The sequence below is a fragment of the Delftia sp. HK171 genome (assembly GCF_001886655.1).
Classification (GTDB): domain Bacteria; phylum Pseudomonadota; class Gammaproteobacteria; order Burkholderiales; family Burkholderiaceae_C; genus Comamonas; species Comamonas acidovorans.
In genome coordinates this window covers 2,325,632-2,382,628 of sequence record NZ_CP018101.1, presented here as the reverse complement: position 1 = coordinate 2,382,628, position 56,997 = coordinate 2,325,632, and the positions used below count along the sequence as shown (strand labels likewise).

The following is a 56,997-nucleotide window of genomic DNA, read 5'->3' as shown; positions in this document are numbered from 1 at the left end:
ATATGGCCTATCGCTACTGGCCTACTAGCAGATAAGCTAGGTATCACAATTCCAAATGATGTGAATATTTTTGCAAAAAAAGGCACAGACGAAGCATTGACTATTGATGAAACAGTAGCAGCAGTACTAAAGCTTATAAAGAAACAAGCAGTTTCAACACCAAAAATAGCAGGTGCTCGATGATTCCGAAGGTAGATGCGAGCCGCCCTGCTATTGCCACACGGCTAAGAGAGGCAAGAAAGGCCGCGGGGCTTTCTCAAGGTCAAGTAGCCAAATTACTCCAAATGCATCGCCCCACTATTTCTGAAATAGAGGCAGGCAACCGTCGAGTTTCAGCCGATGAATTAACCATTTTCTCCAATACGTATGACGTAACGGTCTCTTGGATTTTAGGAGAGTCTGCGGAGCAGCTAGAAGCGGCAGACCCTCGTCTGCAGCTTGCAGCCAGAGAGTTAAGCAAGCTTAAATCTGATGACTTAGATCGCCTGCTTCGTCTTCTTGCCTCTATGCGAAGTAATGACGATGAGAAATCAGTTGGAGAATAAAAATGACTGCTCAGCTCGCACCACTTTCAGCTAGAGACCGCAAAGCCCTTATTTTACAAGCTCAGCAAGCGTCAGCAGCCACCCGAATAAAAGCAGGTTTTGATCTCAAAAGCCCGATTTGCATATACGGGTTAAGTGAATCGTTAAATGTCCCTGTCCGTTTCAATGACATAAATATGGAAGGGATGTATGATCGCACACCTAAACCAAGAATTCATATTTCAGCTCTTCGTCCTTTAGCTCGGCGTAATTTCACATGCGCGCATGAGCTTGGACATCATATCTTTGGTCATGGCTCAACTATTGATGAGCTACAAGAAGATTTAACAAAACGACAAGACCGCCCACCAGCAGAAATATTGGCAGATGCGTTTGCAGCGTTCACGCTAATGCCAACGCTTGGTCTACGTGAGGCATTTTCTGCACGGAAACTAGATCCAAACAAGGCTACGGCATTGGAAATGTATGCGATTGCCTGTAACTTCGGGGTTGGGCAGTCAACGCTGGTTAATCATCTTGCATACGGAATTCGCACGATCAGTATAGATCACCGTAATAAATTGGGGAAGATTACCCCAAAAATGATTCGTACTGCGCTGCTCGGTGTAGAAGTATCTGAGCCGCTAACTGTTGCAGATGAATACTGGAACTCGTCAACGCTAGATGTAGAACAGGGAGCTTTATTATTGCTACCTGCCGGCGTTGTTGTTGATGCTGCAGTTTTATCTCCCGAACAAACCCTGACAACGGGTCGACTTTTTCGAGCTGCAAAGTGTGGCATTACAAGGATTGCAATTCCAGCAACTTCTTGGGCCACTTACGTTCGGATAGCACCACGGAAATACGTTGGTCTGGCAAAATTTCGTCACCTAGAGGAGATAAATGATGAGTAAAAAATCTGATCCGTCTGTTCCCAATTTGATTAATGAAAAAAACTTGTCTTATGCATGGGCAAAAGCCTTTTTATTTGCAAAGCAGAATTCTGGCACTGAAATATCCCCACTAATCATTAGTATCTCTGGTTTTGATCAGAGTGGTGCACCCACTGAAGACCTTAGACTTAGAGCTGCACTAGACAAAGCGTTGTCCGCGAAGAATCGCCGAAGTATTGAGAATGTTGCCTTTACAATATTTCCTCAACGTTTATGGCAAATTGCGCAAGGAGACCGTAATGCACTTTTCCGAATGTATATGGATGCCTATCCACGTTATGTTGCCAGAAATAAATCCGGAAATAGTAGAGGATTGTATTTTCAAAGGCTGATTACACAGGGTCCAGAGAGTACTCAAGGCAATCAACTTGAGTGGATTTTGTCTCAATTTGAAGCTAGAGCGGGAGTTCGCGACTCAATGTTTCAAGCTAGCATTTTTGACCCATCGAGAGATCATACGTCTACTGCACAATTGCAATTTCCATGCTTACAGCATGTTAGCTTTGACCGAACTAAGAAAGGTCTCGTTCTAAACTCTTTCTATGCAACACAGAAGTTATTTTCAAAAGCATATGGAAATTATCTTGGACTTTCTCAACTAGGTGCCTTTATGGCACATGAAATGGGAATTCAGCTCGCTAGGGTGAATGTTTTCATCGGTGTTGAAAAATTAGATGAGTATCCAAAATCCGATCCAGTTTATGATCCTCTCGTAGAAATTGCGAACGAGGCCGTCAAAGAGTCTAAATAGTGAAATCGAATCCAGAGGTGAAAGATTCTTCAAACCAAAGGAACTATTCCGCCAACCCAAAAGGGATGGCGGACTATTCAAATCATCTTTTACCGATAAAAGTCACGCCTGTATTTGATAGTTATTGGCGTTTTGCAGCGGAGAGACAAAAGGTATTTCTCCGAAGATTGGAAAATAGTCCAGCCCCGTGGACAACAGATCCCGTCATACTTAAACACAAATTTACCAACGCCTATCGTGCCTCAGATCGGGTTAGCCAGTATTTGATAAAGCGCGTCATCTATCGTGATGACTTGCCCTCAAACTCAGCAGAAGTTCTCTTTCGAATAATTCTTTTCAAACTTTTTAACAAAATAGAGACTTGGCAGTTACTTGAAAATACTTTTGGGGAAGTTTCCTATAAAAACTACAAGTTTGAGCACTATGATCATGTTTTAAGTAGCGCCATGAAGGCTGGCGGGCGCATTTATTCAGCCGCTTATATTATGCCACCGGGGGGATCTGCATTCGGCCATCAAGCCAAACATCAAAATCACTTACGCTTATTAGAAAAAATGATGGCGGATAATCTTGCCGGGCATTTAGAGCAACTAAAAAAAATGCAAACTGCATTTGAGCTGCTCCGAAGTTATCCAACAATAGGTGATTTCTTGGCATATCAGTTTATCACCGATATAAACTATAGCGAAATCACTCAATTCTCTGAAATGGACTTTGTTGTTCCAGGACCTGGAGCAAAGGACGGCCTGAGAAAATGTTTCTTGGATAGTGCTGGCCTTAATGAAGCTGAGTTAATCAGATTAATGGCAGATAACCAAGAGAGAGAATTTGATCGCCTAGGTATTAACTTTGAATCCTTATGGGGAAGGCGCTTACAGCTAATAGATTGTCAAAACCTTTTCTGTGAAATCGATAAATATGCAAGAGTTGCCCACCCAGATATCACCGGTATATCAGGTAGAACGCGCATTAAGCAGAACTTCACACCTACAGGCCCAATAGAACAACCGTGGTTCCCTCCCAAATGGGGTCTAAATAAAAAAATAGACGAAACCCTCACACCTCGAGCATTTGATACCGAGATTAACCTACTATCTATCCAGGGAAACTTAGACTTCAAAGGCACATAATGAATTTCAACGATTACCAGCAGCAAGCTCAATTAACTGACAAGATCCCCTCACAGGAGAGTTCTAGCGACGTAAACGCTTCATTAGTAGTTCCTTTTCTGGGACTTGCTGGTGAAGCAGGAGAGCTACTCAGTGAGTATAAAAAACATTTACGCGACGGTGACGCACATAGATTATTTAAGGACCGCGTTGAAGAAGAGCTCGGCGATTTACTTTGGTACATTGCTAATCTCGCAACCAAATTTGGTTTAGATTTAAATCAAATAGCTCAAACAAACCTTAATAAAACTCAAAATAGATGGGGGCAGGGCGATACATCAACTGTGGCTTTTGACAAAGACTTTCCAGAGAGTGAACGATTGCCAAGAAAAATGCAGGTTGAGATAAAAACAATAAGCAATGGCAAAAATCCAAAGATCAGATTGATGATTAATGGCATTGAGACCGGAGACCCTTTAACAGATAACTCCAATGATCCAGATGGATATCGCTTCCATGATGTTTTCCATCTGGGCTACATCGCTGTTCTTGGATGGTCACCCGTAATCAGAAAGCTAATGAAGCTTAAGCGGAAAAGTGACAGTGACAAAGATGAGGTAGATGATGGTGGCAGAGCCCAAGTCATCGACGAAGCTGTTTCAGCTCTTGTATTTGATTATGCAAGAAATCATCAATGGCTTGATGGAATTTCAACGATAGATGACGAACTTCTAAAAACAATCAAGGGTCTAACTTCATTCCTCGAAGTAAAAGAAAGATCTTTAGCCGAATGGCAAAACTCCATATTACAGGGTTTTCAAGTTTGGAGGCAGGTCAAAGAGCACGAAGGTGGCCGTATATTGGTAGATCAAGATACTCAAAAATTAACTTTTATGGGCCCTCCATCAATTTAAAAACACAATTTACAACTATGACTTTCGCTCATGTTATGGATCGAAATCTCCACAAAGGAAATTTCATAGTTCATGGTATTGATATCGTCGACACGTCACGCTTTGGAAACCTAGTTAATAAACTAGCATCGAACCACTTACACCTCTATTTCACAACGAAGGAGTTGAATTCCGCTGGAGAAGATATCCGCCGCATTGAAAAACTAGCATCACGCTTCGCGATTAAAGAGGCTGTAATGAAAGCACTTAAAATAGGTTGGGGAAATGGTATTTCTTTTGTAGATGTCGAAATTCTTCACAATGACCTCGGAGCACCAAAAGTACAACTCCATCGACTAATTCACAATTTAGCGAAAGAGCAAAATATCTCTCATTGGCTTGTAAGCGCTAGCCATGCGGGTTCCATAACGATTGCAAGCGCAATCGGTCTATCTGATTAATAGAAAAATACACAACACCTTACATCATAAAATTTATTTTCAGCAACAGTCCCAACACCTTTGATTAATAATAAATTATGGCTGGAATTTCATATTAATCTGCGAATTACCATCCATTCTTTTTCGGCTACTTTGTAGAATCCGTACACGTCCCCCCCCTTAGTCTTGCCCGTGACCGCAAGCCCTCCCGAACAAAAACATTGCCTCACAGGAACAGTGCCCGGATAGCTGTATAAGCCAGTAGGCCGGAATAATTAAAGTTGAAAGAGTCGGTCGCTACAACAGTCCCCACTGACGCAGAAGGGCAGCATGTTTGCTTTTTTCCAGATATTTGCTGTACAGCAAATATCTGGAAAAGCCATACCTTAGCTGCTCTACAAAGATCCGCTCAGTGGAGGCGTGCACGGGTTAGGTCGTGACCCAAGCCCCCACACACTCCCTCCACACCCCCACCCCATAATCCCGCCCGCAACCCCCAGCCCTCCCCCGGCCCTTCTTGCAGGCACAAGACATGACTTCACTGACCGAGCTGTGGCAGGCAGCCATCACCTGGCTCGCCACCCACGCCGTAACTCCCACCGTCCACTGGCTGGACATCGCCCAGGCGGCCGGCGATCCGCGCGAGATTGCCGAGGCGGTGCTGATTGCCGGGCTGCAGCTGTTCCTGATCGCGGGCGTGATGCGGCCGCTGGAGAGCCTGTTTCCGGCCGAGCGCTGGAGCGACCGGCGGCTGACCACGGTGGACCGCAACTACACGCTGCTGATGCTGCTGGGGCTGTTTCCGCTGTTCAGTTTTCTGGTGCTGATGCCGTTTGCCAGCATGCTGGGCGGCGGGCCTGCGGCCGAGGAGGCCACGGGGCTCAAGCATTGGGTGCCGTGGTTTGCGGACCATCCGGTGGCGCTGTTCCTGGTGTACTACGTGGTCTACGACTTGGTGTATTACTGGATGCACCGCGCCCAGCATGTGATTCCCTGGTGGTGGGCCATGCACAGCATGCACCACAGCCAGCGCCAGATGAGCTGCTGGAGCAATGACCGTAGCCATTACCTGGACGGCATGCTGCAGTCCTTCATCCTGGCCACGGTGGGGCTGGCGATGGGGGTGGAGCCTTCGGAGTTTGCGCTGCTGGGGCTGCTGAGCGAGCTGGTGCAGAACTTCTCGCACGCCAATGTGCGGCTGCGCCTGGGCTGGCTGGGCCGCGTGGGTGAGCGCGTGCTGGTGGGCCCGCTGTTCCACCGCCACCACCACATGCTGCGCGACCCGGATCGGCCCACGCGCCACAACTGCAATTTTGGGCAGGTGCTGCCCTGGTGGGACATGCTGTTTGGCACGGCGCTGTACACCGACGAGCCCGTGCGCCCCACGGGCGTGAGCGACCCCGAAGTGGATGCCGACAACGAGCGCGGGCTGGTGGCCATGCAGTGGCATACGCTCAAGCGGTTCTGGGGGGCGTTTCGCCGGCGCGAGGGCTGGCGGCTGGGCGATGTGTCCTTCGGGCCGGGCTACCGGCCCATTCATGACGACGACGGGGCCCAGCCTCACCCTGCGGCCGGGGCGGCTGCGGTGACTGGGGCGTCTGGGACGACAGGGGTTGCGCCTACGGCTCCAGGTTCGGCCGCATCAGCGCCTCGAACCACTCGATGAAAACCGCCAGCCGGCGAGAGCGCTGGCGGCGGTGCGGATACAGCAGGGCCACGGGCATGGGCGCTGCGCGGTGGGCGGGCAGCACTTCCACAAGCTCGCCCGTGTCCAGCAGGTGCTGCACGTCATAGCGCGGGATCTGGATCAGCCCCAGGCCGGCGCGGCAGCAGGCGATGTAGCTTTCTGCGTTGTTGGTGACCACACGGCTGGGCACGGCCAGGGTCTGCGGCCCATCCACTCCATCCACCCCATCCACATCGCTCGCCCCACTCCATTCCCAGGGCAGTTCCCGCCCGGTGCGCGGCGAGGCATAGCCCACGCTCCAGTGGCCGTGCAGCAGGTCCTGCGGCTGCTCGGGCAGGCCGTGCTCGCGCAGGTAGGCGGGGCTGGCGCAGTTGATGAGGGCAATGCAGCCCTGCGGGCGCACGACCAGGCTGCTGTCATGCAAGGTGCCCACGCGCACGGCGCAGTCCACGCCTTCCTGCACCAGGTCGATGGCGCGGTCTGACGAGCCCAGCACCAGCTGCAGCCCCGGGTGCCGGCGCATGAGCCCCGGCAGCGCGGGCGCCAGCAGGCGGCGCGCGATGCGGCTGGGCACGTCCACATGCAGCCGGCCCGTGGCCTGGCGCGTGCGGGCCTGGAACATCTGCTCCACATCCTCGGCCTCTGACAGCAGCGGGCGCACACGCTCCAGCAACTGGGCACCATCGGCCGTCAGGCTGACCTGGCGCGTGGTGCGGTGCAGGAGCCTTGCGCCTACCTGCTCCTCCAGCTGCTGCACGGCGGCGGAGACCGTGGCGCGCGGCAGGTCCAGGGCATGGGCGGCCTTGATGAAGCTGCCCATCTCGGCCACCTGCATGAAGATCCGGTATCGGTCGAGTCGGTCCATGGGACGCAGCATAGTCCGTGCAGCGGTCCTTCTACTTGGCCTACTTGGTGGTGTAGCCGCCGTTGATCAGGATGGTCTGCCCGGTGATCCACCAGCCGTCGCTGACCAGGTGGCGGATGAAGGGCACCACGTCTTCGATATGCGTCAGCCCCGAAGGCGAGAACGGCGACAGCGCCGCCGCGCTCTTGTGATAGGCCACGGCGTCCGCGCCTTCCTGGCCGTAGAAGAACGGCGTGTCCATCGGCCCCGGCCCCACGGCCGTGACCGAAATGCCCCGCGCCCCGAACTCCTTGGCCGCCGCCCGCGTGAAATGCTCCACCGGCGCCTTGGTACCCGCGTAGGAGGAATAGAACGGCGTGAACGCGCCCAGCAGCGAAGTCACCAGGGTCACGATCTTGCCGTGGTCGTTGACATGGCGCCCCGCCTCCTTGAGGAAGAAAAACGCCGACTTGCCGTTGACGGCGGCCATCTCGTCGTACTCCGCCTCGCTGATCTCCATCAGCGGCTTCTTGAGCACCTTGCCCACCGTGTTGATGGCAATGTCCGGCCGGCCCACGGCGTCCACGGCCTCTGCAAAAAGCCGCTCCACAGCGCCAGCGCGCGTCAGATCACCCTGCAGCGCCACGGCCTCTGCGCCCAGCGCCCGCACTGCGGCCACCGTGGTCTCAGCCTCGGCCCGGGAAGACTCGCTGTTGTAGTGCACCACCACGGCCCGCGCGCCGTGCCCCGCCAGATCACGGGCAATCAGCCCGCCCAGATTCTTGCCGCCGCCTGCAATCAGCGCCACCTTGCCGCGAATGGAATGGTCTGCCATGGAAACGCTCCTTGTGCTTGGATGAAGCACCCAGCTTAGGCAGCCAGCCCCCTGCGATAAACCCGCGCAGCCGGGATGGATCATCCAGAAAACCAGAACAATCAGCCGCGCCCAGCGGCTCCCTGCCCCCGGCAGTCCGCTCCGCCCCCCCTCCCGTATGCCCGCGCCTGCGTCGTGGCGCTTGCGGGGTTGCAAGCCTGCCGAAGGACAGGCTTGCTTCGTGATCTGACTTGCCGCAGTTGTCTGAGCGGAGCGCGAAGCGCGCAGAGAGTTCTGCGGCAAACCCCGCAAGCGCCACGACGCAGGTTGCCCGCAGCGCAGCGGAGGGTCGCGGGCATCCGGGTCGCCTTCTTTGGCCCGGTTTCTTGGCGAGACAAGAAAGCGGGTCGGCCGCCGGGCCGAGACCCGGCCTCGAAAAAACACCCCCGGCAGGGTCAAGAACAAGCTACACACCGCCCGTGTCCCAAGACATCAGGACAGCTCCCGCTCGTACATATATCTCCGCGACCAAGGCAACGAAGCAGCCCCCTGCCCCGCCCTCCGACAAACAACCTGAAAGATAGACACATCATCGTGTTCAAACGCATAAGCACACCCCGCCAGATACACCCTCCAGATCCGAAACCTCTCCTCCTCCACCAACGCCCGAATCTCCGGCACACAAGCCTCAAACCGCTCCAGCCACAACTGCAACGTGCGCACGTAATGCCGCCGCAACCCCTCCACATCCAGCACCTCCAGCCCCCCACGCTGCATGGCCTCCAGCGCCAGACTCAGGTGCGGCAGCTCGCCATCAGGAAACACATACCGGTCGATGAACGCACCGCCGCCCAGGGCCGTGGCGCCCACGTCGGCATCGGTGGAGGTGATGCCGTGGTTCAGCGCCAGGCCGTCATCTGCCAGCAGCTCGCGCATGTGCGCAAAGTACATGGGCAGGTTGCGGCGGCCCACATGCTCGAACATGCCGACGCTGGTGATGCGATCAAAGCGCCCCTGCACGTCGCGGTAGTCCTGCAGGCGGATCTCGATGCGGTCGGCCAGGCCGGCAGCGCGCACGCGCTCGGTGGCCGCTTCGAACTGGTTGCGCGACAGCGTCACGCCCACGCATTGCGCGCCAAAGTGCTGGGCCGCGCGCAGCACCAGGGCGCCCCAGCCGCAGCCGATGTCCAGCAGCCGCTGGCCCGGCTGCAGGCGGATCTTGGTGAGGATGTGGTCCAGCTTCTTGCGCTGGGCGGTGGCCAGGTCCTCGTCGCCGTTCTCGAAGTAGGCGCAGGAATAGACCATGCCCTCGTCCAGCCAGAGGCGGTAGAAGTCATCGGAGACGTCGTAGTGGTACTGGATGGATTCGCGGTCCGTGCTGCGGCTGTGCCGAAAGCGCCTGGCCGCGCGTGCCACAAGCGCCAGCCGCCCCGGCCCCTTGCCCGCGCCCTGGGTCTTGGACATGCGGCGAGCCAGCGCATAGCCGAAGTCGATGATGTCGGGCAGCCGGCCGTCGATGTCGATCTGGCCCTTCACATAGGCCTGGCCCAGGTGGTCCAGGCTGGGGTCCAGCAGCAGCGGCAGGGCCGAGGCGCTGCGCACGGTGAGCGTGACGCGCGGCTGCTCGAAGCGGCCGAAGTCGAACTGCTCGCCATTCCACAGCACCAGCCGCGCCGGCAGATCGGCCCGCGCACGCACGGCCTCGGCCCAGCGCCTGAGCTTCTTGTCCCAGAACATCGTGCATCTCCCCGGGGCTGGCGGCGCCCCCTTTTTGACATGACCCGCATGAACCGCATGAAAAGCAAATGACGAGTCTTGCCGCTTCATGTGACGGCAAGACGTCAGCACGGCTGCCCGCGCCGGTAGCGGATCGATACAGACCCGATGGCGCCCACACCCCGCCAGCGGCCCGGCTTGGGGCACACTGGCCGGCGTTCCAACTGCCCCGGCGCGAAGGCGCCTGCGACAGACCCATGCAAGTCCATGACCTGAGCATCGAACACTGCATCGAGCACCGCAACGAACAACGCAGCACCGGCGGCCACCGCCGGCCGGATTTCAGGAACCTGCCATCGAACTGGAGCCAGTGACGCCATGGCCATGACCCATACCCAGGCGCTGTCCAAGCTGGCGGCCGATACCCTGGTGCAGACCCTGGAGGAAGACGTGGCGCGCGTGATGGCGCGCACGTTTGCGCTGGGCCGGCACGATGCCGCTATCGCGGCCAACTACGGCGGCTATGCCCTGCCGCCCCTGCTGCGGCGCTGGAGCTGCGTGCTGCAGGCAGATGACGCCAAGGCAACGGCGCTGTACCGGCACAAGACGGCGCTGGCCCTGGCGATCGTGCTGCACAGGAACGGCCTGGCCGACGCGGGCCTGAACGCGGCCGCGCGCACGGCCATCGATGTGCTCAATGCCGAGGTGGCGCTCAGCGATGACTTCTTTCGCAAGTCGGCGCAGATCCGCCAGGACTTCCTGGACACACCGCCCGCGCCGCCCAAACGCTCGCCGGGCCTGCCCGACAGCCTGACCTTCTACCGCGCGGCCGACGTGGTGGCCATGGAGCTGGACGGGCGCTTTTACGCGCTGTACGTGCACGGCTGCGCCCGGACCAACCAGAGCCCCATCGTCGAGTTCTACGATGCGGTGTTTGACCACCTGCCGCAGATGGCGGAGCTGGCCGACGTGCGCGCCCGGGGCCGGCGCTACAACGATGGCGTGGGACGGGTGGCGCGGTTTTCCATATCGGGCCTGAAGTTCCTGCCCGACCCGGCCGGCCAGTTCACCCTGGTCAAGGCCTGCGTGGAGACGCCGCCGGACCCCGGCCATCTGCAAAAGGGCGACTGGCTCTACACCGTGTCCGACATCTTCGAGCTGCAGTCCGAGGTGGACTCCATGTTCGGCCCCGGCGGCAAGCCCTGAGCCTTGAGCCTTGAGCTTTGTGTCCTGACAGCGGCCTGTTCTTGCCTGTTTTCAAGAGGAAATTCATGACGCATCCCCGGCCTTCCACTCTGCCCTCCCGCATGGCCTTGCCGGCCGTGCTGGCAATGGCTGCCACGCTGGCCCTTGCGGGCTGCAACCAGCGGCATGACACAGCAGCCATGGAATCTGCGCCCGCCCCCGCGCCCATGGCGGGCGGCGCCGGCATGAAGCAAGGCCGCGCCGCCACCGTGCAGGCCGAGGATGCGGCAGCAGCCGCACCAGAGACATCGGCGCAGGACGAGATGGCCCAACGTTTCCTGGCCGTGCGCCAGGAGCTGAACGTGGAAGTGCCGCAGGCGCAGCTGGCCGATGCCTGGGGCCAGGTGCGCGACCTGTGTGCCACGCTGCGCTGCGAGTTGCTGTCGGCATCCCTTCTGCGCGAGACGCCCCAGCAGCCCGGCAACGCCATGCTGGAGATGCGCGTGGCGCCGGCCGATGTGCAGCGGCTGCTGGGCACGCTGGCCGGCGTGGCCACCATCGTGTCGCAGAACACCATCAGCGAGGACAAGACGGCCGAGGTGATCGACGTGGAGGCGCGCATCAGGAACCGCACCGAGTTCCGCGACAGCCTGCGCCTGATGCTGCGCGACACCACGACCAAGCGCACCATGTCCGACCTGCTGGAGATACAGCGCACGCTGTCGGACACGCAGGCCGAGCTGGACGCCATGGCCGCCCAGCGCAAGGTGCTGGAGCAGCAGACCAGCAAGCAGCACATACAGATCCAGTTCACGCCCACCCGCGCCCTGGTGCAGGGCGGCACCAGCTACAGCCCCATAGGCCGCGCGCTGCGCGATGCCGGCCACGTTCTGGGCGAGAGCATGGCCGCGCTGATCACCTTCGTGGCGGCCGTGCTGCCCTGGCTGGTGCTGGTGGTGCTGCCGCTGGGCTGGGTGCTGCGCGCGCTGTGGCGGCGCAGGCGTGCCAGGAAGGCCTGAGCGGCACGGCAGGATCAGGAAGTACGGCGGCACGGAGACCGGCCCGCCCGGCGGCCCTGCCGTGCTCCAATCAAGCCATGCCCACCGAACCGAGCCTTGACGACCTGCGCCGCCATGCCGTGGCGCGCACCCTGTTCACACCGACCACCCTGCCTGCGGCCATACAGCGCCTGGGTTTTGTGCAGGCAGACCCGATTCGCGCGCCAGCCCGGGCGCAGGACCTGACGCTGCGCCACCGCGTCAAGGACTACCGCGCCGGCGACCTGGAACGCCGCTACGCGCGCCTGGCGATCGACGAGGACTGCCTGGTCAACTACGGCTTTCTGCCCAGCGAGCACCTGGCGCTGATGCACCCGCGCCAGGCCCGCAAGGCCTGGGATGCCGAGACGCAGCGCAAGGCCGCCGAGGTGCTGGCCTTCGTGCGCGAGCGCGGCGCCGTGCATCCGCGCGAGGTGGAGCAGCATTTCTCGCACGGAAGCGTGAAGAACTACTGGGGCGGCTCGGGCAGCGCCAGCACGCAGTTGCTCGACGGCATGCACTACCGGGGCCTTCTGCGCGTCAAGCGCCGCGACAGCGGCACGCGCGTCTACGAGGCAATCGCTCACCCGCCGGCCGACGACAGCCCCGCCGCCAGCGCCCGGCGCGCCGCCGCGCTGATCGACCTGGTGGTGCGCAAGTACGCACCGCTGCCGGCCCCCAGCCTGACCTACCTGGTGCGCCTGCTGGGCTACGGCGCCCCCCATCTGGCGCAGCAGACCCAGGCGGCGCTGCGGCTGGCGCGCGAGCAGCTGGCCAGCTGCCGCATCGACGGAACCACCTGGTACTGGCCCGCCGACGAAAACCCACGCTCGCGCCGCCATGCCTTCGACGAGCGGCTGCGCCTGCTCGCGCCCTTCGATCCCGTGGTCTGGGACCGGCGCCGCTTCACGCTGCTCTGGGGCTGGACCTACAAGTTCGAGGCCTATACGCCACCGGCCCGGCGTCAGCTCGGCTACTACGCCCTGCCCATGCTCTGGCAGGGCCATGTGATCGGCTGGGCCAACCTGCAGGCGCGCGACGGCCGGCTGGAGCCGTCATTCGGCTATGTGGCCGGCGCGGCGCCCGGCGATGCCGCCTTTCGCAGCGCGCTGGATGAGGAACTGCAGCGCATGGAGCTGTTCCTGGCGCCGCGCTGAGGCTCATGCACTCGCCCCCTGCGCGTGTTTACCGCCCCACAGGAGCAGCGGCAAGGCAGCTCAGGGACAGTCCGTTCAGAAGGTTCCGCGCAGCGTGAGCGTGGCATTGCGCGGCATGCCGTAGTAGGTGCCGTTGCGCGCGCCGCCCACGGCAGCCCAGTAGACCTTGTCGGTCACGTTGCCGATGTTGAGCGCCGCCGTCCAGTTGCGGTTGATGCGGTAGGAGGCGCGCAGGTCCAGCACGGCATGGCCGGGGTTCTGCACGGTGTCCACGCGGGCATGGCTTTGCGCGCTGAGGTTGGCGCCCACTTTCCAGGCCGACCATTCGCCGGGCAGCGCGTAGCTGGTGGATACGCGCAGCAGGCTGCGCGGCGTGTCGGTGCTCAGCGAGCTGCCTTCGTCGTCGCGCGTGTTCAGCCAGGTGTAGCCGCCCGAGACCTGCCAGCCGCGCGCGACCTCGCCACCGATTTCGGCATCGAAGCCCTTGCTGCGCAGCACGCTGGAGTTGCGGTAGCAGTCATTGGTGGTCACGCCGGGGCACAGGCCTTCGTTGCCGGTGTCGAACACGGCCACGTCGCGCTTCTTGATGTTGAAGACCGAGAAGGCCACGTTGAGCTTGCGCTCGAACAGTTCGCCCTTGATGCCGGCCTCGTAGTTGGCGCCCACGGCGGGCTTGAGGCGGTTGCCCTGCACGGTGGCGTACTGCGACTGGGGCTGGAAGGTGCTGGTGTAGCTGGCATAGACGGACCAGAGCGGATCGATGTCGTAGACCAGGCCCGCATAGGGCGTGAAGCGGCCGTTTTCGCGGTAGTCGTTGGTCAGGGCGCCGGTGAAGGTGTCGTTGGAGCGGAACTTGAACCAGTTCAGGCGCCCGCCCAGGTGCAGGTGCAGGCGTTCGGCCAGCTGCAGGCGCCCGCTGCCGTAGATGCCCAGCAGTTGCTTGCGCTCCCTGAGACCGAAGTCATAAGGAGGGGCCACGGGATCGGGGATGCGCGAATGGTCGAAACGGAAGACGTCCAGGGGCATGGCCTCGCCAGAGGAGGCCGACTGGGTCAGCACCTTCTGCTGGGTCCAGCTGGTGCCGAACATGACCTTGTGCGTGCCGCCCAGCGCCTGAAAGCTGCCGGTGACGTTGGCATCCAGCCCCGTGGCATCGATGTCGCGCGCAATGAAATCGTTGCCCACGTAGCGCAGGCCCTGCAGGGTAACGGGATCGATGGCGCCGCGCGCCGACCCCAGCTTCTGGTCGATGGTGGTCTTGCCGTGGTTGAGCGTGAGCTTGGCCACCCAGTCGCCTCCCATGCGGTGCTCGACCTCGCCGAACACGTCATCGACCTGGGCCTCGTGGCGGTTCCAGCGCTGGCCCAGCGAAGTGGAGCGCGGCAGGCCCAGCGAGGCGCCGTTGGAGTAGCTGGGCAGGCCGAAGATGCTGTAGCCGTCGATGTCGGTCTGCTCATGGCGGTAGCCCGCCGTGACCTTGGTGCCGGCGCCCAGGTCGGCGTCGATCACGCCGTAGAGCATGGGCGAGCGCGAATGCACCAGGTCGATGAAGCTGTGGCGGTCGGTATAGGCGGCCACCACGCGGCCGCGCACCGTGCCGGCCTCGTTGAGCGCGCCGCCTCCATCGATCTCGGTGCGGAAGTTGTTCCAGGAGCCGATGCTCTGGGCAAACTCGAAGTGCTTTTCCGCACGCGGGCGCTTGCGCACCATGTTGACCACGCCGCTGGGGTCGCCCGCGCCCACCACCAGAGCGCCTGCGCCGCGCAGCACTTCCACGCGGTCGAGGATGGCCGTGTCCATGGGCACCCAGCCCGTGGGGCTGTAGGTGCCGCCGGCCACGCCGTCGAGCAGGTAGTTGGAGTCCGGGATTTCGTAGCCGCGCATCATGTAGACGTGGGCCCCGAAGTTGCGCTGCGACTTGGTGGCGCCCGTGGTCTGCAGGATCACGTCCTCGACGGAAGACAGGTTCTGGTCATCCATCTGCTGGCGCGTGACCACGGTCACGGACTGCGGTGTCTCGCGAATGGACTGCTCCATCTTGCCGATGCTGAGAGCGCGCGTGGTGTAGGAGCCGGTCTGCTCGGTGGTGGGGCTGGTGATGGCCTGGGCCGTGACGCGCACCTCGGCCATGGCCTGGGCCGTGCCTGCGGTGCGTGCAGCGGCGGCTGCGGAGGCTGGAGCAGGCGCTGCGGTGCGCAGGCCCCAGTTGCCCGAGCCCGTGCGCACCAGCTCCAGCCCGCTGCCCTGCAGCGCCGCGCGCGCGGCCTGCTCGGGGGTATAGCTGCCGCGCACGGCGGGCGCGGTCAGGCCGCGCACCAGCTCGGCGTCGATGCCGATCTGCTGGCCGCTTTCGGCGCCTATGCGCGCCAGCGCGCTGCCCAGCGGCTGGGATGGCAGGTCGTAGCTGCGCACGGACGAGGCGGCTGGCGCAGCGGGCGCGGAAGGGGAAGTCTGGGCGTGGGCGCTCAGCGCGCAGGCCAGGGCGGCAGCGGCCAAGGTGCGCAAGGGCAAGGGGCAGGAGAGCAGCATGCGGGTTCTCGACAAGGAGGTTGGAAGGGCCTGAAAAGCAGGTTTCCAAGGCTTGTCGAGCGCGCCGCAAAAAGTGTTCATTTTTTTGCGCGCAGGCACCGACCTCACCCGATAGTCACTCGATGGTCACCAGCCAGCCACGCTGGTAGACGTTCACGGCAATGGGCAGGGTCTCGGCCAGCGCCGCCAGGGCGCGGTCGGTGTCGTCCAGCGAGAAGGTGCCGTAGACATGCAGGGCCGCCGCACGCGGCGCCACGCGGATGAAGCCCGCGCGGTAGGCGCGCAGGGCCTGCACCACCTCGCCCAGCGGCTGGTCGTGCGCCTCCAGCATGCCGCGCTGCCAGGCCGACGCGGTGCCGGGCTCGGTCGCATCCTCGGCAATGCCCGCCGGACCGAAGCGTGCACTGCGGCCTTGGGCCAGCACCTGGCTTGCACCCTGTGGCGTGGTGATCTCCACGCTGTGCTCAAGCATGCTCACCAGGCTGCTGCCGGCCTCCTGGCGCACCACGAAGCGCGTGCCCAGCGCGCGCACCTGGCCGTGGGCCGTGCGCACGGTGAAGGCGGCGCCCCCTTGCCCTGCCTCCCAGGCCTGTGGCGCTGCATGCGCCAGCAGCGTGCCCTGGCGCAGGATGACGGTGCGGCGGCCAGGGCCGAAATCCAGGTCCGCCGCCGAGCGCGCATCCAGCGTGATGGTGCTGCCATCGGGCAACGCAAAATCACGCCGCTCGCCCGTGCCGGTGCGCAGGTCGGCAGCCCATTGGCTGATGGGTGCGTGGCGGTGGGCCACGAAGGCGGTGCCCACAGCCATGCCGCCCAATCCCAGTGCGCCGCGCAGCAGGCTGCGGCGACGGCGGATGCGCGATTCGGCACGCTGCAGCGCCTGGCCCATCAGGCTGCCCGAGGCCGCAGGCGCGCCGGTGCGCAGCGGCGACAGCATCTGCTGCAGCGGTGCCTGCAGCCGCTCCCAGGCCAGGCGGTGACCGGCATCGGCCCGCAGCCATTGCTCGAAACCCTGGCGCTCGCCATCGCTGACGGAGCCCGAGTTCAGCGTGACCAGCCAGCCCACGGCCGCCTCGGTGGCGGCATCCAGACTGCTGCCGTCCTGCGAAAGAGAGGCCGCCATGTCAGCCGCCGCGCGCCACCGCAATGCCGGCCTGCTGGCGGGCCAGCGCGATGGCGATGCGCCGGAAGGCCTCGGCCATGTGGCGGCGCACCGTGCTCAGGGAAATGTCCAGCTGGTCGGCAATGGCCTGGTAGGTCAGGCCGTCGATCTGGCTCAGCAAGAAGGCCTGGCGCGCCTTGAGCGGCAGGCCGTCCAGCGCCTGGGCGATGTGCTCCAGCGTCTCCAGCAGCACGGCGCGCTCTTCGGGAGAAGGCGCCAGCTCCTCGGGCTGCAGGGCCAGGGTCTCCAGATAGGCCCGCTCCAGCTCGCGCCGGCGCCACAGCGTGAACAGCAGGCGCTTGGCAATGGTGGTCAGAAACGCGCGCGGCTCCTGCACCACGGCAGCGGGGCGCGCGGCCACCACGCGCACAAAGGTCTCGGACGCCACATCCTGCGCCTCGGCCGTGTCGCGCAGCCTGGCCTTCAGGCGCGACAGCAGCCAGGCATGGTGGCCCACATACAGCTGCTGGACCTGGAGCATGGATTCTGGAGGCGTGTGCGGCACGGACATGGGGCGGTATTTTAGCCGCCCGCAATAAGAATGGTTTGCATTCCACCCATGGACGCGCCAGCCATGACGCCCGCCTACCCAGGGGCGATGCCCACGCGAGCGCGTCCCAAGCATCCCAAAGCCAGTGGTAAATTGAGGCTTGGCTTTTGCAAACCACATCTCGCGAGACAGACAGGCAATGAAAAAAATAGCAATTGTGATCGCTGCAACGTTGGCGGCATCGGCGAATGCAGCTTGGCAATACCAGCAGCAGGAAGACAGGATGACGAGTGAGAAAATGCAGTTTGCATATATCGAAAGCAACAACTCACTCAATCTACCATTCCCTTATGCCGGGAAAAACCACGGCACGCTGACTGTGCGCAAGCAACGCAAGGCGGGACTGGAGGTCTATCTCTCCATTGAAAAGGGCCAGATCATTTGCCCCATTTCCAGCGGCTGCAAGATTCAGGTGAGATTTGATGATGGCAAACCCATGGATTTCTCGGGATCGCCTTCAGCCGACCATGACTCGACAATCGTCTTCCTCAAGGACGCACAGCGTTTTATCAATGCAGCGAGCAAGGCCAAGCAAATTCTGGTGCAGGCGAATATCTATCAAGCGGGTTCACCCATCCTTGAATTCCACTCCGGAAAGCCACTTGAGTCCCTGGAGTGGACACGCAAAGCAGTGAAATCTCGCTGAAGGCAAGCGCCTGCGCCAAGGGAGCCCGCCATGGTTGGTGTCCCAGCCTACCTGCCGTGCAGGCGAGTCAGCCAGCGCCACAGATCTTGCCCCCGCGGAGCCCACCCGACCCCGCCTAGTCAATAATGTGACCTTTGCCCGCTGCCGCATCCCACACCAGGGAGATGGTCGATGACGGGCACCGCGACACAAGAACATCTGCGCCTTCCTCCGGCCCCGCGCCACCAAGGAAGGCCCTGCCCGGCACCTGCATGCCGCTGCAACCTGTTGATTCCCAAGCCAATGAGCGACCTCTCGCAAAGCACACAGCCCTCTCCGGCCCCTGATCTGTCGGCGCACACGCCCATGATGCAGCAGTACCTGGGCATCAAGATCAACTACCCCGACACGCTGGTTTTCTACCGCATGGGGGATTTCTACGAGCTGTTCTTCGGGGATGCGGAGAAGGTGGCGCGGCTGCTGGATATCACGCTGACCACGCGCGGGCAGACGGCGGGGCAGCCGATTCCCATGGCGGGCGTGCCCTTCCATGCGCTGGAGAACTACCTGGGCCGGCTGATCAAGCTGGGCGAGTCGGTGGCGATCTGCGAGCAGGTGGGCGAGGTGGGCGCCGCCAAGGGCCCGGTGGAGCGCAAGGTGGTGCGCGTGGTGACGCCGGGCACGCTGACCGACAGTGAGCTGCTGTCGGACAAGAGCGAGGCGATCTTGCTGTCCCTGCACACGGCCGGGCGCCAGCGCTGCGGCCTGGCCTGGATGGCGGTGACGCAGGGGCGCATCCATCTGGCCGAATGCTCACACGACGAGCTGGGCGCCTGGATTTCACGCATTGCGCCCAGCGAGCTGATCTACAGCGCAGGCGTGACCGAGCGCTTCGAGCAGAGCCTGTTCGCGCTGCGCCATGGCGGCTCCATCGCCTGCCCGCTGTCGCCGCGCCCCGACTGGCAGTTCGACGGCGGCCTGGGCGAGCGCAAGCTGCTGGAGCTGCTGGGCGCGGCCAGCCTCAAGGCCTGGGAGGCCGAGGACCTGCCGCTGGCCCATGGCGCCAGCGCCGCGCTGCTGTCGTATGCGGAGCACACGCAGGGCCGCAGCCTGTCGCACATCCACGCTCTGCAGGTGCAGCGCGACGATGAGCTGATTGCGCTGCCGCTGGCCACGCGCCGCAACCTGGAGCTGGTCAAGACGCTGCGCGGCGAGGATTCGCCCACATTGTTCTCTCTGCTGGACACCTGCATGACGGGCATGGGCAGCCGCCTGCTCAAGGCCTGGCTGCTGGAGCCGCGCCGCGACCGCACGCAGGCCATGGCGCGGCTGGAGGCCACGCGGGCGCTGCAGGGCGCCAGCGCAGGCGGCATGGCCGCGCCCTGGCAGCAGTTGCGCGAGCAGCTCAAGGGCGTGAGCGATGTGGAGCGCATCACCGCGCGCACGGCGCTGCGCCAGGTGCGCCCGCGCGAGCTGGTGGGACTGGGCCGCACGCTGCACAAGGCCGCCGTGCTGGCCCAGGCCGGGCAGACGCCTTCGGCCCACCTAACCCAGCTGTTTGCCGACCTGCAGCCGCCCGAGGGCTGCGCCGAGCTGCTGGTGCGCGCCATCATGGAAGAGCCGGCCGCCCTGGTGCGCGACGGCGGCGTGTTCGCCACGGGCTACGACGCCGAACTGGACGAGCTGCGCGCCATCCAGAACAACTGCGACGACTTCCTGCTGGAGCTGGAGGCCAAGGAAAAGCTGCTGACCGGCATTCCCAACCTGCGCGTGCAGTTCAACAAGGTGCACGGCTTCTATATAGAGATCACCAACAGCTACAAGGACGCGGTGCCCGAGCGCTACCGCCGCCGCCAGACGCTGAAGAATGCCGAGCGCTACATCACGCCCGAGCTCAAGGCCTTCGAGGACAAGGCCCTGTCCGCGCAGGAGCGTGCGCTGCAGCGCGAGAAATTCCTCTACGAGCAGTTGCTGGACCAGTTGCAGCCCCATGTGCCGGCGCTCACGCGCGTGGCCGGTGCCATTGCCGCCATCGACGTGCTGTGCACGCTGGCCGAGCGCTCGCTGACGCTGAACTGGTGCGCGCCCGAGTTCGTGAACCATCCCTGCATCGAGATCGAGGCCGGGCGCCACCCCGTGGTGGAGGCCCGCATGGCCGAGACCTCCAGCGGCAGCTTCATCGCCAACCACACGCGCATGAACGCCAACACGCGCATGCAGGTCATCACCGGCCCCAACATGGGCGGCAAGTCGACCTATATGCGCCAGGTGGCGCTGATCGTGCTGCTGGCCAGCATGGGCTCGCATGTGCCGGCGTCCAGCTGCCGGCTGGGGCCCATCGATGCCATCCATACGCGCATCGGCGCGGCCGACGACCTGGCCAATGCCCAGTCCACCTTCATGATGGAGATGACCGAGGCCGCGCAGATCCTGCATTCGGCCACGCCGCACAGCCTGGTGCTGATGGACGAGATCGGCCGGGGCACCAGCACCTTCGACGGCCTGGCGCTGGCCAGCGGCATCGCCACCCAGCTGCACGACAGGACGCGCGCCTTCACGCTGTTTGCCACGCACTACTTCGAGCTGACCGAGCTGCCGGCCAAGGCACGCGCGGCCGTGAACATGCATGTGAGCGCCGCCGAATCGGGCCAGGACATCGTCTTCCTGCACGAGATCCAGCCCGGCCCGGCCAGCCGCAGCTACGGTATCCAGGTGGCCAAGCTGGCGGGCATGCCGGCCGGCGTGCTGCACCACGCGCGCCATGCGCTGGAGGCACTGGAGGCCCATGCCGACGAGGGCCGCCTGCAGGTGGACCTGTTCGATGCGCCCGACATGCCCGAGCCCGAAAGCCGCCACGACCCGCTGGCCCAGGCGCTGGCCGCCATCAATCCCGACGCACTGAGCCCGCGCGAAGCGCTGGAAGCCCTTTACCAGCTCAAGAAGATCGCCGCCTGAACGCGGTCAATCGCCTCGCACTAAACTTGTCGATCCCGCAGTTTCGGATGTTCCCATGACTTATTGCGTTGCCATCAAGCTCAACGCCGGCCTGGTTTTCCTGGCCGACTCGCGCACCAATGCCGGCCTGGACCAGATCAGCTCGTTCCGCAAGCTCATGGTCTACGAGAACCCCGGCGACCGCTTCATGGTTCTGCTGTCGGCCGGCAACCTGTCCATCACCCAATCGGTGCGTGAGCTGCTGGAGAGCCAGCAACTGCGCGACGAGGCCACGGGCGACATGCTGACCATCTGGAACGTGCGCAGCATGTTCGATGCGGCCCGCGTGCTGGGCGCGGCCGTGCGCCATGTGTTCGAGCGCGACGGCGTGGCACTGTCGCGCTCGGGCGTGGACTTCAATATCTCGCTGGTGCTGGGCGGCCAGATCCAGGGCGAGAACATGCGGCTGTTCCAGGTCTACTCGGCAGGCAACTTCATCGAGGCCACGAGCGAGACGCCCTACTTCCAGATCGGCGAGTCCAAGTACGGCAAGCCCGTGCTGGACCGCGTGATCACGCCGCGCACGCCGCTGGACGAGGCCGCCAAGTGCGCCCTGGTGTCCATGGACAGCACGCTCAAGTCCAACCTCTCGGTGGGCCTGCCGCTGGACCTGATCGTGTACGAGAAGGACCGCTTTGCCTCCGACAAGATCGTCAGCATCGACGAGAGCAATCCGTATTTCCGCATGCTGCACGACAGCTGGGGCGAGCGCCTGCGCCATGTCTTCGACAGCATCGAGGACCCGGCCTGGGATGGCGGCGATTCCGCGGTGCCCATCCGCGTGCACAGCCGCCAGGCCCAGCCGCTGACCAAGGTCACCGCGCCGGCCGGCGCCCTGCGCTCCAATGCGCGCACCATGGGCCGGCTGCCGCCTGCGGCGCTGCGCCAGCCCTATCACAGCGGCACGGGTGCAGGCCTGGGCACCTCCACGGCCGACGGGCTGGCCACCTCGCCCATGACGCCCCTGCAGCCGGGCCCGGCATCGCCCATGCGACCGGACGCCGGGCAACCCTCCGGCCACCAGCAAGGCATGCCGGATGCTCCGGACCGAACCGGCCAGGAGCCCCAGCCGTGAACGCGGCCCGGCCCGCGCTGCGGGCCGACAGCGATGCGGGCACGGAATCGGCACCGCTGCCCGTGGTCTTCTCGCATGCCAACAGCTTTGCGCTGCCCACCTACCGGCTGCTGTTCTCGCTGCTGGCCGAGCGCGGCATCGCGGCGCAGGGCGTGGAGCGCTTCGGCCATGACCCGCGCTTTCCCGTCACCAACAACTGGCCGCACCTGGTCGAGCAACTGGCCGAGTTCACGCGCGCCGAGGTGGAGCGCGTGGGCGGTCCGGTCTTTCTGGTCGGGCATTCGCTGGGCGGTTTCCTGAGCGTGATGACGGCTGCACGCCACCCCGAACTGGCGCGCGGCGTGCTGCTGATCGATTCGCCCCTGCTCAGCGGCTGGCGCGCCAATGCCGTGGGCGTGGCCAAGCGCACGCAGCTGGTGGGCTCGGTCTCGCCGGGCAAGATCAGCGCCCGCCGCCGCAATGCCTGGGACAGCGACGAGGAGGCGCTGGCCTACTTCCGCGCCAAGAAGGTGTTTGCGCAATGGCACCCGCAGGTGCTCCAGGACTATGTGCAGGGCGGCCTGTCCGATGTGGACGGCCGGCGCACGCTGCACTTCACGCGCGAGGTGGAGACCGCCATCTACAACACCTTGCCGCACAACCTGGCCTCGCTGCTGCACCACCATCCGCTGCGCTGCCCGGCGGCCTTCATCGGCGGGCGTGCCTCGGTGGAGATGCGCCAGGTGGGCATGGACCTGACGCGCCGCATCACGCGCGGGCGCGTGATGATGCTGGACGGCAGCCACCTGTTCCCCATGGAGCGGCCCCACGCCACGGCCGCCGCCATCGAGGCCTCGCTGCTGAACCTGCTCGGCCCCGAGGGCTGAACCGGGCACCCCGAATGTGAAAAGGCCACCTTGCGGTGGCCTTCTGCGTTGGTGCCTGAGGAATGCCTGGGGCCCTTCGCCCAAGCCTGGGTCAAACCTCGCTCCAGCTCACGACGCCGGTGAAGGCCGTCACCAGCACGATGATGCCGAAGGCGATGCGGTACCAGGCAAACGGCACGAAGCTGTTGGTGGAGATGTAGCGCAGCAGCCAGCGCACGCACAGCCAGGCGCTGATGAAGGAGAACACCAGGCCCACGGCGAACATGGGGATGTCGGCCACCGACAGCAGGGCGCGCTCCTTGTAGAGGCTGTAGACGCCGGCGCCGATCAGCGTGGGAATGGCCAGGAAGAACGAAAAATCGGTGGCCGCCTTGCGCGACAGGCCCATGAGCATGCCGCCGATGATGGTGGCGCCGCTGCGGCTGGTGCCGGGAATCATGGCCAGGCACTGCACCAGGCCGACCTTGAGGGCATCGAGCGGCGTCATCTCGTCCACGGTCTGCACGCGCATGGCCGAGGCGGGCCGGCGTTCGGCCCACAGGATGACGAAGCCGCCCAGGATGAAGGTGGTGGCCACCACGGTGGGCGTGAACAGGTGCGCCTTGATGAACTTGCCGAAGATCAGCGCCAGCACCACGGCCGGCAGGAAGCCGATGATGACGTTCAGCGTGAGCCGCTGCGCCTGGCGGCTGGTGGGCAGGTCGACCACGGTGGAGCGGATCTTTTGCCAGTACACCAGCACCACGGCGAAGATGGCGCCGGTCTGGATGGCGATGTCGAAGACCTTGGCCTTGGCATCGTCGAAGCCCAGCAGCGAGCCTGCAAGGATGAGGTGCCCGGTGGAAGAGATGGGAAGGAACTCCGTCAGCCCTTCCACGATGCCCATGATGGCAGCCTTGACCAGCAAAAGAATGTCCACAGCAAGCGTCCTGTCGCAATGCAAAAGTGGGCCATTATCTGCGCTGGCCATGGCCTGCCGGTGTCCTCCTGCCCGCCTGTCAGCGGCAATCGCAAACTTTTACAACGCGCGGCCCGCGACGTTGCTGCGCGCCCGGCACTGTGCTGCAATGTGGGTGCGCTGGACTTCAGCGCGCCTTCAAAACCATTCCATCATGAAAAAAATCGTTGTTCTGGCAGTTGTCTCCCTGGCCTGCAGCATGGGCATGGCCGCAGGGGACAAGGCTCCCACGGCCCAGCAAAAGCTGATGGGCACCTGCAACACCGAAGCCACCGGCAAGAAAGGCGACGAGCGCAAGGAGTTCATGAAGTCCTGCCTGTCCGACGGCAAGAAGCGCCAGCAGGAACGCATGAAGACCTGCAACGTGGACGCCACGGGCAAGAAGGGTGATGAGCGCAAGGCGTTCATGAGCGAATGCTTGAAAAAGGATTGACCCCCTGAGCGGCTGCGCCGCTTCCCCCTTCTCGCTTCGCGGAGGGGGACGACACCCTCGGTGCGGGGCGGCCCTTCCTCGGTGTCCCTCGCTTTGGGGCGCGCCAGTCGGGATGGCCTTGAGCCCGTCAAGCATTGCAAAAAGCCACCGTTTTCGGTGGCTTTGCTGTTTAGGCGGATAGTTTTCTGATTTGGCTATCAATGGAGCCGTGCACTACCGACAGCCGTTCAAACTCGCAGGGCTCAAGCGCGGGCAGCCGAGCAAGGGCCGCCCCGCAGTGAGGGCTGCGTCCCCCTCCGCGAAGCGAGAAGGGGGAAGCGGCGCAGCCGCTCAGGGGGTCATCTTCCTAGCTCTGCGTTTGCGCCACCAGATGATGACGCCGGTGATCGACAGGACGGCGACGAGCACGCCGACGAAGGACATGAGCACGCGGCCGGGGGTGCCGAGGATGCGGCCGCTGTGCAGGGGAAGTTGCAGCTGGACGAAGACGTCGGCAGCCGTGCCGTGCCAGGGGCGGTAGGTGCCCAGGACTTCGCCGTTGTCCGAGCTGACGTAGATGTTGGACAGGCCCATGCCCATGGCGCCGGTTTCGTCGTGCGGGTCGAAGAAGGAGATGTTGTAGAACGGGAAGTCGCCGCCCCACCAGATGCCGCCTGCGGGCTGGGCGAAGCCCAGGCGCTTTGCCTCGCTCTGGGCGATGGCGATGGCCTGGGCGAACGAGACCTTGGGCACGAGGAGCGTGCCCTGGGGCGCAGGCTTGAGGGTTTCGTAGGGGCCGGGCGTGGTGGTGGAGACGGTGCTCATCACCGGGTAGAAGACTTCGCGGTACAGGTTCAGCGAGAACGAGGTGAAGGCCACGATGACGATGACGGCCCAGACCCACAGGCCCCCCGCGCGGTGCAGGTCGAAGTTGAGCTTGTAGGCGCCGCCGCCCCAGCGCACGCGCCATGAGGGCAGCCAGCGGCGCCACCACGATCCCACGGCCGCCGTCAGGCGCGGGGCGCTTTTCCTGAGCTTGACGGGAAAGGTCAGCAGCAGCGCGACAAAGCTGTCGGCCACCCACAGCAGGGCCAGGCTGCCCATGAACCAGTAGCCCCAGCGGTCCGTGCCCCAAAAGCGCGGGGCCAGCAGGCTTTCGTGCAGGTGGCGCAGCCAGGGCATGAGGTTGCGCTGGCTGAGCGCGAAGCTGCGCCCGTTGCGCTGGCCGGTGATGTGGCCGCTGACAGGATCGACGAAGACCGTGTCATATCCCAGCGCAGGCGCCTGGCCCGTGGCCGGGTCGGGCCGGGGGCGCACCATGAACATGGCGGCTTCGCCCTCGACCAGGCCCAGGGTCATGTAGCTGATCTCGGCGCGCGGCTCGCTGGCCTGCACGGCGGCGGCCAGCTCCAGCGGGGTCTTCAGCGGGCCGCGTGCCGGGGTCTCCAGCATGTCGGCGTTGAGCCATTCGTCGATTTCATGGTCCCAGGACAGCACGGCCCCGGTGAGGCCGGCCATGGTGAGGAAACCGGCCAGCACCAGGCCTATCCAGCGGTGCACCACCGTCCACAACGCGCGCATGCTTCAGATCGCTCCGGCTCAGAAGTCCACCGATGCGCTCAGCGAGAAGGTGCGCGGCATGGACTGCACCAGGTAGTTGGCGCCCGGGTAGCCGCCCACGGACGACCAGTAGCCCTTGTCGAACAGGTTGTCGATGCGCGCGCGCAGGGTCAGCAGGCGGTTGTTGCCGATGTCCATGAGATAACGCGCGCCGATGTCGGTGCGCGTCCAGGAGGCCACTTTCAGCGTGTTGGCGCCGTTGGCGTACTGGCTGGAGGTGTGCATCACGCGCGCATTGAGGGCCAGGCCCGAGACGCCGGGCACATCCCAGTCCACGCCCAGGTTGAGCAGGCGCTTGGGCACGCCGATGGCGTAGTTGCCGATGGTGGTGGCATCGGCGGCCTCGCGGATCTTGGCCTCGCTGAAGGTCACGCCGCCCAGCACGCGCAGGCCCTTGACGGGTTCGCCGAAGACCGTGGCCTCCAGGCCGCTGTTGCGCTGCTTGCCGTACTGGCCGAAGACCTGGTTGGCCACATAGGCCGAAGGCATGTCCGTGGTGTACAGCGCCACCGTGGCGCCCAGCTGCTGGCCCTGCCACTTGAAGCCGATTTCCTTCTGGCGCGACTTGTAGGGCGCGAACACCTGGCCACCGTTGGACACGGGCAGGTCGTTGGCCGTCTGCGGCGCCACGGCGCCCTTGGTCAGGCCTTCGATGTAGTTGGCGTAGACCGAGGTGTTCTCGCTGGTCTTGAACACCAGGCCCAGCATGGGCGTGGTGGCCGACTTCTTGTAGTTGTCGGTCTGCGCGCCCGTGTTGTAGTCGTAGCTGCTTTGCTCGATGCTCTGGCGGCGCACGCCCACGGTCAGGCGCAGGCGCTCGTCCAGCATCGTCAGCGTGTCGCCGATGGCAAAGCTGTTGAGTTGGGTTTCGCCCACACGCGTGGGGTCGGCCAGGTTGCCGCCGAACAGCGTCATGGCGGGGCGCGCGCTGCTCCAGGGGTTGTAGATGTTGTTGACCACGCCAAAGCCCATGCCCCAGGCATTGCGCTCGGTGGCCGAGTAGGTGCTGGCCGTGGCCACCAGCTCGTGGCCCACGCTGCCCGTGGCCAGGCGCGTGCGGATGCCGACCTCGCCCGTGCCCACACTGTCCTTGCGCTTGTTGTCGAAGCGCGTGCCCGTGGTGTCGCCGGCCGCATTGCTCACGGTCACGCCGCTCAGGGAGTTGTCTTCCTTGCCGCGGCGCAGGCCGCCTGCGGCCCAGGCGGTGGTTGTGTCGTTGATGTCCCATTCGGCGCGCAGCGTGGCGAACAGGTCGCGCTCGGTGGAGTACGACCAGTTCTGGCCGTAGTTGGTCTTGTTGTCGGGCACGGCCGGAATGAAGCTGCCCGGCGTCACGCTGGGGCGGCCGCCGTTGTAGCTGTTGCGCTGGTAGCCCACGTCGCCCGACAGGCGCACGTTGCGGCTGCGCCAGTCCAGGCCCACGCCCAGGGCGGTGAGCGAGCGGTCTTCGCCATCCACGCCCGTGCCGCCGTCGCGGCGCACGGCGTTCAGGCGGATGCCGGTGCTCTGGTCAGGGCCGAAGCGGCGCGAGATGTCGGTGGAGACAAAGGCCTGGCCGCCCGTCTGGATGCCGGCGCCCACGCGCGTCAGTGCATCGTTGCCGGCGCGCTTGGGCAGCAGGCTGATGGTGCCGCCAATGCCGCTGCCGCCCGGTGCCGCGCCATTGAGGAAGGCATTGGCGCCGCGCAGCACCTCCACGCGCTCGAAGAATTCCGAGGCGATGTACTGGCGCGGCAGCAGGCCGTACAGGCCGTTGTAGGCGATGTCGTCCGAGTACACCGGGAAGCCGCGCAGCACATACAGCTCCTGGAAGTTGCCGAAGCCGCGCGCCTGGCGCACGCCCGGGTCGTTGAGCAGCACATCGCCCACGCTCTTGGACTGGGTGTCTTCGATCAGCTGCTGCGTGTAGCTGGTGGTGGAGAAGGAGGAATTCTTCCAGTCCAGCGTGCCCAGCACGCCATTGCGCGCGCCCGTGGCCACCTGGCCGCCTGCGAAGGGCTTGGACAGGCCCTGGGCCGATGCGTCGGCACTGGCCTCCACCGTCACGGCCTCCAGCACGGGGTCGCCGCCCCGGGTCTGGGCAATCAGGGCCTGCTGGCTGCACAGGCAGAGAACGGCCAGGGAAATCGGGCGGATGGAGGGCATGAGGATGATATTGAGAATGATTTACAGAATCCGTTAGCTTACCAACCACGTTAGGGCGCTGCTATGAATTTTCTCAATCTGTTGCATCGAAGCAATCCTCCAAGTGATTGAATTCAAAGGACCTTCGCAATAGTTTGTGCGCACTCCCCATAGCCGCAATCTTCCAACGACCACGGAGATCCCTGCAGCTCGCGGCGCCCCGATGCATCTGGCACCCTGCCGGCGACCGTCCGTCGCATGGCGCTGGCCCGGCCCGCGTCCGGCAGCGACAGTCCTGTCCCATACAGGCCCACCAACCCGGGCCGCACGCCAGGACACCGCCATGCAAATGACACCGCTGATCGCCATCCACATGAGCGCCGCCCTCGGGGCCACGGCCACGGGTGCCATCGCCCTGCTGGCACGCCGCCAGGCCGCCGTCCATCCCCGCCTGCACCGCGCGGCCGGCTACGCCTTCGTCACGCTCATGGTCTGCGCGGCGGTGTCCGCCTGCTTCATCCGCGACTACCGCCTGCCCAACTGGGCCGGCTACACGCCCGTCCACCTGCTGGTGCCGCTGACCTTTGCCGGCCTGGGCCGCTCGTTCTGGCACCTGTACCACGGCAACATCGCCGGCCACCGCAAGATCATGCGCAGCGTCTACATAGGCGCCTGCGTCGTGGCGGGCCTGTTCACCCTGCTGCCCGGCCGCTATCTGGGCGACCTGCTGTGGCAGCAGCTGGGCCTGGCCTGACGCCGCTTTCCTTCCCCCTGACGGAGAACTTCCCATGCGCACCCTCGATACCCTTGATCCCCGCGATCCCTCTGCCCGCCACGACGACGATGCCCTGGAGCGCATGGCGCGCCGCCGCGCAGGCGCCAAGATGGGCTGGATGATCCACGCCAGCGTCTATGTGCTGGTCAACCTCGGGCTGGCGGCGCTGTCGCTGTCCCAGGGCAGGCACTGGGCCATCTTCCCGGCCCTGGGCTGGGGCCTGGGGCTGGCCATCCACGGCGCCGTGGTCTGGCTGGCCCTGCCGGGCAACGGCTGGCACGGGCGCATGGTGGAGCGTGAGCGGCAGGCGCTGCAGTCACGCCAGGACCGTGCCCGCTGAGCGACGCCATGGGACTACCATTGCTCTCCATGCCCGACCTCGCATCCAACGCCCCATCCCAGCGGGCCGCACAGGGCCACATCGTGGAACGGACCACGCTGCTGCGCCACGGCATCGCAACGACCTCGGCCTGCGCCCTGATTGCCGCCGCATTCAGCCTGAGCAACCACGGCCGCTGGGACGTGAACCTCATCTACTCACTGTCGATCGGCCTGACCAGCTGGCTCACCATCGAACTGGGCCGCTGGCGCCTGACGCGGGGCCAGGACATTCCCTGGCCCGGCGGCTGGCGCGGCGCCGCGCTGGTGGTGGCCGGCATCGTGACGGGGTTCGTGATCGGGTCGCTGATCGGCACGGCCTACAGGCAGTGGGCCGATCCCGACGCCAGCACGGCCCTGATGCACCGGCTGTGGATACCTCTGGCCGTCACCATCGTCGCCAGCACGGTGATGTCGCTGGCCTTCTTCCTGCTGGGCTACTCGCGCCACCTGCAGATGCAGGCCGAGCAGGCCCGCCGCCAGGCGGCCGAGGCCAAACTCACCCTGCTGCAGGCCCAGCTGGAGCCGCACATGCTGTTCAACACCCTGGCCAACCTGCGCGTGCTGGTGGCCAGCGACCCGCAGCGCGCCCAGGCCATGCTGGACCATCTGATCGCCTACCTGCGCGCCACGCTGGGCGGCTCGCGCAGCACCGAGCATGCGCTGGGCGAAGAGTTCGCACGCCTGCGCGACTACCTGGCGCTGATGTCCATCCGCATGGGCCCGCGCCTGCAATACACGCTGGACCTGCCCGAGGATTTGGCCCAGGTACCTGTGCCGCCGCTGCTGCTGCAGCCCCTGGTGGAAAACTGCATACGCCACGGACTGGAGCCCAAGCTGGAAGGCGGGCATATCGCCGTGCGCGCGCGCCGCACCGCCGGCGGCCAGCTGGAGTTGACCGTGGCCGACAACGGACTGGGCCTGGACACCGGAGCGCCCGCCCTGCCCGGCAGCCGCTTCGGCACGGCCCAGCTGCGCGAGCGCCTGGCCAGCCGCTATGGCGACGCCGCACACTTCGAACTGGCCGCCCTGCCCGAAGGCGGCACGCTCGCCAAAATCACCATTGCCAACGCCGGTTGAAATGACCTCCTCCCCCGCGCCCTGATCGCCGAAGACGAACCCCTGCTGGCCGAGGACCTGCGCCAGGCCCTGGCCCGCGCCTGGCCCGAGTTGCAGATTGCCGCCATGGTGGGCGACGGCCTGAGTGCCGCCCGGCAGGCGCTGGCGCTGCAGCCCGATGTGCTGTTCTTCGACATCCGCATGCCGGGCCAGAGCGGCCTGGAGGCCGCTGCCGAACTGGCCGACGCCTGGCCCGAGGCGCAGCCGTTTCCCATCCTCGTCTTCGTGACCGCCTATGACCAGTACGCCATGGACGCCTTCGAGGCCCAGGCCGTGGACTACCTGCTCAAGCCCGTGCAGCCCGAGCGGCTGGCGCGCAGCGTGCAGCGCCTGCGCGAGCTGCTGGCCCAGCGCACGGTGGCCCCGGCCGGCGCTGCGCTGGCGCAGGCGCTGGAGCAATTGCGGCACCTGGCCGGTGCCACGGCCCCCGCCGCCGAGCCGCCGCTGCAGATGATCCAGGCCGGCGTGGGCACGCAGATCCAGATGGTGCCCGTGCACGACGTCGTCTATTTCGAGGCGGCCGACAAGTACGTGCGCGTGCTCACGGCCTCGCATGAGTACCTGGTGCGCACGCCGCTCAAGGAGCTGCTGCCCCGGCTGGATGCCGAGGAATTCTGGCAGGTGCACCGCGGCACGGTGGTGCGTGCGGCGGCCATTGCCAATGCCCAGCGCGACGAGGCCGGCCGGCTGTGGCTGCAGCTGCGCGAGCGAGCGGAAAAACTGGCCGTCAGCCGCCTCTACGCGCAGCGGTTCAAGGCGATGTAGGCGGCGATGTAGACGCCGGCTCCGTCAGCGCAGCGGCGGCTGATCGGGCAGGTCCAGCACGTCATCCCAGGCCACGCCCTGCATCTCGTCCCAGTGGGCGACGATCACGCAGCGGGGGCCATGCCCGGCCACGGGCGCAGATTGCTGGCCGGCCCGGTTGAGCCCCGCCAGCGTGCGCTGCACATGGTCGATCGATCCCCGGTCCAGCGCGGCCAACGGCTCGTCGATCAGCAGCAGCGGCACGCCGCTGGCCCAGCCCGCCGCCATCCACAGCTTGCGCAGGCTGCCCGTGGACAGGGCCAGCAGGGGCTTGTGCAGATGGGGCTCCAGGCCCAGGCCGTCGGCATGGGCCTGCCATGCCGACTCGCTCCAGGCCGGGTGCAACTGCCGCTGGGCCTGCACCCATTCCTGCGCGGGCCGGGCGCGCTCGGCATTGGACAGCTCGGCGCGCGGGTCGCGCCAGAACAGCGCGGGGCGCTGCGACGGGTCCGGCTGCTGCGGATACACCAGGCGCCCGCCCTGCAAGGGCAACTGGCCGGCCAGCATTTGCAGCAGGCTGGTCTTGCCGCAGCCCTCCCCGCCGCGCACCAGGCACAGGCCCACGGGCCAGTCGTGCGAGGCGCCATCCCACAGCAGCAGGCCCGGCTGCCCGAAGCGCAGGGACTGCGCGCTCACCATCGGCGGCGCCATCGATTGCTGTGCGGTGTCCATCTGAATGTCTTTCCGGTTCTGCGATGCGGGCGATTGTGCACGCGGCACAATGCCGGGCTTTCCCTTTTCCAACCACGCACTACGCATGCGGACCGCCACCATGACCCTCGACTACCTGGATTTCGACTACAGCGAAGACGACGAAGGCACGGGCTGCTGGGACGCCATGGCCAGCGTGCCCGCCACGCGCGTACCGGCGCTGGCGGCCGAGGTGGAGCAATTGCTGGCCTGGGCGCACCGCCGCTTCAAGGGCCGGCGCGGCCCCATCGAGGAAGGCGGCGACTGGGACTACGAGCTGCAGGCCCAGGACGACGGCGGCCAGCCGCTGGCCTGGCGCTTTGACGCAGCCACGGCGCGCCTGCAGTCCGTGGCGGCCGGGGATGGCCGCACCACAGTGAACCTGTCGATCAGCGGCAGCGCGGCCTTCGGCGAAGCATTTCGCCAGTCCTTCGAGCTGCAGGACTGAACATCAGCGCGCGACAGCCTGCGGCCCCTGCACGGAGGCCGGCCCCAGCGGCTCCCAGCGCCCGGCCACGTTCTTGAGCAAGGTGTTGACGGCGGCCAGCCGCCGGTTGCGCACATCGATCAGGCTGCGCCGCGCCGACAGCACCGTGGTTTGGGCGCTGAGCACATTCAGATAGGCCACCGTGCCCGCGCGGTACTGGTTGTTGACGACATCCAGCGCCTTCTGCGCGGCGGCCACGGCCTCGACCTGCACCTGCTGCTCGCGCGCCAGGGCGGATGCGGTGACCAGGTTGTCCTCCACCTCCTGCAACGCCGTCAGCACGGTCTGGCGGTAGGTGGCGGCGGCCAGGTCCAGCGAGGCACGCGCCGACTCAACGGCCGCCGTGCGCGCGCCGCCGTCGAACAGCGCCAGCGCCAGCGAGGGGCCCAGCGACCAGAACAGGTTGGGCGCACTCACCAGGTTGGACAGCGATGCACCCCGGTAGCCGGCCGTGGCCGACAGCGTGAGCGCCGGGAAGAAGGCCGCGCGCGCCACGCCCACCTGGGCGTTGGCGGCGGCCACGCGGCGCTCGGCCGCCGCAATGTCTGGGCGCTGCTCCAGCAGTTGGGACGACAGCATGGCCGGCACCTCGGGCGGCGGCGGCAGTTCGGCGCCGGCCTCCAGGCTGAAGGCCGCAGGCGGCAGGCCCAGCAGCGCGGCCAGCGCGTGCTCCAGTTGGGCGCGGCTGGTCTGTGCCTCGATGAGCTGGGCCTGGGTGCTTTTGTACTGCGCCTCGGCCTGGGCCACGTCGGCCGACGAGGCCACGCCCGCGCGGTAGCGGTTATTGGTGAGCTTCAGGCTTTGCTCGTAGCCCTGCAGCGTTTCCTGCAGCAGCCGCACGCTGGCGTCGGCCGCGCGCAGCGAGAAATAGGTCTGCGTGATCGATGCCTGGGCCGACAGCCGCGCGGCGGCCAGGTCGTCGCTGCTGGCCTGGGCGCTGGCCTGGCTGGCGCTGACCGTGCCCGACACGCGGCCCCACAGGTCCAGCTCCCAGCTGGCGTTCAGGCCCAGCGAGTAGTTGGTCGAGATGTTGCCGCTACTGCCGGTGTTGCCGGTGTTGCCGCCCGTGCCTGATGCACCGGAGGCCCCGCCGCTGCGCGAGCGCGTGGCGCCGGCCGTGCTGCCCAGCGTGGGGAACAGCCCGGCCTGGCTGCTGGCCACGGCCGCCTGCGCGGCACGCAGGCGCGCGGCGGCCTGGGCAATGCTCTGGTTGCCGGTGGCGGCCTGCTGCTGCAGGCGGTTGAGCTGCTCGTCGCCGAACAGCTCCCACCAGTTGTCGGGCACTTGCGCGCGCGACGGATCTGCGGGCCGCCAGATGCCGGCCTCGGCCGCCTCGGGCGTGGCTTCCTTGAACTGGGCCGGCACCTCGAGTGCGGGGCGCTGGTAGGCGCTCTGCGTGGAGCAACCGGCCAGCAGCGCGGCGGCCAGCCAGATCGCCGGGGAGTGAAGTGTCTTGAACTGCATCAGCTTGGGCTTTCGGATTCGGTTCACTGGGGTGATGCGGCTGGCACAGGGGTGCCACGGTCCTTGCCCTGCACACGGCCACGCAGGCCCATGACACGCTGGCGCAGCCTGTCCAGCAGTACATAGACCACGGGCGTGGTGTAGAGCGTGAGCAGCTGGCTCAGCATCAGGCCGCCCACGATGGCAATGCCCAGCGGCTGGCGCAGCTCGGCGCCATCGCCCCGGCCCAGGGCCAGCGGCAGCGCGCCGCAGATGGCCGCCAGGCTGGTCATGAGGATGGGGCGCAGCCGCAGCTCGCAGGCGCGGTAGATGGCCTGGGCGGCCGTGGCGTGGCCGGCGCGCTGCCGCTCCAGCGCGAAGTCGATCATCATGATGGCGTTCTTCTTGACGATGCCGATCAGCAATATCACCCCGATCAGCGCGATCAGCGAGAACTCCGTCTTGAACAGCATCAGCGCCATCAGCGCGCCCACGCCCGCCGAGGGCAGCGTGGACAGGATGGTCAGCGGATGCACCAGGCTCTCATAGAGCACGCCCAGCACCAGGTAGATGGTGATGATGGCCGCCAGGATCAGCAGCGGCTGCCCTGACAGCGCCTGCTGGAAGGCCCCGGCCGTGCCGCTGAAGCTGCCGCGCACCGACACGGGCACGCCCAGCTCGGCCACGGCCGCGCGGATGGCATCACTGGCGTCCGACAGCGCCACGCCCTCGGCCAGGCTGAAGCTGATGGTGCTGGCCGGCGTGCCCCGGTCGTGGTTCACGGCCAGCGGCGTGTTGGTGGTGGTGATGCGCGCAAACGAGGTCAGCGGCACCTGCACGCCCTGGTTGTTCACGAAGAAGAAACCGCGCAGCGTCTCGGGGCTTTGCAGGTAGCGGGGCGCGGCCTCCATCACCACGCGGTATTGGTTGAGCGGGTTGTAGATCACGCCCACCTGGCGCTGGCCGAAGGCGTTGTTGAGCGTGCCGTCGATCTGCGACACCGTCAGCCCCAGGCGCGTGGCCGCGTCGCGGTCGATCACCAGCGAGGTCTGCAGGCCGAAGTCGGACACATCGCTGTTCACGTCCGTGAGCTGGGGCAGTTGCGAAAGCACCTGGCGGATGCGCGGCTCCCAGGTGCGCAGGTCCTGGATATCGTCGGCCTGCAGCGTGTAGTCATACGAGCCCGAGCTTTGCCGCCCGCCGATGCGGATATCGCTTTGCGTGACCATGAACAGCCTCGCGCCGGGCTCGTTCTTGAGCTTGTCGCGCAGGCGGTTGATCACCTCGTCGGAAGACACCTTGCGCTCGGCCAGCGGCTTGAGCGACATGAACATGTTGGCCGCATTGCGCTGGCCGCCGCCCGTGAAGCCCGTCACGTACTCCACGGCCGGGTCTTCCTGCACGATGGACAGGAAGCGCTTGAGCCGCTGCTCCATGGCCTGGTAGGAGGTGGACTGGTCGGCCCGGATGAAGCCCATCACGCGGCCCGTGTCCTGGCTGGGCATGAAACCCTTGTCGATGGCCATGTACAGGTGCACGTTCAGCGCCACCACGCCGGCCAGCACCAGCAGCACCAGCGGCTGGTGGCGCAGGCACCAGGCCAGGCTTGCGCGGTAGCCGGACATGGCCCGCCGCTCGGCCCGGCCCACCCAGGCGCCGAAGCGGTCCCATGCGCGCTGCAGGCCATTGCGCGGCCGGCCCGGCTGAGCGACACGCTGCGGGCGCAGCAGCGCCGCGCACATCATGGGCGTGGTGGTCAGCGACACCACCATCGAGATCAGAATGGCCGCCGACATCACCACCGCGAACTCGCGGAAGAACCGCCCCACGATGCCGCCCATGAACAGGATGGGCACGAACACCGCGATCAGCGACAGGCTCATGGACACCACGGTGAACCCGATCTCGCGTGCCCCGTCCAGCGCCGCGCGCAGCGCGGTCTTGCCGCGCTCCATGTGGCGCATCACGTTCTCCAGCACCACGATGGCATCGTCCACCACAAAGCCCGTGGCCACGGTCAGCGCCATCAGCGACAGGTTGTCCAGCGTGTAGCCGGCCAGGTACATCACGCCGAACGTGCCCGCCAGCGACACCGGCACGGCCACGGCCGGAATCAGCGTGGCCCGGCCATTGCGCAGGAACAGGAACACCACCAGGATCACCAGCGCCACGGCGATCAACAGCGCCCGCTCCACCTCCACCACCGAGGCACGCAGCGTGGGCGTGCGGTCGGACACGATGGTCAGATCGATGGCCTCGGGGATGGACGCCTTGAGCTGCGGCAGCAAAGAGCGCACGCGCGCCACGGCCTCCAGGATGTTGGCATCGGGCTGCTTGAAGATCTGCAGCAGGATGGCGGGCTTGCCATTGGCCACGCCGTAGTTGCGCACGTCCTGCACCGAATCCGTGACATCGGCCACGTCCTGCAGCCGGATCGCATTGCCATTGCTCCAGCGCAGCACCAGCGGCGCATAGTCGGCCGCCACGCGCGCCTGGTCATTGGCGGTCACCTGCCAGTAATGGTCCTCGCGCTCCACCGCGCCCAGCGGCCGGTTGGCATTCGTGGCCGAAATGGCGGTACGCACCTGGTCCAGCGACACGCCATTGGCCGCCAGCTTCACCGGGTCCAGCTCCACGCGCACGGCCGGCAGCGCCCCGCCGCTGATGGACGCCTGGCCCACGCCCTCCACCTGCGACAGCTTTTGCGCCAGCACGGTGGACGCCGCGTCATACATCTGCCCGCGCGTCAGCGCGCTGGACGTCAGCGCCAGGATCATGATCGGCGCATCGGCCGGATTCACCTTGCGATACGTGGGATTGCCCGGCATGCCCGAAGGCAGCAGCGTGCGCGCCGCATTGATGGCGGCCTGCACATCGCGCGCCGCGCTGTCCACCGTGCGCGACAGATCGAACTGCAGCGTGATGCGCGTACTGCCCAGGCTGGAGCTGGACGTGATCTCATTGACCCCCGCAATCGCCCCCAGCGCCCGCTCCAGCGGCGTCGCCACCGTCGCCGCCATCGTGTCGGGGCTTGCACCCGGCAGGCTGGCCGACACCGAAATCGTCGGATAGTCCACCTGCGGCAGCGGCGCCACCGGCAGCAGGAAATACGAAACCGCCCCCGCCAGCGCCAGGCCGATGGTCATCAGCATGGTGGCAATGGGCCGGAAGATGAACGGCGCCGAGAGATTGGAAAGCTGGCTCATGATCCAGCCCCAAAAACCCCAGGCCGAGCGAAGCGATGGCCCGAGCAAACTCCCCTTCTGCCCGCGCCTGCGTCGTGGCGCTTGCGGGGTTGCAGTCCTGCCGAAGGACAGGACTGCTTCGTCATCTGGCTCGCCGTGATTGTCTGAACGCAGCGCGCCAGCGCGAAGTGAGTTTCACGGCGAACCCCGCAAGCGCCACGACGCAGGTGGCCCCGCAGCGAAGCGAAGGGGTCGCGGGCAGTGGGGCGCGCTTCTTTGCCTACTTTCTTGTCGCGCGACAAGAAAGTAGGTCGGCCGCCGGGCCGAACCCCGGCCAGCGGCGCCAGCCAAAAGCGCAGATCAAGCTCAAGCATGGGCCTGCTCCGAAGAAGCACTCCGACGATCCCGCCACCTCTGCGCCCACCCTTCAAAAGTCAGATAAATCACAGGCGTAGTGAACAGAGTCAGCAACTGACTCACCAGCAAGCCCCCCACCAACGTCACCCCCAACGGATGCCGCAACTCACTGCCCACCCCCGTCCCCAGCATCAATGGCAAGGCCCCCAGCAAAGCCGCCAGGGTCGTCATCAGGATAGGCCGGAACCGCAGCAGGCAGGCCTGGTAGATGGCCTCGCGCGGCGTGTGTCCCTCCTCGCGCTGCGCCTCCAGCGCGAAGTCGATCATCATGATCGCGTTCTTCTTGACGATGCCGATCAGCAGCACGATGCCGATGATGGCGATGATGTCCAGATCCAGCCCCGCCAGCAGCAGGGCCAGCAGCGCGCCCACGCCGGCCGAGGGCAGCGTGGACAGGATGGTCACCGGGTGGATGGTGCTCTCATAGAGCACGCCCAGCACGATGTACATGGTGATCACCGCCGCCAGCACCAGCAGCAGCGTGTTGGACAGCGAGGCCTGGAAGGCCAGGGCCGCGCCCTGGAAGGCGGCATCCACCGACAGCGGCATATGGCCCTCGGTGCGCAGCTGGGCCATCAGGTCCTGCACGGCCTTGACCGCATGGCCCAGCGACACGCCGGGCGCAGTGTTGAACGAGATGGTGGCGGCCGGCAGCTGCCCCACATGGTTCACGGCCAGGGCCATGGGCCGCTCGCTGACCGTGGCCACCGAGGACAGCGGCACGGGCGCGCCGGCGCTGGAGGCCACATAGATGGCCTGCAGCGACTCGGGCCCGATCTTGAACTGCGGCGCCACTTCCAGCACCACGCGGTACTGGTTGGACTGCGTGAAGATGGTGGAGATCAGCCGCTGGCCGAAGGCGTTGTACAGCGCCGTGTCGATGGCCGCGACCGTCACGCCCAGCCGGCTGGCCTGTGCCCGGTCGATCTGCACGAAGGCCTGCAGGCCCTGGTTCTGCAGGTCGCTGCCCACGTCCACCAGCTCGGGCAGGTCGTGCATGCGCTCGACCAGGGCCTGGGTGCTGGTGGTCAGCTGCGCCATGTCGGGCGAGGACATCAGCAGCTGGTACTGGGTGCGCGCCACGCGGTCCTCGATGGTCAGGTCCTGCACGGGCTGGGCGTACAGGCGTATGCCCGGGATCTGCAGCGCATCGTCGGACAGGCGGCGCAGCACGGCGGGCACGCCATCGCGCTGGCCATGGGGCTTGAGGTCGATCAGCAGCCGGCCCGTGTTCAGCGTGGTGTTGCTGCCATCGACGCCGATGAAGGACGAGATGCTCTGCACGGCCGGGTCCTTGAGCAGCAGCTCGGCCAGGGCCTGCTGGCGCTCGGCCATGGCGGCAAACGAGATGGACTGGTCGGCCTCGGTCGTGGCCTGGATGGTGCCCGTGTCCTGGTCCGGGAAGAAGCCCTTGGGCACGGCAAAGTACAGCAGCACGGTCACGGCCAGCGTGGCCAGGAAGACGATCCAGGTCAGTCCCCGGCGGTCCAGCACCCAGGTGAGGATGCGGCCGTAGCCGGCAATGGTGCGGTCGAAGAAACGGCCCGTGGCGTGGTACAGGCGGCCGTGCTTCTCCTCCTCTGCCCCTTCGGGCTGGTGGCGCAGCAGCCGTGCGCACAGCATGGGCGTGAGCGTCAGCGAGACCACGGCCGAGATCAGGATGGCCACCGCCATGGTGATGGCGAACTCGTGGAACAGCCGCCCCACCACGTCGCCCATGAACAGCAGCGGGATCAGCACGGCGATCAGCGAAATCGTCAGCGAGATGATGGTGAAGCCGATCTGCTTGGCGCCCTTGAGCGCGGCCTGCATGGGCGGCTCGCCCTTTTCCACGAAGCGCGCGATGTTCTCGATCATCACGATGGCATCGTCCACCACGAAGCCGGTGGAGACCGTCAGCGCCATCAGCGTGAGGTTGTTGATGGAAAAACCGGCCAGGTACATCACGCCGAAGGTGCCGATCAGCGACAGCGGCACGGCAAAGCTCGGGATCAGCGTGGCCGAGGCGCTGCGCAGGAAGACGAAGATCACCGCCACCACCAGGGCGATGGCCAGCATCAGCTCCAGCTGCATGTCGTTGACCGAGGCGCGGATGGTCACCGTGCGGTCGGTCAGCACCTGCACGTCCAGCGAGGCCGGCAGCGTCTCCTTGAGCTGGGGCAGCAGCGCCTTGATGCGGTCCACTGTCTCGATCACGTTGGCGCCGGGCTGGCGCCGGATGTTGAGGATCACGCCTGCGCGCGAGCCGCCCTCGGGCGTGCCGGCCCAGGCGGCCAGGCGCGTGTTCTCGGCATCGTCCACGGTCTGGGCGATGTCGGACAGGCGCACGGGCAGGCCGTTCTTGAAGGCGATGATGAGGTTGCGGTACTCGGCCGCCGACTGCAGCTGGTCGTTGGCATCGATGGTGGAGGCGCGCGCCGGGCCGTCGAAGCCGCCCTTGGCCTGCTTGACGTTGGCGGCGGCGATGGCGGTGCGCACATCGTCCAGCGTCATGCCCAGGCCGGCCAGCGCCGTCGGGTTGGCCTGGATGCGCACGGCAGGCCGGCGCCCGCCGGCAATCGCCACCAGGCCCACGCCGTTGACCTGCGAGAGCTTGGGCGCCAGGCGGTTTTCCACCAGGTCGTTGACGCGGATCACCGGCAGCGAGGGCGAGGTGATGGCCAGCGTGAGGATGGGCGCATCCGCCGGGTTGACCTTGCTGTACAGCGGGGGCATGGGCAGGTCGCTGGGCAGCAGGTTGGAGCCCGCGTTGATGGCGGCCTGCACCTGCTGCTCGGCCACGTCCATGGCCATGTCCAGCGCAAAGCGCAGCGTGATCACCGAGGCGCCGCCCGAGCTGGTGGACGACATCTGCGACAGCCCCGGCATCTGGCCGAGCTGGCGCTCCAGCGGCGCGGTGACGTTGGAGGTCATCACGTCGGGGCTGGCACCGGGGTACAGCGTGGTCACCTGGATGGTGGGGTAGTCCACCTCGGGCAGGGCCGAAATCGGCAACAGCCGGTAGGCCAGCAGGCCGGCGATCAGCACCGCCACCATCAGCAGCGAGGTGGCGACGGGTCGCAGGATGAAGATGCGGGAAAGATTCATGGGGCCGCCTGGAAGGGCTTGCAGTCTTCAGGTGCCGGGGCGCTGCTCAGCGCCCGGCCGGAGCGGGAGCTGCGGGAGCAGCAGGCGCAGAGGGCGCAGAGGGCGCGGCAGGTGCCGGGCCGGGCGAAGGCTGGGGCGATCCGGGCGACGGTGCCGGCGACTGGCCTGCGGGCGCGGAGCCTTCGGCCGCCGGCGCGGTCACGTTGCCGCCGTTGCCGCCACTGCCGCCATTGCCACCATTGCGCTGCCCACCGCGCTCGGCACGCAGCTTCTGCAGGTAGGCCTTGCGCTCGTCGGGGTTCATGGTCGCCAGCTTGGCGCGCACATCGGGCGGCAGATTGCGCATGCCGCGCGGCTGGCCGGAGGCATCCTGCACGGCTTGGTCCACCTTCTGCACCTTGTCGGGCTCGATCACCGTGACCTTGGCGCCTTCGCGCAGGCGGTCAATGCCATCGACCACCACCTGCTCGCCAGGCTTGAGCTCGCCCTTCACGCTCACCCGGTCGCCATCGGTCACGCCCACGGCAATGCGCCGCTGCGTCACCGTGCCATCCTCCTGGACCAGGTAGACGTAGTTGTTCTGCACGGCCGTGGTCGGCACGGTCAGCGCCTGCTCCAGCCGGTCCACTTCCAGCTTGACGTTGACGAACTGGTTGGCGAACAGCCGGCCCTCGGCATTGTCGAAAGCGGCCTTGGCCTTGATGGTGCCGGTGGCGATGTCGATGCTGTTGTCCACCGCATTGAGGCGGCCGCGCCCCAGTTGCTGCTTCAGGTCACGATCCCACAGCTCCACGGGCAGCTCGCGCCCCTCGGCCAGGCGCCGCGCCAGCGTGCCCACATGGGCCTCGGGCACGGAAAACACCGCGTCGATGGGCTTGACCTGGGTGATGGTGACGATGCCGTTGGTGTCCGAAGGGTTGACCACATTGCCCCGGTCGGCCTGGCGCAGGCCCAGCCGGCCCGCAATGGGCGCCGTGATGCGCGTGTAGCTCAGTTGCAGCTTGGCCGCATCGGCCTGGGCCTGGTCGGCGGCCACTGTGCCCTGGTACTGGCGCACCAGCGCAGCCTGGGTATCGACCTGCTGGCCGGCAATGGAATCCTGTGCCTGCAGCTCCTTGTAGCGCTGCAGGTCCAGCTGGGCGTTCTTGAGCAGCGCCTGGTCGCGCTGCAGCGTGCCCTGGATCTGGTTGAAGCTGGCCTGGAAGCTGCGCGGATCGATCTCGGCCAGCAGCTGGCCGGCCTTGACCTCGTCGCCTTCCTTGAAATGCAGGCGCAGCAACTCGCCCGACACCTTGGCGCGCACCACGGCCGTGGCGCGCGGGTTCATGGTGCCGATGGCGCTGATCAGCACGCGCATGTCGCGCCGCTCCACCACGCCCACGGACACCGGCTGCGCCTGGGCACCCATGGCGCCGGGGCCGCCAGGCCCACCCGGCCCGCCGGGGCCGCGCCGGCCGCCTCCCGCACGCCCGCCACCCGGGCCGGGCGCACCGGCCGAGGCCTGCTCGCCCTGCGCCGGCGCCCGCTTGTTCCACCACCACAGCCCGCCCCCCGCCACCAGGGCCAGTGCCACCACGCCCCACATCAGGGCGGGCCGTACCCGGCCGCGCTGGCGTACGCCGTGGGCATCTGCAACAAAGGGGCTGCTTGACAGGCGTTTCATGGTCACTGCGGGAAGTCGTGGGAGGAAACCGTGGGTCCGGCCCCGGAACAGGGAACGGCGGCGGATGCGGCTATGGTAGCCAGTCCCATGCTCTCCAAAACGAGGCAGATCGCCGTTTTACGCAGGCATTACCCCCGCTTTACCCCGGCTTTACCCGCTCTGACCAGAGCGTTTTCGGAACAGGTCGAGCACCCGTCGGCAGGGTCTCAGACAGGGCACGGCGCTCAAAACACTGTTGACCCAGGCACGGCCAATGCGGGGCGCATCAGCCCGAAATTCCATTGAAAACAAGGCATTGCACCGCACCCCGGCGCGGGCCGCGCCTCGCCCCCCGTTGGACTGCCCCCCGCGCTTGTGGCTACGATGCGCGGCCGCCGGCCTGCAAGCGCAGGCCGCCATCCATCCGTCCCAGGAGAACACCATGACGACTGCCAACCCACGCCTGACCGACCACCCCGAAGAAGCCGCCGTGCGCGTGCCGCTGGAGCTGTACATGCGCGGCCATGCCGAGGACAACAGCGCCCACATGCGCGCCGCCTTCATGCCCACCGCCCGCATCGAAAGCGTGCGCGAAGGCCCGCTGACCTCCTGGGACATCGACACCTACTGCGCCCGCTTCAAGGGCCAGCCCGCCGCCGACGAGGCCACGCGCCGCCGCAGCATCGACGCCATCGACATCGGCGGCACGGCGGCCAGCGCCAAGATCACCCTGGTGCACGGCGCCATCACCTTCATCGACTACTTCGTGCTGCTCAAGACGGAAGCGGGCTGGAAGATTGCCAACAAGGCCTTCCATGCCCAGCCGCACTGACATCACCAGGGCTTGAAATGGGCCAGCAGGCCGTAGGTCAGCGCACCAGCCAAGGTCGGCATGGCAATGCCTCCACGCACCAGGCGTGCGAGGCAGATGGCCAGCAGCGCCAGGGCGATCACGGCCACCCGCCCCCAGCGGACATCGCTGACCAACAGCCCCCAGGTTGACACCACGAACAGGGCAGCGATGGCGGCGGGCCCGACACCCGCCAGCCACCTCTGCACCTTCCGGGACGCCCGTGCAGAGTGCCCTCTGCGGCGTGCCTGCCACAACGGCAACCAGCGCAGGCCAAAGGTGCCGACACCGCACAACAGCAAGATCCAGAATGTGTACGACATGGTGATCAGCGCCTATCGGCCGTGGCCGCATGCGCCAGCGCACCGCACAGGATCGCCAGCGCCAGGGCGTGGTAGCCCGGAATGAAGCAAACCAGCACCGCAGCGACCACGGCGGCCGTGAGCACCGCACGCCACCAGCGCAGCACACCCGCCTCCAGCAGCAGCGCAAAGAACAATGCCGGCAGAACGAAGGCCAACCCCTCGCGGACGGCTGCCGGCCACCGATCCACCTCGCCCACCAGCGTCACCCCCATCACCGTGCCGCCCACCCAGGCCGCGTAGGCGCCAAGTTGCAGGCCCAGAAACCAGTGCTCGCGCTCGGCCTCTGGCACGCCCTGCATCTTGCTCATGGCGGTGGCAAACACCTCGTCGGTCAGGCCAAAGGCCAACCAGGGCGTGGCCAGGCGCTGCCGCGGCCCCAGCACCACCTGCAGGGCCGGGCCATACAGCACATGCCGCGCATTCATCAACAGCACCGTGGGCAAAGCGGTCCACAGCCCGGCTCCCGAAGCCAGCAACGAAATCAGCAGGAACTGGCTGGCTCCGGCATAGACCAGCACGGAAGCCAGCACCGCAATGGATGGAGCAAGACCCGCCTGAACGGCCGCCACGCCAAAGGAAAAAGCAATCGGCAGATAGCCTGTTGCCACGGAGAGGCTGGCCGTCAGGCCGGCCAACATGAACCGGCCTCGTGTCATGCCGCTCATGCGCCCCGCCTACGAAACGTCATTACATGAGTGCCACCATCGTGCGCTTGGTCACCGCAAGTGGCGTACACGCGTCTGTGCCGAAGCAGTTCCAGGCCGGTACCTGCGGCCAGTTCCAGAAATCGGCGGACATGGGTCTTGCATTCGACTTCATAGTCGAACCCCGCCACCATGGCCTGCAATTCCAGCCAGAAAAAACGTACATATGCTCCGACCGCGTGGGCAGGCCGCTTGTCCAACGATGCCTGCCGGACCTGTGCAAACAAGTCTCGACATAGCCGCACAGCAGCCAATGACTGACCCTGCTCGGCTAAAAAGACCGCTTGACCGAGATATTGCTGAAACGCGCGATACAAGCTGTAGTCCAGATCGTCCATACGGGGGAGATCACAGCATTCCATCGCGGCGGCAACGTGGAGGATGTAGGCACTGTGATGGCGAACCAGCGCGGCATTGCGTGATTCAACATCACGGAACGAGGGCAAAAACTCATCGGCCACAGACAAAACACCTCCAGGCTTGAGAAGCATCCGGGCTTTTTGCAGCATGAAGGCTGTGTTGAAGTGGTGCGATGACCCCACGGATGTGATCAGTTCAGATTGACCATGGGAGAGATCCAACTCCAGGAATCCGCCCTGATGTAGAGAAATTCCTTCTCGCCCTTCTACATTGATGCGCAGACACGCATACGCCACAGGATCTGGTTCCACAGCCAGCGCCTTCAAGTCCGGTAAAAGCTCCTGCAGCATCAGCAGAGGAAGACCAGGCCCAGTTCCGATATCCACGGTCTGTCGCGCTGGCGTGAAGTCCACAACATCCTGGGCCATGGCAACGACCTGTCTTGCATACGCAGGATGAAGCAACTCGAATGCGTCGTAGTGCTCGACCTGAATCCGGCTCGAGAACGCACCTGCTTCAGTGGATGGCTCCACAGATACAACAGCCTGTCGATCAAGCAATTTCAAAGTCTTAGGCAGTATCAATTGGCCCGATTTCAAAGCACACTCTCCGCCCAGTGCCTGTAGCACCTTGTGCTCACTGACAAGATCATCCTCAACGAACCTTGACTCGGAGATCAGATCAGCCTCAGCCTCTCGGGCCAGTACCAGCGCTCGGCAGCCCAATGCCGTTCGGGCCAAGGGATGATTCGTCTCGGTAAAGGCCTGTGCGAAATACCGAGGCAGAACTACCATGAAAGGCCCTTCGACATCGACACCCATGAGCACCGACTGCGGCCAGCGATAGCTCGCAGAATCCATCGAAAGCAGTTTGTCCCGCAATAGTGCAAGCGCGGCTGCCGACTGTAGCCGGCAACCTCTAAACCGGAGCATCATGGCGCCAAACCCATTGGCCACTTCGATGAACACACGCGTCAGCATGCACTCCACACCTTCCCATGCGGCAGCGGTGACGGGCCATTCAAGAGCACAGAAAAGGTCAGCGCCTGGCGGTGCCGCCGATGCTGGGTACTCGACGAACACAACGGCCTGCGCTGGCTTTCCCATAGCGCCATAAACATGAGGAACATCAGCGGGAAAAGAATGAACTTCGCCAGAGTTGAGCACCCTGGGAGCCAGCAGGTCTCCGACCAACATGGGGCCACTGGTCACAACTACTTTCTCCCTCACGCCTGGGGATGTGCAGCAGATTGCTTGGTGTGGCCCGCCGCCAAGTGCATGCGGTAGGACTCGATGGAAGAACCACTTTCATCGTCAGTTCGTTCAATAAAACGAACGGCGACCTGGCCGTCGCCGATTTGAACCGGACCTAGACTGGTCCCAGATACCAATTGACCAAAAGGCGTATCGAGCGCATTGGCAATCGCCCACAGCGTCTCTATTGTGGGATTACCCTGAGCAGACTCCAGTCCTGACAAGGTGGACTTGGCAATCCCGCAACGTTGGGAAAGCCCTGAAAGAGTCAGCCCACGCTGTTCACGCAATTGGCCCAGATTTCGGGCTAGAGTGTCGAGAATCTGCATGATCGATCCTGGCTATAAAGAACGAATGTTCAATATAAATCACAAATCGATCAATTGAAAGTTTTCACTATTGGCAATGGGTACCACATAGCCCAGGCGGAGCAGGTTATACCCCGCACACCAAGGGCGTAATGCCCTCGGGCCCGTCATCCTCCAGCGGCTGCGGGGGCTGGGCTGCGGCGAGCTTGCCTTCTTCCACGGTCATGCCGCGTGGCAGGGCCACGCCGTTCTTGGCGGCCAGGACCTCGGCCATGATGCTGACGGCGATTTCGGGAGGCGTCTTGCTGCCTATGTACAGGCCGATGGGGCCGCGCAGGCGCGCGAGCTGTGCGTCGCCCAGACCGAAGTGCTCGCTCAGGCGCTGCAGGCGCAGGGCGGTGTTGCGGCGCGAGCCGATGGCGCCGACGTAGAAGGCCGGGGACTCCAGGGCTTCCATGAGGGCCAGGTCGTCGAGCTTGGGGTCGTGCGTGAGGCCGATGATGCAGGTGCGCGCATCGGCGCGCATGGTGCGCACGAGGTCGTCGGGCATCTCGCGCGACAGCTGCACGCCGGCCACGCTCCAGTGGCGGCTGTATTCCTCGCGCGGGTCGCAGACGGTGACCGCAAAGCCGTTGAACAGCGCCATGGTGGCCAGGTATTCGGACAGCTGGCCTGCGCCGATGAGCAGCATGCGGTACTCGGGCCCGAAGCTGTTGGCGACCTGCTGCCCGGCATGCACCAGCGGCTCGGGCGCGTCGCTGACCTGCTGGACGACCTGGCCCGTAGCCTTGTCCACGGTGCGCCGCACCATGCGGCCTTCGTCCAGCCATTGGACGAGTTGCTGCAGCGCAGCAGCGTCGGGATTGAATTCGAGCAGCAGCTCCAGCGTGCCGCCGCAGGGCAGGCCGAAGCGGTGGGCCTCGTCGGCGCTGACGCCGTAGCGCAGCAGCCGGGGCGCGCCGTCGCGCAGGGCGTCGGCGTCCGAGGCGTGGCTGTAGCGGGCGATCAGGTCGTCCTCGATGCAGCCGCCGGACACGGAGCCGACCACGGCGCCCGAGGCCCCCAGCGCCATGATGGAGCCGATGGGCCGGGGCGACGAGCCCCAGGTACGCACCACCGTGGCCAGCAGCGCGCGCTCGCCCTGAGCGCGCCATTGCGCGAGGTGGCGCAGAACATGAACATCCAGGTTTTCCATTGCAAATCTCCACGCCGGCACCTGGCTTGCCTGTGCAGCTGGGCGCCTGGCGTTTTTCGGCGGCTATTGTGCTGCGCCAGCGCGCATCGTTCAGGGTGGGTGGAAAAAGCCGTGGGTCGGCGCAAGGACTCAGTACCGCGAGAGCAGCCAGCCAGCCCCGAGAACGACGACGATGGCCAGCCCCCAGCACCACAGCGGGATGGCGCGGCGCGAGCGTTCCTCGGCCTCGGTGGCCGGTGCGGCATCCAGCGGCGTGGCCACGCCGGCTGCGGCGTCGTGCTCCCAGGCCTGGGCGTCCACGGTGGGCTCGATGTGGCCGGTTTCATCGGCCAGGCCGGCAGGCAGGTGGGACAGGTCGGCGGTGTCGCCTGCATCGGCAGGCGCTGCGGGCGCGCGCGGGTGGCGCTGCTGCATCAGCGTGTCGAATCGCGCGAAGAAGTCGTCGGCCATGTTGCGGGCTGCGCCGTCGATCAGCCGCTGGCCCAGCTGGGCGATCTTGCCGCCGACCTGGGCCTGCACGCTGTAGCTGAGCAGGCAGCGCGGCTGGCCTGCGGCGTCAGCGGGCTCGGGGGTGAGGGTGACGTCGGCCTCGCCCTTGCCGAAGCCGGCCACGCCGCCCTGGCCTTCAAAGGCGATGCGGTAGCGCTCGGGGGGCGTGATGTCGGACAGCGTGACCTTGCCGCTGAACTTGGCCGATACCGGCCCCACCTTGACCGCCATGCCCACGGCGTACTGGTCATCGCCCAGGGGTTCGAAGCGGTCGCAGCCGGCCAGGCAGGCCTTGAGCGTTTCAGGATCGTTGAGCGCCTCCCAGGCCTGCTGCTGGCTGACGGCAAGGGAACGGCTGGCTTGCATTTCCATGGCAATTCCTTTCTGCGATGGGGGTGGCCGCAAGCGGCTCAGCGGCCTGGCGCCGCCAGCAGCCGCGCCAGGTGACTGGCCAGTTGCTGCAGCGATTCCAGGTTGTGTACCGCAAGCATGGCATGGGCATGACGATGCAGCACGGCTGCCCCCTGGGCCAGTGGGGCATACCCGTCAAAGCGCAGCAGCGGGTTGAGCCACAGCAGCCGCGCGCTGTGGCGGCGCAGCCAGGCCAGTTCGCGGTCCAGTTCGGCGGCATCGCCGGTGTCCAGGCCGTCGCTGATGATGAGCACCAGGGTGCGCCGGCCCACCAGGCCTGAAACCCGGTGGCGCGCATGCAGGCGGCGCAGTTCGCCCAGGCTGCTGCCCAGGCGCGTGCCGCCGCCAAAGTCGGCGATGGCGGCGTTGGCGCGCTCGAGCATGGCGTCGGTATCGGCCTGGGCAAAGGCCGGGCCCAGGTCGCGCAGCTCGGTGCCGAAGCTGAAGACCTGGCGGCGCAGGCCCGCATGGCGCTGCGTGCTGGTGGCCGCGTGCAGGAAGGCCAGCAGCAGCCGCGCATAGCGCTCCATGGAGCCCGAGACATCGACCAGGGCCAGCCAGGGCAGCGGCAGGCGCCGGCGGTCGCGCCGCAGCAGCTGCAGCATTTCGCCGCCGTGGCGCGATGCCGCACGCAGGCTGGCAGCCCAGTCGGGCACCGCGCCGCGCTGGCCGGTGCGCGTGCGGCGGCTGCGGTAGCGGGGCAAGGGAAGGGCAATGTCCCGGGCCAGGCGCTGCACCAGCAGGTATTCGCTGGCGCTGAGCTGGTTGAAGTCGGCATGGCGCAGGCGGTGGCGCTCGCTGGCCGTCATGGCGGCGTCCAGCTTCAGCTCTTCATCGACGGTGGCCCTGCCCTCGCCGGCCTGGCGGGGCGACAGGGCTTCCTGCACGCGCGGGCGGTGGCGCGGCGCGGACGGCCGGGGCGCCTGCGGCAGCAACTGGGCCAGCAGTTGCCTGGCCACATCGGGATTGCGGAAGTAGGCGTCGAACAGTTCGCGGAACACGGCGCGGTCCTGGGCGTTGCTCACAAATACGGCCTCCAGCGCGGCGGCCATGTCCTCGCGCGCCAGGCCGACCAGGGACAGGGCCTGCTGGGCCAGCGCCATGCGCCCGCCATCCACGGGCACGCCCGCGCGGCGCAGCGCACGCGCAAAGCCGACCAGGTTGCCAGCCAGCTTGCCGCTGCGCGCATCGCCCAGCCAGCTGGTGCGCTCGCCCCCATCGGCGGCACCGGCGGCACCGGCTGCACCAGCCGTCACGGCGCGGGCTCCGGCGCCAGCAGTTGCTGCAGCCGCTCGGGCGTGAGCGCGGTCACGTCCTCGCGCTGCTTGAAGAGGATGCCGGCCGTGTCGTGCACGACTTCGGGATCGACCACCAGAGTGTCCAGAGCCACCAGGGCCTTGGCCCATTCCACGCTTTCGGCAATGCCGGGCACGCGCTGGAAGGCGTCGGCAAAGGGCTGGCTGCGCAGCCGTCCCACGAAGCTCGCCACCTGGGCCGTCAGGGCCTGCCCGGCCCCGGGCACCAGGGCGCGCACGATGGCCAGCTCGCGCTCGCGCCCGGGATAGTCCAGCCAGTGGTAGAGGCAGCGGCGCTTGACGGCGTCGTGCAGGTCGCGCGTGCGGTTGCTGGTGAGCACGGTCACGGGCGGCACGCGCGCCGCCACCGTGCCCAGCTCGGGAATGCTGACCTGGTACTCGCCCAGGTACTCCAGCAGGAAGGCCTCGAAGGGCTCGTCGGCGCGGTCGATCTCGTCGATCAGCAGCACGGCGCCGGGCTCGGGCTGCTGCAGGGCCTGCAGCAGCGGGCGGCTTACGAGGTAGCGCTCCTGGTAGACCTCCTGCTCTGCGCGCTGCAGTCGGTCCTGCTGCGGTGCGGCCGCGGGCTGCGCCGAGGCCAGCTCGGCCGCGCGCAGGTGCAGCAGCTGGGCCGCGTAGTTCCATTCATACAGCGCCTCGCGCTGCTCCATGCCGTCATAGCACTGCAGCCGGATCAGGCGGCGCGCCAGCACGCGTGCCAGCGCCTGGGCCAGCGCGGTCTTGCCCACGCCGGGCTCGCCCTCCAGCAGCAGCGGCCGCTGCAGCCGCAGGGCCAGGAAGACGGCCGTGGCCAGGCGCCGGTCGGCGAAATAGCCTTCGGCCTGCAGCGCGGCGACCAGGGCGTCTATGGAGGCAATGGCTTGCTCGGAAGGCATCCGCCGTGTCACCCCAGCATCTGCGATACCGCACGCTGCGTCTGCACGCTGATCAACTGCGCCCGGTAGCGCGCGCTGGCATGCAGGTCGCTGTTGAGGTCGGCATGGTCGATCAGCACCTGGGCGGCCGCGTCGGGTGTGAAGCTCTGGTTGAGCGCGGTCTCCAGCCCCGCATGGCGGAACACGCTGAGCCCGGCGCCCGTGATGGCCACGCGCACGCCGCTGTCGGTCTGGGCGACGAAGACGCCCACCAGGGCGAAGCGCGAGGCGGGCTGCTTGAACTTGAGGTAGGCGGCCTTCTTCGGCACGGGAAAGCGCACGGCCGTGATCAGCTCGCCGCTGCCCAGCGCCGTGGTGTACATGCCCTGGAAGAAGTCGTCGGCCGCGATCTCGCGCCGGTCGGTGACGACGGTGGCGCCCAGGCCCAGCACGGCGCTGGGGTAGCAGGCAGCGGGGTCGTTGTTGGCCAGCGAGCCGCCGATGGTGCCGCGCGCACGCACCTGGCGGTCGCCGATGCCGCCGGCCAGCTCGGCCAGGGCCGGGATGGCGGCCTGGACCTGCGGGTTGGCGGCCACGTCGGCATGGCGCGTCATGGCGCGGATTTCCACGGTCTGGCCGTTGACGGCGATGCCGGCCAGGCCCTGGACGCGGTTCAGGTCCACGATCTGTTCGGGCCGCGCCAGACGCAGGCGCATCGATGGCAGCAGGCTCTGGCCGCCGGCCAGGTACTGGCCTCCCTGCGCGGCCAGCGCGGCGGCGTCGGCCGTGGTGCCCGGGGCTTCATAGGTGAATGCGTACATGGCGCTCTCCTCAGGAGGTGGCTGCGGCGTCGATGGCCGACCAGACACGGTGCGGGCTGGCCGGCATGTCCAGGTCCCTGACACCCAGGGGATGCAGTGCGTCGAGCACGGCATTGATGACGGCGGGCGGCGAGCCTATGGCCCCCGCCTCGCCGCAGCCCTTGGTGCCCAGCGGGTTGTGCGTGCAGGGCGTGCAGACGGTGCCGAGCTTGAATTCGGGGAAATCGTCGGCGCGCGGCATGGCGTAGTCCATGAAGCTGCCGGTGAGCAGCTGGCCGGTCTCGCGGTCGTAGACGCAGTTTTCCAGCAGCGCCTGGCCTATGCCCTGGGCCACGCCGCCGTGCACCTGGCCCTCGACGATCATGGGATTGATGATGGTGCCGAAGTCGTCCACGGCGCTGAAGCGGTCCACGCGCACCACGCCCGTGGCCGGGTCCACCTCGACCTCGCAGATGTAGGTGCCTGCGGGAAAGGTGAAGTTGGTGGGGTCGTAGAAGGCGGTTTCGTTGAGGCCGGGCTCCAGCTTGTCCAGCGGGTAGTTGTGCGGCACATAGGCGGTGAGCGCGATCTGGGCGAAGGGGATTTTCTTGTCCGTGCCACGCACCGTGAACTCGCCGCCCGCGAAGTCGATGTCGGCGTCGCTGGCCTCCATCAGGTGGGCCGCGATCTTCTTGGCCTTGGCCTCGATCTTGTCCAGCGCCTTCATGATGGCCGCGCCGCCCACGCTGATGGAGCGCGAGCCATAGGTGCCCATGCCGAAGGGCACGCGGCCCGTGTCGCCGTGGACGATGTCCACGTTCTCCACGGGTATCCCCAGGCGAGCGGCCACCACCTGGGCAAAGGTGGTCTCGTGCCCCTGGCCGTGGCTGTGCGAGCCCGTGAACACGGTGACGCTGCCCGTGGGGTGCACGCGCACCTCGCCGCATTCGAACAGGCCGGCCCGCGCGCCCAGGGCGCCCGCGATGTTGCTGGGCGCCAGGCCGCAGGCCTCGATGTAGCTGCTGTAGCCCAGGCCGCGCCTGAGGCCCCGCGCCTCGCTGTCGGCACGGCGCGCGGCAAAGCCGGCCACGTCGGCCAGGGCCTCGGCCTTGTCCATGCAGGCGCCATAGTCGCCCACGTCGTACTGCAGGGCCACGGGCGTCTGGTAGGGGAAGCTGGTGACGAAGTTGCGCCGCCGTATCTCGGCCTGGGTCAGGTTCAGCTGCCAGGCGCAGCGGCTGACCAGGCGCTCCAGCAGGTAGGTGGCCTCGGGCCGGCCCGCGCCCCGGTAGGCATCGACGGGCGCGGTGTTCGTGAACCAGGCATCGACCTCCACATAGACCTGGGGCGTGGCGTACTGGCCGGCCAGCAAGGTGGCATAGAGGATAGTGGGCACGGCGCTGGCGAAGGTGCTCAGGTAGGCGCCCAGGTTGGCATCCGTGTGCACGCGCATGGCCAGGAACTTGCCGCTGGCGTCCATGGCCATCTCGGCATGGCTGACGTGGTCGCGGCCATGGGCGTCGGTGAGGAAGGACTCGCTGCGGTCGGCCGTCCACTTGATGTTGCGGTTGAGCTTTCGCGCACCCCAGGTCAGGCAGACATCCTCGGCATACAGGAAGATCTTGGAGCCGAAGCCGCCGCCCACGTCGGGCGCGATCACGCGCACCTTGTGCTCGGGCAGGCCCATGACGAAGGCCGTCATCAGCAGCCGCTCGACGTGCGGGTTCTGGTTGGCCACGTACAGCGTGTACTCGTCATTGGCGCGGCTGTAGCTGCCGATGGCCGCGCGCGGCTCCATGGCATTGGGGATCAGCCGGTTGTTGACCAGGTCCAGCTGGGCGATGTGGGCGGCGCCCGCAAACACGGCATCCACGGCGGCCTTGTCGCCGATGGCCCATTTGTAGCAGTGGTTGTCGGGGGCGATGTCGTGCACCACCGCGCCGGGCACGCTGCCGGCCGCCGCGTCGGCCACCAGCACCACGGCGGGCAGCGGGTCGTAGTCCACCTCCACCAGCTCGGCCGCGTCGCGTGCCTGCTCCAGCGTCTCGGCCACGACCATGGCGACCTGGTCGCCCACGTAGCGCACGGTGTCCAGCGCCAGGATGGGGTGCGGCGGCTCCTTCATGGGCTCGCCGTTGGTGCTGGTGATCAGCCAGCCGCAGGGCAGGCCGTTGATCTTGTCGGCCGCCACGTCGGCGCCCGTGAGCACGCCGATGACGCCGGGCGCGGCCTTGGCCGCATCGGTGGAAACGGAGCGCACACGCGCATGCGCGTGCGGCGAGCGCACGAACACCGCATGGGCCTGGGCGGCCAGCGCGATGTCGTCGGTGTACTGGCCCGCGCCCGTGAGGAAGCGGTAGTCCTCCTTGCGCTTGACGGGCTCGCCGATGTGGGGGAGCTTGGAAAAGTCGGATGCACCCATGGCTGTCTCCTTGTGGTGACCTGCGGCGCTCAGGCCGCAGGCCCTGCCATGGCCTGGCTGCCCTTTTTCACGGCGGCCACGATGTTCTGGTAGCCCGTGCAGCGGCACAGGTTGCCCTCCAGCGCCTCGCGGATCTCGCGATCGCCCGCGCACGGCTGGCGCTGGCACAGGTCCACGGCGCTCATGACCATGCCCGGCGTGCAAAAGCCGCATTGCAGGCCGTGGCACTCCTTGAAGGCCGCCTGCATGGGGTGCAGGCCGCCGTCGATATCCGCCAGCCCTTCGATGGTGCGCACCTCGCAGCCCTCGGCCTGCACGGCCAGCATGGCGCAGGACTTGACGGCGTGGCCGTCGACGATGACGGTGCAGGCCCCGCACTGGCTGGTGTCGCAGCCCACATGCGTGCCGGTCAGGCGCAGGTGCTCGCGCAGCGCATGCACGAGCAAGGTGTTGGGCGGAACGTCGATGCGCTGCGCGCGCCCGTTGACGGTGAGCTGGACATTCATCGTGCTGTCTCCTGCCTGTGATCGGCGGTGATCTGGAACGTGGGGGAACGCCGGGAACCTCGCCTGCCATGGTCGCCCTGCCCGCAGGCGCCCGTTCTAGGGTTGACCCGCAAGCCCGGGCCGGGCGGCGCGGATATTCTCAAAATGACACAGTTGCCTGCGCAGCCTCCGCCATCAGCGGCCGGGTCTTCGCCTGCGCCCGCTTCTGCGCCCGCTTGTGCACCCGCCTGCCAGCCCGTTCGCAATCCCTTGCCAGCCAGCCACAGGAGTTCCCGCCCCATGTTCGCCCTGAGCCCCGACGCCGCGCAGCCCTGCCCCGCCGATCCGCGCCACCAGCAGGTCGCCCGGGCCCGCAGCCTGGTTTTCGGCGATCAGGCGCTGGCCGGTTCACCGCCCGGCATCGCACCCTGGCTGTGGCGCTCCTGGCAGCGCTGCCTGGCGGCAGGCCGCCGCCCGGACGAGCGCGTGGTCTACGAAGCATTGGGGCCGCATGCGCTGCGCCAGACCCGTGATGGCCATGAGGTGCTGCTGCAGGCCGCGCGCCCCGTGATGGCCCAACTGGTGGGCGCCGTGGGCGCCATGCACTACTTCAGCCTGCTGACCGATGCACGCGGCACGGTGCTGGAGGTGCAGGGGCCGCTGGAGCGCAGCGACATCCGCGTGCAGGCCATCGCCCGCGTGGGCGTGGACCTGTCCGAGCAGGGCGTGGGCACCACGGCCATTGGCGCGGCCCTGGCCGAGCACAGCCCCGTCTGGCTGCACCGGGCAGAGCATTTCTTCGAGGCCAACCGCCACTACAGCTGCGCGGGTGCGCCGCTGTCCGGCCCGGACGGCCGCTGCCTGGGCATGCTGGACATCACGGGCGTGGATGTGCCGGAGCGGCCCGAACTCATGCACCTGGCGCTGCGCTGCGCCCGCGCCATCGAGGACCGGCTGCTGCGCGCCCTGCCCCATGCCCTGCTGCTGCACCTGAACTGGCCCGGCGGGCCGCTGGGCCAGGAGGGCGAAGGCCTGCTGGCCGTGGACGCCGAAGGGCATGTGGCGGGCAGCAATACCCTGGCCCGCCAGCTGGTGCCCCAGCCGCTGTCGCTGCCGGGCCAGCCGCTGCACTGCAGCGAACTGCTGGCCATGCCCTGGACGGCGCTGGTGGACCATGCGCGCCAGCGCCCCAACGAGCCGCTGCGCCTGCCGCTGTGGTCGGGCCTGCGGCTGCAGGCCCTGGTGCAGCCCGGCCCCCAGCTGCGCCAGCTGCTGCCTGCGCTGGGCACGGCAGCGCTGGCCACAGCCGCCCAGCCCAGCCCGCTGCGCGCCAGCGAGGGCGTGCTGATCGAGCAGGCCCTGCAGGATGCCCAGGGCAATGTGACCCGGGCCGCCCGCGCGCTGGGCATCAGCCGCGCCACGCTGTACCGCAAACTGGGGGCCCGCAAGCCGGTTTCACCGCCCTGAAGGCCGGTGTACTGGGGTTCCTACCGATTTCTTAGGGGGTGGATACGGCCGCGAACCCTGGCGGGTCTTCGTAAAATCCAGGCTTTCCGGTCCAGGCGCCGACAAGAGCGCAGCGCACAGGCCTACAGGCCGCCGCTTGAAGGACCCCACAGCCTATCCTTTGGAGACACCATGCAGGCTCTATGCACAACACCCCAGTCCCACGGCGCAAGCCAGGCACCGGCACGCCCGGCACGTTCCACCGCTCCCGCGGGCGCAAGCCTCTCCATCTAGCCATCGGCCCCAGCGGGCCTATTTTTTTGTTCATACAAGGAGAGCAAGCGTGTCAGGACTCCTCAAATTCGCCATGGGCATGGACTGGGTATCCACCAAACTCAGCAAGGTCGCGGGCTGGGCCGTGCTCGCTGCCGCACTGATCTCCGCAGGCAATGCGGTCACGCGCTACGGGCTGGACATGAGCTCCAACGCCTGGCTGGAGATCCAGTGGTACCTGTTCGGCACCACGGTGATGCTGGGCGCGCCGCTGGTGCTCAAGCTCAACGAGCATGTGCGCGTGGACATCATCTACGGCAAGCTGCGCGGCAAGGGGCCGGTCTTCGTGGACCTGTTCGGCCTGATCTTCTTCCTGCTGCCGGTGATGGGCCTGCTCACCTGGCTGACCTGGCCCTTCTTCTGGAACATGTTCGTGACCAAGGAGATGTCCGGAAACATCGGCGGTCTGATCCGCTGGCCCGCCGGCCTGCTGCTACCCCTGGGCTTTGGCGCCATGTTCCTGCAGGGCGTGGCCGAGATCATCAAGCGCGTTGCCTATCTCAACGGCAGCTACGCGATGACGACGCACTACGAGAAGCCGGTTCAGTAACCCCGGCCCAGCTCCCACCGACTTCTCCAGGACGACACCAGAATGCACATGGAAAACTTTGCCCCGATCATGTTCACGGGGCTGATCGTGATCATGCTGATCGGCTTCCCCGTCGCGTTTTCGCTCGCGGCGCTGGGCCTGTTCAGCGGCTTCTTCGCCATCGAAATGGGTTGGTTCCCCGCCAACTTCATGTCCACCCTGCCGATCAACATGTTCGGCATCCTCTCCAATGACCTGCTGCTGGCCATCCCCTTCTTCACACTGATGGGCGCGGTGCTGGAGAAATGCGGCCTGGCCGAGGACATGCTCGACTCCATGGGCCAGCTGTTCGGCCCCGTGCGCGGCGGCCTGGGCTACTCGGTCATCATCGTGGGCTTCATCCTGGGCGCCATCACGGGCACCGTGGCCGGCCAGGTGATCGCCATGGCCATGATCTCGCTGCCGGTGATGATGCGCTATGGCTACAACATGCGCTACGCAACGGGCGTGCTGGCGGCCTCGGGCACCATCACGCAGCTGGTGCCGCCCTCGCTGGTGCTGATCGTCATGGCCGACCAGCTCGGCCGCTCGGTGGGTGACATGTACAAGGGCGCCTGGGGCCCGGCCATCCTGCAGGTGCTGATCTTCGCCATCTACACCTTCATCCTGGGCCGCATCCGCCCCGAGTACGTGCCCGGCCTGCCCCGCACGGCACGCACCCTGCACGGCTGGGCGCTGTGGGGCAAGTGCCTGCGCGGCATCATTCCCTCGGCCATCCTGATCTTTGCGGTGCTGGGCTCCATGGGCGGCCTGCCCTTCATGGAC

50 protein-coding genes (2 of these 50 only partly in view) are annotated in these 56,997 nt (G+C 65.9%); 25 read left to right on the top strand and 25 right to left on the bottom strand.

Annotated features, from left to right (window positions below; genetic code table 11):
* The 8 genes from BO996_RS10810 to BO996_RS10775 all read left to right on the top strand — a co-directional run.
* Positions 1-183 carry the 3' portion of a hypothetical protein gene (locus BO996_RS10810; protein ID WP_071954720.1) on the top strand. It extends 132 nt beyond the left edge of the window, so only the last 183 of its 315 coding nucleotides appear in the window; its start codon lies beyond the left edge, outside the window; the stop codon is at positions 181-183.
* Positions 180-545, top strand: coding sequence for a helix-turn-helix domain-containing protein (locus tag BO996_RS10805; RefSeq protein ID WP_071954719.1), 366 nt, complete (start codon positions 180-182; stop codon positions 543-545). Before BO996_RS10810 ends, BO996_RS10805 begins: the two co-directional genes overlap by 4 nt.
* Before the next feature lie 2 nt (positions 546-547).
* Positions 548-1,438: an ImmA/IrrE family metallo-endopeptidase gene (locus BO996_RS10800; protein WP_071954718.1), complete on the top strand. Its 891-nt coding sequence runs from the start codon at positions 548-550 to the stop codon at positions 1,436-1,438.
* Complete coding sequence (locus BO996_RS10795; protein WP_071957072.1) at positions 1,431-2,228, top strand: thymidylate synthase; 798 nt, start codon at positions 1,431-1,433, stop codon at positions 2,226-2,228. Before BO996_RS10800 ends, BO996_RS10795 begins: the two co-directional genes overlap by 8 nt.
* Entirely contained in the window at positions 2,228-3,358 is a 1,131-nt protein-coding gene (locus tag BO996_RS10790) for a nucleotide kinase domain-containing protein (protein ID WP_232240512.1), read from the top strand. Before BO996_RS10795 ends, BO996_RS10790 begins: the two co-directional genes overlap by 1 nt.
* The gene (locus BO996_RS10785; RefSeq protein WP_071954716.1) at positions 3,358-4,251 is read left to right on the top strand and encodes a nucleoside triphosphate pyrophosphohydrolase family protein; all 894 of its coding nucleotides are present in this window, start codon (positions 3,358-3,360) and stop codon (positions 4,249-4,251) included. The genes BO996_RS10790 and BO996_RS10785 overlap by 1 nt, the downstream gene beginning before the upstream one ends.
* Positions 4,252-4,268: 17 nt before the next feature.
* Positions 4,269-4,691, top strand: coding sequence for a holo-ACP synthase (gene acpS / locus BO996_RS10780; RefSeq protein WP_083571135.1), 423 nt, complete (start codon positions 4,269-4,271; stop codon positions 4,689-4,691).
* A 511-nt stretch (positions 4,692-5,202) separates the two neighbouring features.
* On the top strand, positions 5,203-6,336 hold the full coding sequence (locus tag BO996_RS10775; protein WP_071954715.1) for a sterol desaturase family protein: 1,134 nt from the start codon (positions 5,203-5,205) through the stop codon (positions 6,334-6,336).
* On the opposite strand, the gene BO996_RS10770 is transcribed toward BO996_RS10775, so the two are convergent.
* The 3 genes from BO996_RS10770 to BO996_RS10760 all read right to left on the bottom strand — a co-directional run bounded on the left by BO996_RS10770 (position 6,290) and on the right by BO996_RS10760 (position 9,752).
* The gene (locus tag BO996_RS10770; protein ID WP_071957070.1) at positions 6,290-7,222 is read right to left on the bottom strand and encodes a LysR family transcriptional regulator; all 933 of its coding nucleotides are present in this window, start codon (positions 7,220-7,222) and stop codon (positions 6,290-6,292) included. The genes BO996_RS10775 and BO996_RS10770 overlap by 47 nt on opposite strands.
* Before the next feature lie 40 nt (positions 7,223-7,262).
* Positions 7,263-8,036 (bottom strand): SDR family oxidoreductase, encoded by a 774-nt coding sequence (locus BO996_RS10765; RefSeq protein WP_016453872.1) that lies wholly within the window; start codon positions 8,034-8,036, stop codon positions 7,263-7,265.
* 471 nt (positions 8,037-8,507) lie between these two features.
* Positions 8,508-9,752, bottom strand: a complete 1,245-nt coding sequence (locus BO996_RS10760) for an SAM-dependent methyltransferase (RefSeq protein ID WP_071954714.1) — start codon at positions 9,750-9,752, stop codon at positions 8,508-8,510.
* Positions 9,753-10,109: 357 nt separating this feature from the next.
* On the opposite strand from BO996_RS10760, the gene BO996_RS10755 reads away from it, so the two are divergent.
* From BO996_RS10755 to BO996_RS10745, 3 genes are all read left to right on the top strand, one after another.
* Positions 10,110-10,937: a hypothetical protein gene (locus BO996_RS10755; RefSeq protein ID WP_071954713.1), complete on the top strand. Its 828-nt coding sequence runs from the start codon at positions 10,110-10,112 to the stop codon at positions 10,935-10,937.
* Positions 10,938-11,002: 65 nt separating this feature from the next.
* A complete protein-coding gene (locus tag BO996_RS10750) occupies positions 11,003-11,935 on the top strand; it encodes a DUF4349 domain-containing protein (RefSeq protein ID WP_047325822.1) in 933 nt (310 codons plus the stop codon).
* 77 nt (positions 11,936-12,012) lie between these two features.
* Entirely contained in the window at positions 12,013-13,110 is a 1,098-nt protein-coding gene (locus tag BO996_RS10745; protein WP_071954712.1) for a DNA glycosylase AlkZ-like family protein, read from the top strand.
* 75 nt (positions 13,111-13,185) lie between these two features.
* Here BO996_RS10745 and BO996_RS10740 read toward each other — a convergent pair whose 3' ends face one another.
* From BO996_RS10740 to BO996_RS10730, 3 genes are all read right to left on the bottom strand, one after another.
* Positions 13,186-15,639: a TonB-dependent siderophore receptor gene (locus BO996_RS10740; protein WP_071954711.1), complete on the bottom strand. Its 2,454-nt coding sequence runs from the start codon at positions 15,637-15,639 to the stop codon at positions 13,186-13,188.
* Positions 15,640-15,754: 115 nt separating this feature from the next.
* Complete coding sequence (locus tag BO996_RS10735) at positions 15,755-16,762, bottom strand: FecR domain-containing protein (protein ID WP_071954710.1); 1,008 nt, start codon at positions 16,760-16,762, stop codon at positions 15,755-15,757.
* A 1-nt stretch (position 16,763) separates the two neighbouring features.
* A complete protein-coding gene (locus BO996_RS10730; RefSeq protein WP_013803538.1) occupies positions 16,764-17,282 on the bottom strand; it encodes a sigma-70 family RNA polymerase sigma factor in 519 nt (172 codons plus the stop codon).
* A 208-nt stretch (positions 17,283-17,490) separates the two neighbouring features.
* Between BO996_RS10730 and BO996_RS10725 the strand changes: the two genes are divergently transcribed.
* The 4 genes from BO996_RS10725 (at position 17,491) to BO996_RS10710 (ending at position 22,911) form a co-directional block, all read left to right on the top strand.
* Positions 17,491-17,997 (top strand): hypothetical protein, encoded by a 507-nt coding sequence (locus tag BO996_RS10725; RefSeq protein WP_099734331.1) that lies wholly within the window; start codon positions 17,491-17,493, stop codon positions 17,995-17,997.
* Between the two features lie 345 nt (positions 17,998-18,342).
* The gene (mutS, locus tag BO996_RS10720) at positions 18,343-20,931 is read left to right on the top strand and encodes a DNA mismatch repair protein MutS (RefSeq protein ID WP_043824531.1); all 2,589 of its coding nucleotides are present in this window, start codon (positions 18,343-18,345) and stop codon (positions 20,929-20,931) included.
* 55 nt (positions 20,932-20,986) lie between these two features.
* Complete coding sequence (locus tag BO996_RS10715; RefSeq protein WP_013803590.1) at positions 20,987-22,045, top strand: proteasome-type protease; 1,059 nt, start codon at positions 20,987-20,989, stop codon at positions 22,043-22,045.
* Positions 22,042-22,911: an alpha/beta fold hydrolase gene (locus BO996_RS10710; RefSeq protein ID WP_071954707.1), complete on the top strand. Its 870-nt coding sequence runs from the start codon at positions 22,042-22,044 to the stop codon at positions 22,909-22,911. Before BO996_RS10715 ends, BO996_RS10710 begins: the two co-directional genes overlap by 4 nt.
* Positions 22,912-23,002: 91 nt before the next feature.
* On the opposite strand, the gene BO996_RS10705 is transcribed toward BO996_RS10710, so the two are convergent.
* Positions 23,003-23,830, bottom strand: coding sequence for an undecaprenyl-diphosphate phosphatase (locus BO996_RS10705; RefSeq protein WP_063326858.1), 828 nt, complete (start codon positions 23,828-23,830; stop codon positions 23,003-23,005).
* Between the two features lie 193 nt (positions 23,831-24,023).
* Here BO996_RS10705 and BO996_RS10700 point away from each other — a divergent pair, with 193 nt between their 5' ends.
* Positions 24,024-24,302: a PsiF family protein gene (locus BO996_RS10700; protein WP_043781210.1), complete on the top strand. Its 279-nt coding sequence runs from the start codon at positions 24,024-24,026 to the stop codon at positions 24,300-24,302.
* 330 nt (positions 24,303-24,632) lie between these two features.
* Here BO996_RS10700 and BO996_RS10695 read toward each other — a convergent pair whose 3' ends face one another.
* Entirely contained in the window at positions 24,633-25,862 is a 1,230-nt protein-coding gene (locus tag BO996_RS10695) for a PepSY-associated TM helix domain-containing protein (protein WP_016449690.1), read from the bottom strand.
* An 18-nt stretch (positions 25,863-25,880) separates the two neighbouring features.
* On the bottom strand, positions 25,881-28,046 hold the full coding sequence (locus tag BO996_RS10690; RefSeq protein ID WP_071954706.1) for a TonB-dependent receptor: 2,166 nt from the start codon (positions 28,044-28,046) through the stop codon (positions 25,881-25,883).
* Positions 28,047-28,368: 322 nt separating this feature from the next.
* On the opposite strand from BO996_RS10690, the gene BO996_RS10685 reads away from it, so the two are divergent.
* Genes BO996_RS10685 through BO996_RS10670 form a run of 4 tightly spaced genes read left to right on the top strand, consistent with a single transcriptional unit; the run spans position 28,369 to position 31,062 of the window.
* Positions 28,369-28,779, top strand: coding sequence for a DUF2306 domain-containing protein (locus BO996_RS10685; protein WP_013803596.1), 411 nt, complete (start codon positions 28,369-28,371; stop codon positions 28,777-28,779).
* Positions 28,780-28,813: 34 nt separating this feature from the next.
* Positions 28,814-29,140, top strand: a complete 327-nt coding sequence (locus tag BO996_RS10680; RefSeq protein ID WP_071954705.1) for a 2TM domain-containing protein — start codon at positions 28,814-28,816, stop codon at positions 29,138-29,140.
* 29 nt (positions 29,141-29,169) lie between these two features.
* A complete protein-coding gene (locus BO996_RS10675; RefSeq protein ID WP_071957069.1) occupies positions 29,170-30,258 on the top strand; it encodes a sensor histidine kinase in 1,089 nt (362 codons plus the stop codon).
* A gap of 21 nt (positions 30,259-30,279) precedes the next feature.
* Positions 30,280-31,062, top strand: coding sequence for a LytR/AlgR family response regulator transcription factor (locus BO996_RS10670; RefSeq protein WP_071954704.1), 783 nt, complete (start codon positions 30,280-30,282; stop codon positions 31,060-31,062).
* Positions 31,063-31,086: 24 nt separating this feature from the next.
* Here the strand turns inward: BO996_RS10670 and BO996_RS10665 are convergent, their stop codons facing one another.
* Entirely contained in the window at positions 31,087-31,860 is a 774-nt protein-coding gene (locus BO996_RS10665) for an ABC transporter ATP-binding protein (protein WP_071957068.1), read from the bottom strand.
* Between the two features lie 13 nt (positions 31,861-31,873).
* Between BO996_RS10665 and BO996_RS10660 the strand changes: the two genes are divergently transcribed.
* Positions 31,874-32,239, top strand: coding sequence for a hypothetical protein (locus BO996_RS10660; protein ID WP_071954703.1), 366 nt, complete (start codon positions 31,874-31,876; stop codon positions 32,237-32,239).
* 3 nt (positions 32,240-32,242) lie between these two features.
* Here BO996_RS10660 and BO996_RS10655 read toward each other — a convergent pair whose 3' ends face one another.
* From BO996_RS10655 to BO996_RS10640, 4 genes are all read right to left on the bottom strand, one after another.
* Positions 32,243-33,742: an efflux transporter outer membrane subunit gene (locus BO996_RS10655; protein WP_071954702.1), complete on the bottom strand. Its 1,500-nt coding sequence runs from the start codon at positions 33,740-33,742 to the stop codon at positions 32,243-32,245.
* Positions 33,743-33,765: 23 nt separating this feature from the next.
* On the bottom strand, positions 33,766-36,927 hold the full coding sequence (locus BO996_RS10650; protein WP_071954701.1) for a multidrug efflux RND transporter permease subunit: 3,162 nt from the start codon (positions 36,925-36,927) through the stop codon (positions 33,766-33,768).
* A 345-nt stretch (positions 36,928-37,272) separates the two neighbouring features.
* Positions 37,273-40,410 (bottom strand): MdtB/MuxB family multidrug efflux RND transporter permease subunit, encoded by a 3,138-nt coding sequence (locus tag BO996_RS10645; protein ID WP_071954700.1) that lies wholly within the window; start codon positions 40,408-40,410, stop codon positions 37,273-37,275.
* Between the two features lie 46 nt (positions 40,411-40,456).
* Positions 40,457-42,073, bottom strand: a complete 1,617-nt coding sequence (locus BO996_RS10640; protein WP_071954699.1) for an efflux RND transporter periplasmic adaptor subunit — start codon at positions 42,071-42,073, stop codon at positions 40,457-40,459.
* Positions 42,074-42,494: 421 nt separating this feature from the next.
* On the opposite strand from BO996_RS10640, the gene BO996_RS10635 reads away from it, so the two are divergent.
* Positions 42,495-42,884, top strand: a complete 390-nt coding sequence (locus tag BO996_RS10635) for a nuclear transport factor 2 family protein (RefSeq protein WP_013803605.1) — start codon at positions 42,495-42,497, stop codon at positions 42,882-42,884.
* 2 nt (positions 42,885-42,886) lie between these two features.
* On the opposite strand, the gene BO996_RS10630 is transcribed toward BO996_RS10635, so the two are convergent.
* The 11 genes from BO996_RS10630 to BO996_RS10580 all read right to left on the bottom strand — a co-directional run bounded on the left by BO996_RS10630 (position 42,887) and on the right by BO996_RS10580 (position 53,885).
* Positions 42,887-43,225: an AzlD domain-containing protein gene (locus BO996_RS10630; protein WP_071954698.1), complete on the bottom strand. Its 339-nt coding sequence runs from the start codon at positions 43,223-43,225 to the stop codon at positions 42,887-42,889.
* A gap of 5 nt (positions 43,226-43,230) precedes the next feature.
* Positions 43,231-43,905 (bottom strand): AzlC family ABC transporter permease, encoded by a 675-nt coding sequence (locus BO996_RS10625; RefSeq protein ID WP_232240510.1) that lies wholly within the window; start codon positions 43,903-43,905, stop codon positions 43,231-43,233.
* 23 nt (positions 43,906-43,928) lie between these two features.
* Positions 43,929-45,527 (bottom strand): class I SAM-dependent methyltransferase, encoded by a 1,599-nt coding sequence (locus BO996_RS10620; RefSeq protein WP_083571133.1) that lies wholly within the window; start codon positions 45,525-45,527, stop codon positions 43,929-43,931.
* A 29-nt stretch (positions 45,528-45,556) separates the two neighbouring features.
* Positions 45,557-45,913, bottom strand: coding sequence for a helix-turn-helix domain-containing protein (locus tag BO996_RS10615; RefSeq protein WP_071954696.1), 357 nt, complete (start codon positions 45,911-45,913; stop codon positions 45,557-45,559).
* A gap of 106 nt (positions 45,914-46,019) precedes the next feature.
* Positions 46,020-47,087: an XdhC family protein gene (locus BO996_RS10610; RefSeq protein WP_071954695.1), complete on the bottom strand. Its 1,068-nt coding sequence runs from the start codon at positions 47,085-47,087 to the stop codon at positions 46,020-46,022.
* A 129-nt stretch (positions 47,088-47,216) separates the two neighbouring features.
* Complete coding sequence (locus BO996_RS10605) at positions 47,217-47,948, bottom strand: CoxG family protein (protein ID WP_047325844.1); 732 nt, start codon at positions 47,946-47,948, stop codon at positions 47,217-47,219.
* Between the two features lie 38 nt (positions 47,949-47,986).
* On the bottom strand, positions 47,987-49,243 hold the full coding sequence (locus BO996_RS10600) for a vWA domain-containing protein (protein ID WP_071954694.1): 1,257 nt from the start codon (positions 49,241-49,243) through the stop codon (positions 47,987-47,989).
* Positions 49,240-50,178: an AAA family ATPase gene (locus tag BO996_RS10595; protein WP_071954693.1), complete on the bottom strand. Its 939-nt coding sequence runs from the start codon at positions 50,176-50,178 to the stop codon at positions 49,240-49,242. The genes BO996_RS10600 and BO996_RS10595 overlap by 4 nt, the downstream gene beginning before the upstream one ends.
* A gap of 8 nt (positions 50,179-50,186) precedes the next feature.
* The gene (locus BO996_RS10590) at positions 50,187-50,978 is read right to left on the bottom strand and encodes an FAD binding domain-containing protein (protein ID WP_071954692.1); all 792 of its coding nucleotides are present in this window, start codon (positions 50,976-50,978) and stop codon (positions 50,187-50,189) included.
* 10 nt (positions 50,979-50,988) lie between these two features.
* Positions 50,989-53,379 carry a xanthine dehydrogenase family protein molybdopterin-binding subunit gene (locus BO996_RS10585; RefSeq protein WP_071954691.1) on the bottom strand — a complete coding sequence of 797 codons (2,391 nt, stop codon included), beginning with the start codon at positions 53,377-53,379 and terminating at the stop codon, positions 50,989-50,991.
* A 29-nt stretch (positions 53,380-53,408) separates the two neighbouring features.
* A complete protein-coding gene (locus tag BO996_RS10580) occupies positions 53,409-53,885 on the bottom strand; it encodes a (2Fe-2S)-binding protein (protein WP_013803615.1) in 477 nt (158 codons plus the stop codon).
* A gap of 279 nt (positions 53,886-54,164) precedes the next feature.
* Here BO996_RS10580 and BO996_RS10575 point away from each other — a divergent pair, with 279 nt between their 5' ends.
* The 3 genes from BO996_RS10575 to BO996_RS10565 form a co-directional block, all read left to right on the top strand.
* Positions 54,165-55,331: a helix-turn-helix domain-containing protein gene (locus BO996_RS10575; protein WP_071954690.1), complete on the top strand. Its 1,167-nt coding sequence runs from the start codon at positions 54,165-54,167 to the stop codon at positions 55,329-55,331.
* Between the two features lie 322 nt (positions 55,332-55,653).
* Positions 55,654-56,193 (top strand): TRAP transporter small permease subunit, encoded by a 540-nt coding sequence (locus BO996_RS10570; RefSeq protein ID WP_013803617.1) that lies wholly within the window; start codon positions 55,654-55,656, stop codon positions 56,191-56,193.
* 42 nt (positions 56,194-56,235) lie between these two features.
* Positions 56,236-56,997: the 5' end (the start) of a TRAP transporter large permease gene (locus tag BO996_RS10565; protein ID WP_013803618.1), read on the top strand. 801 nt of this gene lie beyond the right edge of the window; the window shows 762 of its 1,563 coding nt (coding positions 1-762); it begins with the start codon at positions 56,236-56,238; the stop codon falls past the right edge of the window.

What these genes read in the sequence shown, in the direction of transcription:
- BO996_RS10745 (WP_071954712.1), top strand. Translation starts at nt 12,013, where the DNA reads ATGCCCACCGAACCGAGCCTTGACGACCTGCGCCGCCATGCCGTGGCG.
- BO996_RS10650 (WP_071954701.1), bottom strand. Translation starts at nt 36,927, where the DNA reads ATGAGCCAGCTTTCCAATCTCTCGGCGCCGTTCATCTTCCGGCCCATT.
- BO996_RS10770 (WP_071957070.1), bottom strand. Translation starts at nt 7,222, where the DNA reads ATGGACCGACTCGACCGATACCGGATCTTCATGCAGGTGGCCGAGATG.
- BO996_RS10615 (WP_071954696.1), bottom strand. Translation starts at nt 45,913, where the DNA reads ATGCAGATTCTCGACACTCTAGCCCGAAATCTGGGCCAATTGCGTGAA.
- BO996_RS10640 (WP_071954699.1), bottom strand. Translation starts at nt 42,073, where the DNA reads ATGAAACGCCTGTCAAGCAGCCCCTTTGTTGCAGATGCCCACGGCGTA.
- BO996_RS10575 (WP_071954690.1), top strand. Translation starts at nt 54,165, where the DNA reads ATGTTCGCCCTGAGCCCCGACGCCGCGCAGCCCTGCCCCGCCGATCCG.
- mutS (WP_043824531.1), top strand. Translation starts at nt 18,343, where the DNA reads ATGATGCAGCAGTACCTGGGCATCAAGATCAACTACCCCGACACGCTG.
- BO996_RS10665 (WP_071957068.1), bottom strand. Translation starts at nt 31,860, where the DNA reads ATGCGTAGTGCGTGGTTGGAAAAGGGAAAGCCCGGCATTGTGCCGCGT.
- BO996_RS10725 (WP_099734331.1), top strand. Translation starts at nt 17,491, where the DNA reads ATGAAAAAAATAGCAATTGTGATCGCTGCAACGTTGGCGGCATCGGCG.
- BO996_RS10695 (WP_016449690.1), bottom strand. Translation starts at nt 25,862, where the DNA reads ATGCGCGCGTTGTGGACGGTGGTGCACCGCTGGATAGGCCTGGTGCTG.
- BO996_RS10715 (WP_013803590.1), top strand. Translation starts at nt 20,987, where the DNA reads ATGACTTATTGCGTTGCCATCAAGCTCAACGCCGGCCTGGTTTTCCTG.
- BO996_RS10595 (WP_071954693.1), bottom strand. Translation starts at nt 50,178, where the DNA reads ATGCCTTCCGAGCAAGCCATTGCCTCCATAGACGCCCTGGTCGCCGCG.
- BO996_RS10635 (WP_013803605.1), top strand. Translation starts at nt 42,495, where the DNA reads ATGACGACTGCCAACCCACGCCTGACCGACCACCCCGAAGAAGCCGCC.
- BO996_RS10740 (WP_071954711.1), bottom strand. Translation starts at nt 15,639, where the DNA reads ATGCTGCTCTCCTGCCCCTTGCCCTTGCGCACCTTGGCCGCTGCCGCC.
- BO996_RS10760 (WP_071954714.1), bottom strand. Translation starts at nt 9,752, where the DNA reads ATGTTCTGGGACAAGAAGCTCAGGCGCTGGGCCGAGGCCGTGCGTGCG.
- BO996_RS10645 (WP_071954700.1), bottom strand. Translation starts at nt 40,410, where the DNA reads ATGAATCTTTCCCGCATCTTCATCCTGCGACCCGTCGCCACCTCGCTG.
- BO996_RS10580 (WP_013803615.1), bottom strand. Translation starts at nt 53,885, where the DNA reads ATGAATGTCCAGCTCACCGTCAACGGGCGCGCGCAGCGCATCGACGTT.
- acpS (WP_083571135.1), top strand. Translation starts at nt 4,269, where the DNA reads ATGACTTTCGCTCATGTTATGGATCGAAATCTCCACAAAGGAAATTTC.
- BO996_RS10610 (WP_071954695.1), bottom strand. Translation starts at nt 47,087, where the DNA reads ATGGAAAACCTGGATGTTCATGTTCTGCGCCACCTCGCGCAATGGCGC.
- BO996_RS10735 (WP_071954710.1), bottom strand. Translation starts at nt 16,762, where the DNA reads ATGGCGGCCTCTCTTTCGCAGGACGGCAGCAGTCTGGATGCCGCCACC.
- BO996_RS10675 (WP_071957069.1), top strand. Translation starts at nt 29,170, where the DNA reads ATGCCCGACCTCGCATCCAACGCCCCATCCCAGCGGGCCGCACAGGGC.
- BO996_RS10730 (WP_013803538.1), bottom strand. Translation starts at nt 17,282, where the DNA reads ATGCTCCAGGTCCAGCAGCTGTATGTGGGCCACCATGCCTGGCTGCTG.
- BO996_RS10680 (WP_071954705.1), top strand. Translation starts at nt 28,814, where the DNA reads ATGCGCACCCTCGATACCCTTGATCCCCGCGATCCCTCTGCCCGCCAC.
- BO996_RS10625 (WP_232240510.1), bottom strand. Translation starts at nt 43,905, where the DNA reads ATGTTGGCCGGCCTGACGGCCAGCCTCTCCGTGGCAACAGGCTATCTG.
- BO996_RS10750 (WP_047325822.1), top strand. Translation starts at nt 11,003, where the DNA reads ATGACGCATCCCCGGCCTTCCACTCTGCCCTCCCGCATGGCCTTGCCG.
- BO996_RS10685 (WP_013803596.1), top strand. Translation starts at nt 28,369, where the DNA reads ATGCAAATGACACCGCTGATCGCCATCCACATGAGCGCCGCCCTCGGG.
- BO996_RS10690 (WP_071954706.1), bottom strand. Translation starts at nt 28,046, where the DNA reads ATGCCCTCCATCCGCCCGATTTCCCTGGCCGTTCTCTGCCTGTGCAGC.
- BO996_RS10585 (WP_071954691.1), bottom strand. Translation starts at nt 53,379, where the DNA reads ATGGGTGCATCCGACTTTTCCAAGCTCCCCCACATCGGCGAGCCCGTC.
- BO996_RS10590 (WP_071954692.1), bottom strand. Translation starts at nt 50,978, where the DNA reads ATGTACGCATTCACCTATGAAGCCCCGGGCACCACGGCCGACGCCGCC.
- BO996_RS10795 (WP_071957072.1), top strand. Translation starts at nt 1,431, where the DNA reads ATGAGTAAAAAATCTGATCCGTCTGTTCCCAATTTGATTAATGAAAAA.
- BO996_RS10620 (WP_083571133.1), bottom strand. Translation starts at nt 45,527, where the DNA reads ATGTTGGTCGGAGACCTGCTGGCTCCCAGGGTGCTCAACTCTGGCGAA.
- BO996_RS10700 (WP_043781210.1), top strand. Translation starts at nt 24,024, where the DNA reads ATGAAAAAAATCGTTGTTCTGGCAGTTGTCTCCCTGGCCTGCAGCATG.
- BO996_RS10755 (WP_071954713.1), top strand. Translation starts at nt 10,110, where the DNA reads ATGGCCATGACCCATACCCAGGCGCTGTCCAAGCTGGCGGCCGATACC.
- BO996_RS10785 (WP_071954716.1), top strand. Translation starts at nt 3,358, where the DNA reads ATGAATTTCAACGATTACCAGCAGCAAGCTCAATTAACTGACAAGATC.
- BO996_RS10630 (WP_071954698.1), bottom strand. Translation starts at nt 43,225, where the DNA reads ATGTCGTACACATTCTGGATCTTGCTGTTGTGCGGTGTCGGCACCTTT.
- BO996_RS10660 (WP_071954703.1), top strand. Translation starts at nt 31,874, where the DNA reads ATGACCCTCGACTACCTGGATTTCGACTACAGCGAAGACGACGAAGGC.
- BO996_RS10605 (WP_047325844.1), bottom strand. Translation starts at nt 47,948, where the DNA reads ATGGAAATGCAAGCCAGCCGTTCCCTTGCCGTCAGCCAGCAGCAGGCC.
- BO996_RS10805 (WP_071954719.1), top strand. Translation starts at nt 180, where the DNA reads ATGATTCCGAAGGTAGATGCGAGCCGCCCTGCTATTGCCACACGGCTA.
- BO996_RS10765 (WP_016453872.1), bottom strand. Translation starts at nt 8,036, where the DNA reads ATGGCAGACCATTCCATTCGCGGCAAGGTGGCGCTGATTGCAGGCGGC.
- BO996_RS10775 (WP_071954715.1), top strand. Translation starts at nt 5,203, where the DNA reads ATGACTTCACTGACCGAGCTGTGGCAGGCAGCCATCACCTGGCTCGCC.
- BO996_RS10800 (WP_071954718.1), top strand. Translation starts at nt 548, where the DNA reads ATGACTGCTCAGCTCGCACCACTTTCAGCTAGAGACCGCAAAGCCCTT.
- BO996_RS10655 (WP_071954702.1), bottom strand. Translation starts at nt 33,742, where the DNA reads ATGCAGTTCAAGACACTTCACTCCCCGGCGATCTGGCTGGCCGCCGCG.